Origin of the sequence: Thermoflavimicrobium dichotomicum, from assembly GCF_900114055.1 — a bacterium.
Classification (GTDB): domain Bacteria; phylum Bacillota; class Bacilli; order Thermoactinomycetales; family Thermoactinomycetaceae; genus Thermoflavimicrobium; species Thermoflavimicrobium dichotomicum.
This window is the reverse complement of record NZ_FORR01000009.1, coordinates 57,672-115,342: the sequence shown is the minus strand read 5'-3', so window position 1 is coordinate 115,342 and position 57,671 is coordinate 57,672. Positions and strand designations below refer to the sequence as shown.

The following is a 57,671-nucleotide window of genomic DNA, read 5'->3' as shown; positions in this document are numbered from 1 at the left end:
GATTTGCTCCAGTTACAAAAACAAACGGCAGAAAATGTGTACAACCGTTACGAACTGAAACTGACCATCACCCACTTTATTGCCCGCGCTGTTGTATGCGCCCTGCAGCAGCATAAACAAATGAATAGTGCATGGATTGATGGCAGCATCTATACCTATCCGTATGTGCATCTGGGAATTGCGGTTGCCCTGGAAAATGGGCTGGTGGTTCCTGTGATCCGCCATGCCGAACGCCTGACTCTCGTCGAACTGGCAAAAGAGATCCAATCCCTTGGACTGCGTGCGCGAAGTGGTCAATTGAGTCCAGAGGATATGAAAGGATCGACGTTTACCATCAGCAATCTGGGCGCCTATGGAGTGGAAGTGTTCACTCCCGTACTCAATCCGCCGGAAGCAGGAATTCTCGGTGTCGGTGCCGTTCAGGATGCACCTGTCTATATCGGAGAATCTTTGCAACGCCGCAGTTTGTTGCCGTTAAGTTTGACCTTTGACCATCGTGTCCTGGATGGAGCCCCTGCAGCCCAGTTTCTTGCAACAGTCAAACGCTATCTCGAACAACCTTACAGTCTGCTGTTTTAGAAGGGAGGGTGAATCATGAGCACCATAGCCATTATCGGTGGGGGGCCATCCGGCTATGTGGCTGCCATAACGGCGGCCCGGTTGGGGAAACAGGTGGTTCTTGTTGAAGAGGCGAAACTGGGTGGAACGTGTTTGAACGAAGGTTGTATGCCGACCAAGTCCTTACTGGAAAGTGTAAACGTGTACGAAAAGTTGAAGCATGCGGATCGTTTCGGGATCGAGGTACCTTCGGATCAGGTGCATCTTAACTGGAAACGGGTGCAACAGTATAAAAACAAAGTGGTAAAAAAACTGGTCATGGGAATCGGGTATTTGATGAAAAAGAATCGAGTCCGGGTGGTGAACGGAAAAGCCACGTTTATTGACGATCAACGCCTGCAAGTGGAAACGGCTGACGGGAAAGAGGAAATTTCGGCCGAGCGAATCATTATAGCGACAGGTTCTGAACCGGCCGCATTGCCCTTTGCCCCTTTTGACGGCCAATGGATCATCCACAGCAAACAGGCTCTTGAATTATCTGAGATTCCAACATCCCTTCTCATTATTGGCGGGGGTGTGATCGGTTGTGAATTTGCCAGTATATTTAGCCGGGTGGGCAGTAAGGTGACGATCATCGAAGCGGCCAGCCAAATCCTGCCGCAGGAAGATGCGGATACGGCGTCCCTTTTGCAAAAACAATTGCAAAAAGACGGTGTCGTCATCCACACCGCGGCAACCGTTAAACAAGCGGACCGTCAAACAAAGAAGGTAACCTTTGAGAAAGAAGGGCAGATGCAAGAGATCACGGCCGATCTTGTTCTGGTATCAATCGGAAGGAAACCGAGAGTAAAAGAGCTGGGTCTGGAACGTGCCGGTGTTCGTTATACCAGTCGGGGAATCGAAGTCAATGAACAGATGCAGACAAATGTGCCACACATATATGCCTGTGGTGATGTGATTGGGGGTATACAACTGGCACATGTGGCTTTCCATGAAGGAATGGTGGCCGCTTCAAATGCTTGCGGGGAAGAGAAATCGATCAACTATCGCGCAGTTCCGCGCTGTATTTACACATGGCCGGAGATCGCCGCAGTCGGGTTGACAGAAAAAGAAGCCAGAGAGAAATACGGAGATATCCGTATTGGTGAGTTTCCTTTTTCAGCCAACGGAAAAGCGTTGATTCATCAAGAGATCAGTGGCAAAGTGAAGGTCATCGTTCATCCGGAATTTCAGGAGATTATCGGTCTTTCCATTGTGGGGGCGCATGCTACCGAATTGATCGGAGAAGGAACGATGATACTTCACGCGGAAATGACTGTCGATGCCATGGAAGATTTCATCGCTGCACACCCCACACTCTCCGAAGCCATTCATGAAGCGGTACTCAGTGCCACCGGTCAGGCCATTCATATATAAACCACCTCGACAAGAGATGGATTTTATACGAGAAAATACACCGGAATTCGTTTTACGTTAAAAAACAAAGACTGGGAGGGGTATTTATGTCGAAAGTTGCTTTGGTGACAGGAGCCGGTCGTGGCATTGGTCGGGCCATAGCGCTACGTTTGGCAAGAGACGGTTTTCATGTTGGTGTCAACGATATTAATAGCGAGGCTGCAAGTGCAGTAGCTGAAGAGATAGAACAATTAGGTCAGTCCAGTTTGGCGGTACCAGCGGACGAGGGTGGGCGCAACTCACTAATTAAAAACTCCTGACGAAAAAGATTCCATAAAAAATCAAAGATCGTATCCTTAGGTACGTCTGGATAGCTTTTTTGTATTTTATCTAATAACTCATGAAAATAAATGGGCTGATTGGCAAGCTGAAATACCTGTTTCTCAGTAGATAGCCTAGTTGTTTCTGAATGGATCCACATGCAAAGGTTTAATGCATCTCGAATAGACAAAGAATCTTTTGGTGTTATTAGTATCATTGATATATTGGAAAATTTTGGGCTGAAACCTGAAGAACAACTCCGTTTTTTAGATCAAATTGTAGACCATAGAGAATATCGAGATGATTTTCGAAAGAATCGAAAATGGTACCTTCGTCTGGGAGATTCTGAAAATGATTGGGAAGGTTTGCGTAATGAAGTAGAAGGTGAAATTGTTTATTCTCTATTAAAAATGCGAAGCAATATCATTCGTAAATATGGTCAAATGGTTCGATTATATGAGAAAGAGGGAGAATTGTATAATGATGTAAACGATCTGATTCATAGTGTTATTCATTTACATCTCAATCGATTAATCGGTACAGACCGTGAGAAAGAAAAGAAAATAATGACTTTAGCTAGACATACATTACGTGACTTAGAGTATTTTAGAAAGACCAAGTAATCAATGAGTGAAGTTGTCAGGTGATCTAAAGATCGGGAGGTATTGGCTTGAGGCGACAAATCAATTGGGAAATGATTGATTGCAATGAAAGGCGAGAAAAATTGAAAAATATAGCTTTAGAGATTGGTTCCTTACTTAAAAATCCTCAAGATGTAAAAAGTAAAATTTGTTCGGAAGAAAATAAGATTCAACATAAAGAGCTAGGAGTTGAATATTTTCCTTGGAAAGACTTAAGTTTAGGAGAGGGATATCCAGGTATTTGCCTGTTTTTGGGAGAATTAGATCGTCTTTTTCCAGATGATGGGTGGGATGAAGTTGGCCATAATTATATGGTTGCCATTCAAAATTCCATTCATGAATATGGGATTGACTCTCTTTCTTTATGGGGAGGAATTACAGGAATAGCCATGGCTGCAAGAGCGTTATCTCGAGATGGAACTCGATATAACAATTTTATTAGCCAACTTCAAGAAATTTATCTGGAAAATTATCGTGCTACATTGGAGTATTCCATGGCTAGTTTATATAAAGGTAGTAAAGTCTCTGATTATGACACTATTTCTGGATGGTCTGGAATTGGACGTTATTTGTTATTTTATAAAGACCAGCCAGCAATAAGAAAATCGCTTGAAGAGATTCTTTCTTATTTAGTTCAATTAAGCCAAGATCGAGAAATAAACGGTCAGATTGTTCCGGGATGGTATGTTCCAGTTGAGAATTTATTTTTACATGAAAGAGAAAAATTTCCGAATGGCTACTTTAACTGTGGTCTTTCACATGGTATTCCAGGTCCTTTGGCTTTGCTGGCCTTAGCTTCTTTACATGGAGTAGAGGTCTCAGGACAGAAAGAAGCTATACATAAAATTGCTATGTGGCTTCTGCAATGGAAACAAGTTGATAAATATGGATTATATTGGCCGAATATCATAAGTTGGGAAGACCATCAATCAGGTGTGGTTAATCTATCTTATCACCGTGAAGCTTGGTGTTACGGATCGCCAGGTGTAGCACGTTCGATTTGGTTAGCAGGAGAAGCTTTAAATGATGATAATTTTAAGAGAATCGCAGTGGAAGCTTATTTAGCAACATTTCATCGTCCGCAAGAAAAATGGAATATTGAATCTCCAACTTTTTGTCATGGACTAATAGGTCTGGTACAGTTAACCCAGCAAATGTATGTCGACAGTCAAAGAGAAGAATTTAAGATTCAACGAGATCAATTAATTGATCGGATTTTGGATATGTATGAAGAAAAAGCACCTTTTCGATTTTATGATTTGTTAGGACAGAAAAAATATATAAAAGGAGGTTTACTTGAAGGAGTTGCAGGTATTGGAATTGTTTTTTCAGGATTAATAAGTGAGTGCACGCCGGAATGGAGTAGTGTATTTCTTATCAGCTAGCGGAAAGAAGTGAAAATTGTTCAAGACTGGATTGGTGATTTTTAAGCTGGCAAGACATTTTGCTCTAAACTCGATTGATGGGACAAAAAAACACCTAGCTAACCTGTTGCCTGTATTTTACAGGCAACAGGTATTTTAATTTTTCTTTAATTCGGATTAAACAGATGGGGGAAAATCCCTTTCTTTAAAACCAATTAATAATAAAGAAAAATGAAGCAGTTGGTTTTTTTTATTTGTTAAAATAAAATATATTGTATCATTCATCTGTTTATTAAAAATCCAGATAGGAGATAGAGATGGAAGGACAAAAACTGGGCGGAAGATATCGAATTATAGAACTATTAGGTATTGGCGGTATGGGAAAAGTGTATAAAGCGATGGATGAGGTCCTGGATCGATATGTGGCTGTGAAGGTCATGGATCCGGATCGAACCAAAGATGACGTATTTGTTCGCCGCTTTATGCGGGAAGCCAAGGTGATGGCGAAAGTCACACATCCGCATGTCGCCAATATTTACGATGTTGGCGAAGAAGATGACATCTACTATCTTGTCATGGAATTGATCCAGGGGCCGACCCTCAAACAGGTACTGAGAGAAAAAGGCATTTTCTCCCTTTCTGAAGCCAGGGAAATCATGCTGCAGATTTTGAGTGGTATGGAGGCAGTGCACAAACATGAGGTGATTCATCGCGATTTAAAGCCGCAGAACATCATGCTGCATGTGAATGGGCGGTGGAAAGTCACCGATTTTGGCGTTTCCCATTTGCTCACCTCCGAAACCCGTCTGACACAACAGGGCATGCTGGTCGGAACCATTCAGTACCTGTCACCAGAGCAGGCCAAAGGTGAGGCAGTTCATTTTTCTTCAGATATATACTCACTGGGGGTCATGCTATATGAAATGGTGACGGGACAGACTCCCTTTCAAGCCGAAGAAAATATAGCCATTTTACTGAAACATATTCAGGAACCTGCACCAGATCCCAAACAGATCAATCCGGCATTAACAGATGAATGGTGCCAGGTCATAAATAAAGCATTGGAAAAGGAACCGGCAAAACGGTATCAATCGATAGAAGAAATGCGTAAAGCTCTGGAAAAGCTCGCCAAAACCTCTCTCCAAACCATAGACAAGGGTTTGTCAACAACAAATGGTCCTTTTCAGACGGAAGGTTCTTTGTTAAATGGCCGTTATCAGATCATGGAGAAAATTGGCGGCGGAGGGATGGCGAAGGTATATCGTGGCATCGATAAGGTATTGGAACGGGAAGTAGCGGTCAAAATCATGAATGAATCATTGGGGGAAGATGAAGAGTTTATCCGCCGGTTTGAACGGGAAGGGAAAGTTACCTCCAAAATATCCCACCCCCATGTGGTTCAAATTCTGGATATGGGAAATGACGGGGACCTTTATTATATTGTCATGGAACTGATCCAAGGCCCAACTTTAAAGCAATATTTAAAAGAACATGCCCCGCTATCGGCAGAAGAGGCGATTCAAATCATCACCCAGATATTAAAAGGATTGGCTGAAGTACATCGAAATGGAGTGGTTCATCGTGATCTGAAACCGCAAAACTTGATGCTGGATAAACATATCGGATGGAAAGTGGCTGACTTTGGCTTGCTTCGATTGCTGACTTCCGGTACCGAACTCACCCGAACCGGGAATACATTGGGAACGGTTCACTATTTGGCGCCTGAACGGTATCGGGGAAAAGAAGTGCACTATACCGCTGACATATACGCGCTGGGCGTGATTCTATATGAGATGGTGACCGGACAGTTGCCTTATAATGCGGAAGAATACGTGGCGATTATCTTCAAACATATCGAAGAGCCCATTCCCGATCCACGCAAGATCAATCCAGATATACCGATGGGGATCTGTCAAGTGATCCAAAAAGCGATGGCCAAAGATCCGGCCAAGCGGTATCAGTCGGCAGAGGAAATGTTGGAAGCGCTTGCGAATCTCGGTCAGGGGATGACAGAACCTACAGAACCCGAGGTGAGTCCCGAGCCTACCCCACCACCAAAAGAGAAGGAAAAGGATCTCCAATCCCCACCTTCATCCATCGACGAGACGAAAAAAGTGCCCTGGTCTTTTGCGTTTATGCTCGGTGTGATCGCGATCATTCTTTTGGGTGGAATGGGCTATGTGGGATATCAATGGGTTACGGATCCGAATGGGATAGCACCAGTCAAGCCACCAGGCAATGATCCGAAGTCGAACCCACCGACTCAAGGCGCTTCTGAAAAAAGCGAGGTAATCCAGAAAGCAAAAGAGTCTATGCGTCTCATGAAAGGAATTTATTTGAAATCGAATGTAAAGCTGGATCAAGCAACAAGCCAGGAAGAAATGAAATATATTGACGAGCAAAACTTTTATCATCGTTGGGATCAGATGGAAATGTATCGGAAGGGTTATATCTGTATGGGGAAATACGTTGGAGATAACCAATGGTATGATTTCCATGATTGCCAAATCAAGCTGGGACTTCAAGATCCAAAACGGTTATTGGAAGTCCTTGGGCAAACGCCGGGGACACAATTACAGGAACTGTCGTATGAATATATCCTTGAAGCTACTTTTACCGATCTGAGTCTGATTGAGTCCGATATTCAGACGTGGTTAAGGCAAAACAGCGAATATGGCACGACTCCTAAATCATGGAAAGCAAAGGTCTGGATTGATAAAAAGAATCATCGGGTGAAGCGAATGGAACAAACCATCATATGCTCATCCGGAGAACTGCAATTAACGACAGAGGTGCTTGGGGAAATCAGCGAGATCAAGGTACCCGGTCAGTAAATCGATGAAAGGAAGAAAAGTATCCATGCGAAAAGGGATGAAAAGATGGCTTGCGTTGGGATTCGCTGTGATGGGGATATTTTCCATGCCAGCTTCCATCCATGGGGAAGAAAGTGGCGTGGGCAAAGCATTGGAAGTGGTGGAAAAAGCACTTAAAAAAGCAAACAGCTTAAAAGGCATCCAAATCTATATGGATCAGTTTCGGGAGCTTATAACACCGATTGGTACTCAGGCGGAGAGCAAATTTGTGATGAATATGGGTTATATCGACAGCAAGAACTATTACTATAAGGAAGTGGGAACGTCCCAGGAGTTATATAGCAAAAATGGTCAGTGTATCAACCGTTTTCAGAAAGATCCCGGTTATCAAACATGGCATAAATTAGAAGGTTGTTTTTATGAATTGAATGAGCATCCCAAGGTTGTGCTGAACCGGATGAAAACATATCTTGGACAAGTAACCGCTACCGAAGAAGGCAATAATTATGTGTTACAGCTTAAGCTTTCTGATCCTGGTCAGGTAAAACGTTTTCAAAGTTTTCGGGTGGATCCTGGCAGCGCTGAAAAGTTTTTTTATGATGAAAAAATTTGGGTAGATAAAAATACGTATGAAGCGAAGAAAGTAGAACGGCTTTTTCAGCTCACAGACTTTAAATTATTTGAAAAATTGAATGTAAAAGTGGATATCCAGAGGGAAATCACCGAAATTCCATGGCCAGAATGATTTTTTAGTGGGATCGTTGACCAACCCGGTTTTCCTTTTCCAGTTGAACGACTTATTGCTCGTTTTTATTGAGCAGGAGTGAAACGAAAAAAGAAAAACCGGCATATATCGGAAAGTTGTCAACAAATTAGCTAAAATGATGTTTTGGTTTTATGATTGGAATGAGAGCAAAACAGGGAGTTGCAGTAAATGGAAAAGAATCAGGAACACAGTGGCATCTATCGATTGCATCTCCATGTACGGCCTCAGGCCCGTTTGGAGAGTCCCGGGATTTTGGCCCGGAGACTGCATGCGTTCATCCTGGAAGCGATTCAGCGGGTAAATCCGGAATTATCCCAGCGTCTGCATGATGGAAAAGAGAGACAGGCATTTTCAGTGTATCTCGACTCAGATATGATCTTCATTCATTCTCCTGCCCGGGAAGTGATCCACAGTCTGCAAAAGCGGTTGTTACTGGATTCCAGCATCGATTTGATCGATTGGCAGGGGACTGTACAAGAAATCCATACCCAGCTGTTTGCCAAAGAAGAAATCATGCGGCAGTTTACGCCCAAATTTACACTCAAATTTGTAACACCCACCACCTTTTATCAGCAAGGAAACTATTATCCACTGCCTGAGCTGGTTCGTCTTTTCAGTAGCGCTACAAAAGTACTGGAAATGTGTGAAGGACAGGTCCTTTCCCGCAGTGATATTGAAACATGGGTTCGAAAGATCCGGATTGAATATGCCTCGTTTACGACAGAGCGGGTGGATTTTGGCAAGTTCAATGTGATTGGTTTTCGCGGAAAACTGACCCTCAATCTGAAGGCCTTGCCGCCCGAAGAACAGGAGCGATTGTGGATTCTGGCCGTATATGGATCGCTCATGGGATTTGGTTATAAAACAGCCTGGGGATTGGGACAAACCAGGCTGGAGCCTTTTTGCCAACGCCTTTGATTCGTTCATGTTGATCGAATGGGAAATATACTATATAGATAGGAAATGATTCCATCATCAAAATCATGAGGGAGAACATCATGACGAGCAAAGCCATTGTAGAAATGATCCTTGTAGGCAGACCACAGATACTGGGAAAGAAAGACGCCAAAGATCCGATGGAGAGTCAGTGGGAAAGCGGCATTGTCAAGCATCCCGTTGAAGGGAAAGTCTGGCTGGGGAAAACCAATCTCACAGGTGATGGCCAGGCTGATCTCAAACATCACGGCGGTCCGGATAAAGCGGTTCTCGCTTATTCCAGTGACCATTATCCATTATGGCAAAACGAATTGGACATACTCGACTTCAGACTGGGAGCATTGGGAGAAAACTTTGCCATCCAGGGTCAAACGGAAGAAACCGTGTGTATTGGAGATATCTATCAAATTGGTGAAGCCATTGTCCAGGTTTCACAGCCGAGACTACCCTGCTGGAAACCGGCACGATTATGGAAAATCAAGGATCTGGCTCTTCAGATCCAGAATAAGGGCAGAACCGGATGGTACTTCCGGGTTCTGCAGGAAGGATATGTAGAAAAAGGGCAGAGCGTTGTCTTGCTGGAGCGGTCTTGTCCAGAGTGGACGATTGCAGTATGTAACCAGATCATGCATTTCCGGAAAGATGATCGTGAAGCTGCGGCAAAACTGGCTGCCTGCGAACTCCTTGCCAATAGTTGGAGAGAAACATTGCGCAAACGGGCGTAAACAGGAGAAAACCCAGATGTGAAGAAAAGAGTCATCAGGTTCCAATGAGTAAAAATCTGTGTCCCCTGCTTTCGTCGATCAGGCAGGGGATTTTTTGGTCCTTTTTGTGGCAAGATACAAATTTTTGCTATCCATTCATAAATTCAATGATTCCAGTCACTTTTTCAACCATCCTATGCTACAATAGCAAAGAGAAATTGAGGTCGTTGACAATAACGAAAACTTTGTCAACGAGCTGATTGGTATATACTTTTCTTTACAGCTTAGGTGAGATGAACATGATTCCAGACTATCAAAAGTTTATGTGGCCCGTATTAAAAGCGATCGCAGACAAAAAAGAGCATAGTTTAAATGAAGTAAGGGACTTCATCGCCAAAGAATTAAATATTTCAGCGAAAGAACGAAAAAAACTGATCCCCAGTGGCAAGCAATCCGTTTTTAACAATCGGGTGAGCTGGGCCGTGTTTTACTTGAAAAAAGCAGAGCTGGTCGAAAGTCCGAAACGGGGGTTTCTCAAGCTGACTGCCCAGGGAGCCAGAGTCGTAAAACAACAGCCAGAGGAAATGAATATTCAGTATTTATCGCGTTTCAAATCCTTTCGTTCATTTATCAACAATAGTGAAAACACCGAATCCGATCATCAAATGAATCAGACCTCGACCACGCCTGAAGAGATGTTAAGTGAAAACTATAAGCTGGTCAGAAAACAACTGGCTGAAGAAGTATTGGAGCAGGTGATGAAATGTTCACCTAACGCTTTTGAACAACTGGTGATCGATTTGCTCCTGGCGATGGGATATGGCGGTTCACAACAGGATGCCGGACAGGTTGTGGGCGGTACCGGAGATGGCGGCATTGATGGAGTGATCAAGGAAGACCGTTTGGGGCTCAGGCAAATCTATATTCAGGCGAAACGATGGGAAAAGCCTGTAGGAAGCCCCGAAATCAACCGGTTTTGTGGAGCCTTGTCCACCAAAAATGCAGATCGGGGTGTATTCATCACCACCTCCTCTTTTACTTCCAGTGCCATTCAGGCTGCCGAACGGTCCAGTTATCATATCGTATTGATTGATGGAGAAAAACTGGCAGAGTTGATGATCGACTATAATGTAGGCGTGGTGGAAGCCAAGCGATTTGTCATCAAACGAATCGACACCGATTATTTTGAGCAGTTTACATAATGTTTTTCATGCTTGCATTTCAAGCAAGAAAAGGATAGTATTTTCTAATAAGAGCAATTGACAGTCTATTGGGAATAAATGGTATTTGCGAACGCCATGTGCATCGGAAAAATCCCAAGGGGTCGTCGCAAATGCGAAACCCCTTGGTACGCAAGGGACTTGCCCGTTTTCTGACAACTCTTGGCGCGAAAAAATGATGAAAAAATCGTCAAAATCGGGAGGTGTTTGCAAAAGGCCTCTGGAAGCCAGAAATATCAAGGCCTCAGGGCAACGGCTGTAACAATGGATCACACCTCTATATGAGGATTGAAAGTGGGAAGCTCTATTCCCACCACAACGCCAAATCATCGCGTAACAATGGATTACACCTCTATCCGAGGATTGGGAATAAATGAATATCATTTCTACATCAGGATGAAAATCCACATAGTTATGGTGAAAGTGTTCATGTACCTCCACTTTTTTCAAAACAAAAATGATAAACTAAAAAGAAAAAAAGATGGGCCAGTAACCCATCTTTTTTATTGTATAATGCGTCCGGTATGCACCGCTTGCAGACATTTCATATAAAAAATTAAAAAAACAAACTATTTAGTGTAGTAAAATTAGTAAGAATATAGTATAATTTTCTTAAACTAAATAGATTCTGGAGGTGAACGGACTAATTAAAAGAATATTTCGATCAATAATTAGACAACAAAAAGATAAACCCATTGCAGGTTATTAATTTCGTCTAGAGTAAATAAGATGCTAGAGGGAGAGGTAATTCATGAAGAAACTTCATGCATTTTTTCTTACCTGTGCTTTGGTCAGCCTGAGCTTGTTTGGTTTGGTTTCTCCCATTCAAACGAATGCATCTACAGCAGAATCGGATTTACACACCTCGATCTCTGTAGATCTAAAAACCAAACAGGTAACAGTGCAGAAGAAACCCACCATATACAGCTCGCAAACAGTTTCGCCCGGTTATACAGGAACAGGGAAAACTCAACCGATGCAAGAAACCTCTTTTGTGGGTTTCGAAAAAACGGTGACCACTTATTCAGTCATCGGTAAAGATAACCGAACCAAAGTGACCAATACCAAAGCCTATCCTTATCGGGCCATCGCTTATATCCAACTGCCTAAGAATTTTGTTTGTACGGGGTGGTTTATCAGTCCAGATACGATTGTAACCGCTGGTCACTGTCTTTATAATGTCTCGCCAAAAGACGGATTATCTGGTTGGATCCCTTGGGCTAAAATTTATCCCGGACGGAATGGATCCAGTGCGCCTTATGGCTATGCCAATGCATCTCATCTATATACTGTGAAAGGTTGGACCCAAGATAGAGACCCAAGGTATGATTACGGTGCCATAAAACTGGATCGCCCTCTTGGGAATAGTGTAGGCTGGTTTGGTTTTCGATGGCAATCTGCCAGTCTGACTGGCATCAAGGAAAATATCGCTGGTTATCCCGCTGGAAAAGGGCAAACCATGTGGCAACATAAGGATCAAATTCGAAAAACCAAAGCACGGCAACTTGGTTATCAAAATGACACAGAAGGAGGACAAAGCGGCTCTCCAGTCTATGAAACATACAACTCAAAGTGCAATGGCCCCTGTGGAATTGCCATACACGCATATGGAACAGGCCTTTTCAAAGATGGACATAACTACGGAACCCGGATTACCAAAGATGTCTTTGACAACCTCATGAATTGGAAAAAATAATAATAATAGATTGAAAGGGATTTCCTGTAGCACATGAATACATATCAGACAAAAAACTTTTTCATCCCGGGAAATATCTCTCCAGCATTCTTATCATAAGAAATCCCTTTCATTTTCTTAAAAGGGGTCTGATTATGTTTAAAAAAAGAGTGTTTACTCTCATCCTTGGCACTCTGCTTTTCCTGTTCCCAATAGGCTGTACAAAAAATGAATCACCGCCATCTCCAGTTCCTTCTAAAGAACAAGGTCTCCTGCAGGGAACCGTTACAGATGAACAGGGTCAACCCGTGGCACAAGCAGCGGTCGAACCCATTCCCCAATTCCAGGTTTCTCTACCTGAAATCGGGAAGGTAACTGACGAAAAAGGCAAGTTTCAATGGAGCTTGCCCATTGGAAAATATCAGATCAAAATTGCCAAAGAAGGTTATCAACCAGTAACAAAAGAAATCAATTTAACCGAAAAAGGCGCAAGCCTCACTTTTGTTTTGAAAAAGGAAAAGGAAAAGTAAATCATCGATTTCAAAGCCTGATGGCATATTCCATTCGCTTGCTTTCCGGCTTTTTACATAAAAATTGTGCTGTCATCGGCATAGCGAACATAACCGTGTCTACGTTTTTTTGTACATTTTCCAGTCAATCCAGCATGATGTACCTGATAGAATGTGCCCATGCTGGGAGCACGATAAAAATGAGGATGACTCGTACCTTTTGAGCCATCCTCGTCTCTTTTATCACAAATAAAGCTCCTTCCTGATGTTCATGCAGGAAGGAGCTTCTGTTCTTTTTAGTTAGAAAGAAAGAGATTAGTCACTGATGGTAGCACGTGCTCTACAGCGATCACCATGCTTACACTTGATATAAATCCGATACTCACCCACTGGCAGACCTTTGAGTTTATCGACCCTTCCACCAGGAGCAACTGTACCATAATCCTTAGTATTGTTCCAGCCAGAATACACTTCGTAGTATACAGCACTTTCACTTGAACCATCGTTAGATACCTGGATACGGAGCTTATGACCAGCATCCAGATAGACTGGTCCAGATGTAGCACTACGTTTTCCATAATGGATACTTGCTGATGCAGCTTCAGCAAACACTGACACACTTGAAAGCATAAAAACAAATACGGCAGCTAGAAAAGCAACACCTTTTTTCACTTTTATCAACCGCCTTCCAAAAAAATTAGTAACCGGTTACCTATTTATTATTATATTCTCACAATTCAGGAAAGTAAATATCAAATTTTCCTTTTTTTATTTATTTTAACATTTATAGGTAATAAATTGATAATATTAACTTCCCCATATTCTCTTGCATCTGAATAGAGACAGCAGAAGCAGTACATTTGATTTTGGAAATATCTAGCATTTGCGAACACCATGTGCTTCGGAAAAATCCCAGGGGGTCGTCGCAAACGGGAAACTCCTTGGTACACAAGGAATTCGCACGTTTTCTGACAACTCTTGGGACGAAAAAACGGGGAAAAAATCGTCAAAATCGGGAGGTGTTCGCAAAAGGATTCTGGAAGCCAGAAATATCAAGGCCTAGGAGCATCGGTAACAATGGTATACACCTCTATATGAGGATTGAAAGGTCTTATGTTCCATATTATGTCGTTGAAAATCTGAATCACAATGGATTACACCTCTCTCTGAGGATTGATAGACTAAGACTGACAATGGATGTCCGCTTTTTTTCTTCATAGAAGTAGGCTCGAAATTCAATATAAGAAGTCATATTCTTTAACAGATAGTAATGTAAGAATACTATGAGCTACAGCGGCAACAGCTCCGTATTATTTTTTTATAAAAAAAATATATATTGCCAATTTATTGAAAAAATAGTGTATACTGAAGCTATGATCCTAAAAAGGAGCTGGTATCTGTGCGTAGCACAACCATTAGCGCCCGTGATCGAAAGGAAGCCTATGAATTCGCTGCACTTATTTCATCAGTCTATGGAGTTGATAAGGTTCAAGTAATACCCCACAATGGGAATGATTTTGATATAAATGTTTATTTTTCTGCTCTTCAAGAAAATACTCTCGTTGAGATTGTTAATATTGCTGTAATTTTTGCAATTGATAGTTTGGGTTTCCCTAGTGATGAAGAATGGAAAAAAGCATTTGTAGAGGCACGAAAAAACAAATACCGCTAATGATGATAGATTGATTTACTATGGCAAAGGGAGGAGTACGGAATGAGCGATAATGATAAGCTGGACCTTATTTTACAAAAATTAAATACAATGCAGTCGGACATTGACCACTTAAAAGCAAATATGGTTACAAGGGAAGAAGTTCAAGCAGCAAAAGAGAGTGCGGCATCTGTAGATGATAAAGCAGAAGCAGGCTATGTTGTACTTAAATCATTGTTGGATGGAATGGAAAACCGATTAAGGAACGAATTCAACAATGTTTATGAGCGCATAGAATTAATGGACGACAAGATAGGTCATGGCTTTGAACAGATTGGCGGCGACTAAAAGATGTTCAGGACGTGTTAACGCTGATCGTAGAGCGCCGAGATCAACAGGATGAAATTATATCATTAATGGATTAGCGCCTGAGAAAGCAGGAACAAACTACGTTTTTATTACATCAAAAGTTAAAAAAATTTGGCGGGGATTGACCACAGCGCTCAATTTTTTCGATAAGTTCTGTAAATTTTTGTTTGAGGATCATAAACGGAGAAATCGGGTATTCAAGTTATTGAAAACAATGGTCGATGGGTGCAATATTCTGTTTTTGGAGTCGAATATGATACAGGTGGTCGTCGCAAACGAGAAACCCCTTGATAAACAAGGGATCCACCTGTTTTCTGACAACTCTTGGAGCAAAAAAGTGGTGAAAAAATCGTCAAAATCGGGAGGTGTTCGCAAACGGTCTCTGGAAGCCAGAAATAACAAGGCCTAGGGGCACCGGCGGTAACAATGGAATAACACCTCTTATAGAGGATTTGAAAGAGGTTCCTAGACAGCCGACTTTATGTGAAGTCGGCTGTTTTTTTGATTACGTCCCTCTTCATGAAATCGATCCTGTTCTCTGCTATGATAGGGTTAAAAAAAGAACGGAGGTGAACCCGATGGCCAAGCAGCATCGAAACGGTGGACTTGCCCGGATTCGTGCGGCCTATCCTCATTTGTCTGAAAAAATGCAGGGAATCGCCCAACATATTTTGGAACATCCGGGGGATGTGGTGAACCTGTCCATCAGTCAATTGGCCGAAGTGACGGGTTGTGCGGAGGCCACGATTTTTCGTCTGTGTAAACAGCTGGGGTTCAAAGGGTATCAGGAGCTGAAAATTGCTCTGGCCCAGGAAATTATTCAGGAACCGCTACAAAACATCCATGAAGAAGTACATGCTGATGATGACATCAGGGAAGTGGCGCGGAAAGTGTTTCAGACCAATGCTGCCAGCCTGTCGGATACACTGCAGGTACTGGATATGGAATCATTGGAGCAGGCGGTCGTTTTGCTGAAAGAAGCAAAGCGGATCGAATTTTACGGCACAGGTGGATCAGGGGCGATTGCCATTGATGCTTACCATAAATTCATGCGGACCGGAATCGCTTGCATTGCTCACACGGATTCCCATATGCAGGTGATGTCGGCGTCACTGCTTCATCCAGGGGACGTGGTTGTGGGGATTTCCCACTCCGGAAGCAACAAAGACATCCTGCATGCGTGTCAGGTGGCGAAAAAAGCCGGAGCCCATGTCATTGCGATTACCAGTTACCGAAAGTCGCCACTGAGCAAGTTGGCGGATGTCACATTGTATACCGCTGCCCGGGAAACATATTTCCGCTCCGAAGCGATGGCGGCACGAATAGCCCAGCTGAGCATGATTGATACCCTCTTTGTGGGCATCTCTTTGGTACGTCCAGAAGAAACACTGGACTGTCTGCAAAAGATCCGACAAGTGATCGCTGAAAAACGGTTATAACTGGAGATTGTTGGAGATCGAAGGGATGAATCCTTATTCCTTTGGGATCTAACTTTTTTATTTCTGCATGTTACCATATATATACAGAAATTTTTTTCTCAAATATACTTGTTATATAAAAATTTTTTTCATATAATTTTTCTGGAAACGGTTACAATGAAAGCAATGAATGTGCAAGAAACAGAGGGATGATTATGCAAGATTCACAAGTCGCAGTAGGCTTAGATATAGGCACTACCAGTACGAAAGCAGTTGTATTTGGAAAGGGGGGTGTCATCTTAGGCAAGCATGCGGTGGATTATCCGCTCATTCATCCACAACCCGCCTGGGCTGAACAGGAGCCGGAGCAGATTCTGCAAGCGGTGATCGATAGTATCCGGCATGCACTCAGGAAGGCGAATGCGAGCCAGGATCAGGTTTTGGCAGTGGGTATGAGCTGTGCCATGCATTCGCTTATTTTATTGGACAGGGATGCCAAACCGATCACGCGGAGCATTATTTGGGCAGACAATCGGAGTGTTCGGCAAGCGGAAAAGATCAAAACCGAATGGGATGGACACCAGATTTATCTGCGTACGGGTACCCCGATTCATCCCATGTCTCCTTTGACCAAGATTCTATGGTTCAAGGAGGAAAGACCGGATCTGTTTGCCAAAGCGGCCAAATTTGTCTCCATCAAGGAATATGTGGTTTACCGTCTCTTTGGCCAGTTTGTGGTGGATGAATCACTCGCTTCGGCGACGGGCCTGTTTCATTTGCAAAACCGGCAGTGGGATGAAAAAGTTCTTCAGCAATTGGGGATTCGATCCGAGCAGCTGTCAACCATCGTGCCAACCACCCATGTATTGACAGGGCTTCATGAACATCTGGCGATTCAGATGGGGCTGCGCTCAGATACGAAGTTTGTGATGGGGGCAAGTGATGGTGTACTCGCCAATCTTGGTGTCGGAGCGATCGAAGATGGAGAAATCGCGGTCACGATTGGTACTAGTGGAGCCATTCGCACGGTTACAGACCGCCCTAGAACGGATGAAAAAGGACGCACATTCTGTTATGCGTTAACGGATCGTCACTGGGTGATTGGTGGCCCTACGAACAATGGCGGCATTTTGTTGCGTTGGCTAAGAGATGAATTTGCTGCTCCTGAAATCGAAGTGGCCAGAAAATTGGGCATCGATCCCTATGATTTGATCATCCAATATGCTGAAAAGGTGCCAGCCGGTTCAGAAGGCCTTTTATTTTTGCCTTTCCTGAGCGGAGAAAGGGCACCGTACTGGAATGCCAATGCGCGAGGCGTATTTTTTGGGATTGGCATGCATCACAAACGGGAGCATTTTATCCGTGCCGTATTGGAAGGAGTCATTTTCAGTATTTTGTCGGTAGGCGTAGCCTTGCATGATTTGGTAGGCCCAGCCAAAGACATTCGAGCTTCTGGCGGTTTTGCCAAGTCACCGACATGGCGCCAGATTTTATCGGATGTCATGGGCAGGGAGCTGTTGGTACCGGAGAGCCATGAGGCATCGGCTTTGGGGGCGGCAGCACTGGCGCTATATGCATTGGGTGAGATGAAGGAACTGAAAGAGGTCAAGGATTGGATCCGGATTTCTCACCGTCATCAACCACACATAGAGAACACCGAAGTGTATATGGAAATGTTTTATATGTATGAACGAGTCTATCACAAGTTGAAAGATGAATTTGAACTGCTGGCGAAATTTCAGACAGAAGGCCGTTTTTAGAGCGAGAGGAGGCTTTATATCATGGGCATGATCATGATGGTGATTGCGGCGATCATCGTTTTGCTCTTACTGATTACATGGTTAAAAGTGAATCCCTTTGTCGCCCTCATTATGACTGCGGTCGGGGTTGGCCTGGCCACAGGAATGTCACTGGAGCAGATTATTAAGGTCATTAAAGAGGGAATGGGAAACACCCTTGGATTTTTGGCGATCGTTTTGGCACTTGGCACCATGCTTGGTAAGATGATGGCTGAATCGGGTGGAGCTGAACGAATTGCCAAAACCTTGATAAATCGCTTTGGTGAGCAGCGTGTTCACTGGGCGATGATGTTTGTTGCCTTTATTGTAGGAATTCCTGTCTTTTTCCAAGTAGGTTTTGTATTGTTGATTCCGCTTGTCTTTACTATTGCCAGACAAACAGGCATGTCTTTGATTAAAATCGGTGTTCCTTTGGTTGCCGGACTGTCTGTTGTACATGGACTGGTTCCTCCGCATCCGGCAGCGATGGCCGCAGTCGATATTTTCAAAGCGAATGTCGGGCTGACCATCTTGTATTCGCTGATCATTGGTTTACCTACTGCAGCGATTGCCGGACCGATATATGGAAAGTGGATCGGATCCCGCATTCATAAAGAGGTACCCAAAGAAATAGGGGATCAGTTAGTTGTACAAAGAGAAGAAAAAGATTTGCCTGGCTTTGGCATTACTTTGTTTACCATTTTATTACCGGTGTTTCTCATGATCGCTTCTTCCTGGGCAACTCTTTCGCTACCCAAAGGTGACCGTTTACGTGGAGCGCTCGAATTTATTGGAGATCCTATCATTTCCTTATTGATTGCAGTTATTGTTTCATTCTTCACCTTGGGATATGCGCGTGGGTTTACCCGTGACAAAATCCTGGCCTTTACCAATGAATGCCTGGGACCAACGGCATCCATTCTGCTGGTGATTGGTGCAGGTGGTGCGTTCAATAAAGTATTGCTCGAATCAGGCATCGGAAAACAAATTGCCGAAATGGCAGCACATTCAGCGATTTCGCCCATTATTCTGGGCTGGCTGATTGCAGCATTGATCCGGGTTGCAACAGGTTCAGCAACCGTATCGATGATGACTGCCGCTGGTATTGTGGCGCCGATTGCCGCGACCATGCCAGGAGTGAATCTGGAATTGCTGACTTTGGCGACAGGGGCCGGTTCATTGATTCTCTCCCATGTGAACGATTCGGGCTTCTGGTTGATCAAAGAGTACTTTGGCATGTCGGTCAAGGAAACCTTGCAAACATGGACAGCACTTGAAACGATTATCTCTGTTGTGGCATTGGGACTCATCCTTGTTCTTGACCTGTTTGTGTAAAAGGATGGTAGAGGAGGCAGAAGGAAAATGAAACTGGGCATGATCGGATTAGGTAAAATGGGATTTAACCTGGTATTGAACTTGTTGGATCATCAGCATGAAGTGGTCGTATATGATGTCAATCAAGAACCAAGACAGGAATTGGCAGGAAAAGGAGCAATCCCCTCTTCATCCATCGAAGAGCTGGTTGGCTTGTTGCCAGCTCCACGGGTAATCTGGCTCATGGTGCCGGCTGGAGAGACTGTTGATCAAATCATTGATGTTTTGACCCCGCTACTTTCACCGGGAGATATCCTGATCGAAGGGGGTAACTCGAATTACAAAGATTCCATCGCACGGGCAGATCGTCTGCGCAAACATGGAATTCATTTCCTGGATGTAGGAACATCGGGTGGGATGGAAGGAGCACGTCACGGAGCCTGTCTGATGATCGGCGGAGATAAGGAAGTTTTTGAAAAGGTAGAGCCGATCTTCCGGGATATTTCAGTGGAAAAAGGTTATTTGTATGCAGGAAAAAGCGGAAGCGGTCATTTTCTCAAAATGGTTCACAATGGGATCGAGTACGGAATGATGCAGGCCATTGCTGAAGGATTTGAAGTGCTGCACAAAAGTCCGTTTGACTTCAACTATGAGGAAGTGGCCCGGGTATGGGCGAACGGCTCCGTCATCCGTGGCTGGCTGATGGAACTGACAGAACGTGCCTTTGCAAAAGATCCGCGCCTGGAAAGCATCCGTGGAGTGATGCACTCTTCCGGAGAAGGAAAATGGACGGTCGAAAATGCACTCGATTTCCAGGTACCGACCCCTGTGATTGCGTTGTCTTTGATGATGCGTTATCGTTCGCTGGAAGAGGATACCTTCCATGGCAAGGTCGTTGCCGCCCTGCGCAATGAGTTTGGTGGACATGCAGTAGAAAAAAAATAGAAAGATCACGAGCATGGATCCCTTATTCAGGATGAAGATCTGAATGAAGGGATCCTTTTTTGTTTTTGGCTGTTGAATGGACGAAGGATGATCATAGATTGAAATCCATGGTTGTTTTTTTGGATGAAAAAGAGTACTATTTTTTGAGAAGATTTTATATTCATCCTTCGTCTGTTTTGTAAATATCTGGTATTTGCGAACACCATGTGCTTCGGAAAAATCCCAAGGGGTCGTCGCAAACGCGAAACCCCTTGGTACACAAGGGATTCACCCGTTTTCTGACAACTCTTGGGGCAGAAAAGTGGTGAAAAAATCGTCAAAATCGGGAGGTGTTCGCAAAAGGTCTCTGGAAGCCGGAAAAATCAAGGCCTAGGGGCATCGGCAGTAACAATGGTATACACCTCTATAAGAGGATTGAAACCAAAGCCAACATGGTACTTTTTTTTCAATCATCAAGTAACAATGGAATACACTTATTTTAGAGGATTGAAAGAGTAGAGTTGATCTTTCCTTGCCAGTATTGAAAGCGTAACAATAGACCACTCCTCTATCTGAGGATGGAAAGTCTACACCGAGATCCACCACAGCTTCCACCTGGGTAGCCAATATGCGGGGTGGGACACGCTGAAGCAGGAAAATTCTGGACGTGCATAGCTTTTGTCCATATTTTAGTGGCAGGTGTTGCTGATGTATCTGTTTGCCTACGGTTCACTGCGGATGGGAATGAAGTACCATGATGTTCTACGGGGAGCCAGGCTGGCTTTTCCAAGAGCATGGGTACAAGGGGCCTTGTATGATACCCGAGAAGGGTACCCGGGCATGATTGCAGGTCAGGATCAAGTGATGGGGGAAATCTATCAAATCGATTTGGCGATATTGAAAAGAGTGGACGAATTGGAAGATTATTATGGTCTATCTCATCCAGACAATCTTTATGAAAGAGTCGAAATGCTGGTACATCTTCCAGAACAAGAGCAAATACCAGCTTTTGTTTATTTTTATAAAGATCGGGATTTTTTGATCAAGAAAGGAATCTATATCCATAGTGGCGATTGGGCTCAATACGTGATGCAGGTAGGGAAGGATTCGTTTTAAATTTGTCAGAATCCATTTTTTCTTATATACTTGCTTTCGAATAAGTTTTTCCATTATGGGAGTTAAAGGAGACGCAAATGAGCGAAGAAAAACATCGTCCACTATCGCCAGAGACAGTAAACGAGATTGAACGTTTACTGCGGGAAATGAGTATTATTGTAAAGAGAAAAGGAAGAGAAATTCTTCATCATTTTCCCATCACCCCACCCCAGTTCAATGCTTTGCTTTGGCTCGAAAAAGAAGGGGATTTGACGATTGGCGAATTGAGTCAGAAAATGTATCTCGCTTGCAGTACCATGACGGATCTCATTGACCGTATGGAGAAAAACCAGCTTGTCGCTCGCGTGCGTGATGAACGGGATCGTCGTGTTGTACGTATCCATCTGTTGGAGCGGGGATCGGAAATCATTAAAGAAGTGCTGGAAGCCCGTCGGCAATATCTGGCTGAAGTTTTATCGCATATATCTGAAGACGAAGCAATTGAGATCAAAAAACATTTGGCTATTTTATATCATGAAATGAAGGATATTTAAAATGAAAACTCTTTTGCGTAGGATTGTTGGTAAGAGCAGAATGGAGATGAAACAGTGAATCGACCCGAAAATGATGATGTCATAGGAATTCTGGATTCAGGAGTGGGTGGACTAACGGTCGCAAAAGAAGTGATGCGTCAACTGCCAAGAGAGACGATCTACTATTTTGGAGATACGTTGCGCTGTCCGTACGGTCCACGGACGATGTCAGAGGTTAGGAAGTTTACCTTTGAAATTATCCGTTTCCTTCAGCAATTTCCATTAAAAGCGCTTTTGATCGCTTGCAACACGGCGACTGCAGCTGCACTGGAAGAAGTGCGAAATGAGCTCTCCATCCCTGTACTGGGGGTGATTGAACCAGGTGCACGAGCGGCGATCAAAGTGACCCGTCATGGACAGATCGGTGTCATCGGTACACAGGGAACCATCAAAAGCAAAGCCTATGAGAAAGCTCTGGCAGATCTTCATCCATCTTTGACTGTTCACAGTTTGGCTTGCCCAACCCTGGCTCCTTTGGTTGAGAGCGGTGGCCATCATTCACCTCGTGCTTTTGAAGTGGTGGCAGAAGCGTTAAAGCCATTTCAGGACAAACAGATGGATACGTTGATTTTGGGCTGTACACATTATCCCCTGCTTGCTGATTTAATTGGCCAGGTGATGGGGGAGGAAGTGAAAATTATCAGTTCGGCTGAAGAGACAGCGGCAGAATTGAGCACCATTTTGCACCATCAAGGCCTGTTGGCGCAAAAGAAAAAGTTTCATCGCTTTTTTACAACGGGCTGTCCAGAAACGTTTGCCCAAATCGCGAAAGATTGGTTGGGACAAACGGTTCAGGTGGAAAAAGTGGAGCTGCCGATGATCAACACACCTTTGGCACAAAAGTTTTTTGTTGGTTAAGTGCTAAAACCTCCTAGGGCTCGTATACATGTAATAAAAGCTTTGTCCTAGGAGGGAATTGATCCATGTTTGATAAAAAAAGACGGCTTGCAGCAGTCACTTTGCTTTTTCCGCTCATGTTAACCGGTTGTTTGTTTGGGCCTGATTCGAAATCTTCCCAGGAAATTGACCCGCCGCCAGAGCATGTACAAAAAGAACACGCCCATCTGGTCAATACCAAACCCCAAAATGAAAGTCAGGCCTTGAAAGAGAAGCGAAAAAATGGAACGGAGTTATACTTGCTGACAGAAACAGGGTATGTTGTTCCGTATACGATTCCAGTAGCCAAAAAGGAAATGGATGCCAAAAAAGTACTGTCTTATCTGGTTGAAGGCGGACCTGTCCAGTCTCATTTACCACAAGGATTCTCGGCTGTCTTGCCAAAAGGTACAAAAGTGAAGGGGCTTCATGTACAAGCTGGAGTGGCCAATGTCGATTTCTCCAGGGAATTTTTGAACTATGATAAAAAATTAGAAAAGAAAATCCTGGATGCTGTGACCTGGACATTGACCGATTTTGATGATATTAAGGCAGTCAATATTTGGGTAGATGGAAAACCGTTGGAGGCCATGCCCCAGGGACACACACCGGCCCAACATTTGACCCGGGAGAACGGGATCAATGTAGAAGTGACAGAAGGAGTCAATATTAATCAGAGTATGCCTGTCACGATTTACTTTTTGGGACAAAACCAAGAAAATATGGTATATTTTGTACCAGTGACCCGAATGGTTCATCGGCAGGAGAATGTAGCCGAAGCGACATTGAAAGAGTTGATCAAAGGCCCGAAACAGAATTCATCCCTGTTTGGTGTCATTGATGCCAATACGGAGGTCAATCAGGTCTCTACCAAAGGCGATATGGTTACCGCTGATTTTGGAGAGCAGTTATTGCAGTACAACAGCACGAAAACAGCATCCAAAGATGCACTGCAATCCATCGTTCTTTCTCTGACTGAAAATAATTCGGTTTCCAAAGTGAAAATTACAGTCAATGGTAAAAATACCGTGGGAGTCTTTGGACAAAAAGGAGAAAATATTGATGCACCCATTAGCCGTCCACAGATGATCAATCCAAGTGAGTTATAATGAGGATGATCATGCATCATCCTTTTTTCTTTTTATTCAACTTTCGCCTCATAGGGTATGCTATACTTAAGTGAATGAATACAGGAGGGAAATTCATTGCGGGTTGACGGACGAACCTATAACGAATTGAGAAAAGTAGAGATGATTCGTGGATACATAAAGCCGGCAGAAGGTTCGGTACTGATTTCGATCGGAGATACCAGGGTGATCTGTACAGCGACAGTGGAAGATCGTGTTCCCCCTTTCTTGCGCAACTCTGGAAAAGGATGGATTACTGCTGAATATTCCATGCTGCCGCGGGCAACCCAAACACGGACGATTCGGGAAGCGAGTAAAGGAAAAGTAAGCGGGCGGACAATGGAAATTCAGCGACTGATCGGTAGAGCGATACGCTCCGTGGTGGATTTGGACGTACTGGGAGAGAGAACCTTGTGGTTGGACTGTGATGTGATCCAGGCGGACGGTGGAACAAGGACGGCTTCGATTACCGGGGCATTTGTAGCGATGGTCGATGCTCTGGCGGCACTGGTGAAAAATGGAACCCTGCCCTATCTGCCTGTCAATGATTTTTTGGCTGCGACAAGTGTAGGAATTGTAGGAGATAATCCATGTTTGGATTTATGTTATGAAGAAGATTCTTCGGCTATTGTGGATATGAATGTGGTTATGACGGGTAAAGGTAAGTATGTGGAAATTCAAGGAACAGGTGAGGAAGCTCCTTTTTCGTCTGAACAGTTGACGGATTTGCTCCGTTTGGCTAAGTATGGAGTAGATCATCTCATTGCGATCCAGAAGGAGACTTTGGGAGAGATTGCTGAACTGGTCGGCAAAAAAGCAGAAGAAAAAGCAGAAATGAAAGAAGGAGAAACAGCAGGAGGATCATCGGAATGAAAGCTTGGCCATTTTCTTATATATTAATAGCAACGAGAAACAAAGGGAAACTGAAGCAATTCCGTGATTTGTTTGCAGAACTGAATCTGGAAGTAAAAGGGCTGGATGATTTCCCTGGATTACCCGAAGTGGATGAGGATCAGGATTCATTTGAGGGCAATGCGCGGAAAAAAGCAGAAACGATCAGTCGGGTTATTGGAGGCCCGGTCATTTCGGATGATTCTGGATTGGTGGTTCCTGCCCTAAACGGAGAACCCGGCGTTTATTCGGCCCGTTATGCAGGACCCAATGCCACAGATGAAGAGAATAACCAAAAGTTGATCGAACGTATCCAGTCGATCCCTGAAGAGGAACGACAGGGATTTTATGTTTGTGCGATGGCCCTGGCCATTCCAGGAGAAGAGACAAAAATCGTACGTGGTGAGTGCAGCGGTTTCATCATCACTGAACCGAGAGGGACCGAAGGATTTGGCTATGATCCTGTATTCTATCTTCCAACGGAGAAGAAAACGATGGCAGAACTTCCAAGTGAACGCAAATACCAACTGAGCCATCGGGCAAAGGCAACAGAACAACTGCTAACTCTACTAAAGAAAGAGTATTCGTTTGAGCAGAAGGTGATGAAATGAAAGTATTATTGGTAAGTGATTCTCATGGAAAAGGGAATTTACTTAACCAGATTATTGAGCGGGAATCTCCGGATCATGTGATTCATTGTGGAGATTTTTGCACGGATCGAGATCAGCTCCCCTCCGTATCCATGACGGTTGTCAAAGGGAATTGTGATTGGGAAGATGTACCTGAAGAGGCCATATGGGAGGGAGCAGGTTTAAGGTTTTATGTTACCCATGGGGATAAGTGGCGTGTCAAAACGACACCGCTTCCAGTGAAATACCGGGGTGAAGAGGTCGGAGCCAATATTGTTTGTTTCGGTCACTCTCACTATCCTTTTTGTGAAAAAATGGGTGATGTTTTATTGCTGAATCCCGGAAGCATTTCTTATCCACGCGGCTTTCCTTATCCGACTTATGCTTGTTTGGAAGTCGTCAACAAACAGGTAAAAGCTACGTATCATCAAATCGATGGAAAAGAAATTCATGAGCGTGGTGGCATTTTTTCTTTTTGAGAAAGATGCCACCAGCCCATGGCTGTTTTTAAATTTTCCTGTTGACAAAAAAGGTAGGGCGTTATAAAATAAAATCGTTCGTTTGAAAGATCGATATGACAGCGTGTCCCAGTAGCTCAGCTGGATAGAGCAGCGGCCTTCTAAGCCGTCGGTCGGGAGTTCGAATCTCTCCTGGGACGCCAAAACCCGCTTCCATTGCTTTGGAAGCGGGTTTTATTATTCTGGAAGTGGGTAGTATAGCCAAATCCCGATACCATTGTTTGAAAACAACTTTTTTTGGGTGGTTCTATTTTGTGAAAATCTTTACTTCCTTTGGGCCTAGTGTGGTAGTAATAGAGCCATTGCTCACTTGGACGGAGTCTGATCCCATTTGGTTGTACAAGGTTGTGCCATTGGATAGATTGTCCAGGTTTGGAATGGTCCGTGTTTGACTATTCCACGAATTGTTGATCAAGACAATCACTTCATCACCATTATAGGAGCGCTGGAAGGCATAGAATGTATCATCTACCCATTTCTCTTTTTGTGAGCCTTTACGTAAGGCTGGATGGGTATTTCGGATGTAATTGAGTTTAGCGATATATTTATAGAGCTCATGATTGGAGTTGAAAACCATATCTTCACGATTGTAAGGATCCTGCCCACCGCTAAATCCTTGCTCTGTACCTTGATATACAATGGGGATCCCACGTGAAGTAAAGATAAAACCGAGTGCTGTTTTTAACTGCGGCCATTTATCCCAGGATTGTCCCGGTTTTCCGGATGCTTCATTTAAGAAACGCGGTACATCATGGTTGTCAATGAATAAACCATTGGTCATCGGATTTTTATAACGGTAATCTTGTGCATATCGGTCTTTCAGTTGGTACATGGATTGATCTTGCCCAAATACATTTTTGATGGTGTAGTACATTGGAAAATCTAGAACTGCATCCAAGTAATTGGTATAATCGCCGACATACGCTGGATCTCCATGATATACTTCACCGATCGTGAACGTATTCGCAGCTTGATCAAAATCTCTCCAGAACCATTTGGGGACATGCTTGACAGTATCTACTCGTAATCCGTCTACACCTGTTGTTTGAACCAACCAGGCAATCCATTTCTTTAATTCTGCCGCAGTAGCTGGATTTTCGTGATTCAGGTCATCCAGTCCCGCAACATCTCCATTTTCTACCCACCATTGATCATTCCAATCTATTACTTCTCCATGATGATGGTACCAATCATATTGATCAAAAGGGGCTTTCGCATAACTGCCCGGCTGAAAATCACCTGTATGATTAGCTACAACATCTAGCATGACTGCGATATTTTTGGCATGCGCTTTTTGTACCAATTCTTTTAGCTTGTCCATGGTTCCCAGGTGACCATCAATACTGTAAAAATCATAAGTCCAGTAACCATGATAGGCATTGGCACTGCGTTGCATGGTAACAGGTGTGATCCAGATGGCAGTGAAACCCATGTTTTTAATGTAATCCAACTGATTGATAATTCCTTGGAAATCGCCTCCATGATATTTTCGAGGGTCATTTTTATCGGCATGAAATCCACCATAATTGTCATTGGATGGATCACCGTTGGAAAAGCGATCGGTCATGATGAAATAAATGCTTTTTTCTTGCCAATCGGTGGAAGAAAGGGCACTCGCTTTAAGTTCTCCTGTATAAGAAATGAAACTAAGTAAGAGAGTCAAAACAAGAAAGAAAAATAGGGATTTTTTCATAAGAACCTCCTGTGCAAACGTTTTCGCAAAATAACACAATAAATAGCACATTGAATACGGATATCCCTGATTTAAAACTGCTTATGACATAACTGCCCATTAGTTTATGCAAACGATTTCACAACTGTTCAAGTCTATTTTAATACAAGTATTTATATTAATCAATAATAAATAAATATTATGATAATTTCCGGTTCCATTATTATTTTAAATGGGAAGATGGAAATATACGAAGATTGGTTTGCATAGTCCTTTTCATGATAAAAAACATCAGAAAAGCCCTTCTGTCGGGGACAGAGGGGCTTTTCTTAGACGATTTCTTCGTTTGTCCTCAATTTTTTCATCATGGCGAGAGAGCAGTCATCCATCGTTTTTTCGCGTAACATGGATTTTAAGTTTTGCATTAAGGCTTCCTGCACGACATCGGTTGGATATTTTTCCAGCCATCCCATCATTTTGTTTACAGCAGTAGCTAATGATTGATCTTTTCGGGAATAAAGCGATTCGGCAGATCCGTCTGACATAAGCATAAATCCATGAATTTGCTGGACGGAACCGCGGTAAAACTGAAAATGTTCCAGTGCATCGAGCGAAGTGGTAAAAAAAGTCGTATTGATAAACTCATGATTTTGTGGATACGAGAGAATTTTACACTCTTCTCCTTCTTGATAGGCGATTAAGCCATCTCCCAGATGGCCTGCGAGGTAAGTGTCGTCTCTAACAGCGACAAATAACAGAGTAGAGGCAAACTGTTTCATGGATTCAACCGGATCTTTTTCATTTTCGTCGATCGGAAACTGATTTTTTATTTCGGATAAAATCATTTGGGCAAGCTCTCTGTCTCCCTTTTCGATCATGTCCGTAAAAGAATGGGTGAGAAGATAGGCGCAATGGGTTGTGGCGATTTCTGCTCCTTCATGTGAACGCGGGCAGGAACCGGCACCGTCAGCAAGAACGATGGCTGTCACATCATTTTGGGTGATGTGAAAGGTGTGATCTTGACAGGGGAGCTGTTTTTTCATATGAGACCGACCCATCACATGAGCACTTACTGCTTTCCATTCAGATATCATGGATTTCCACTCCATCAAATAGGGTTATAGTTCGTCCCACCCGCCTGTTTTCGGAAGTGGAATTCTTTCGCCTGGGGTTGATTGGGAAACAGCAGATACACTTTTACTGAGCCATTCAAAGAATAGACTGAAGTTGAGGCCTTTTAGTCTGGCAGGATCACGCCGGGGTGAAAACTGTTTCAGGGCAGAAAGATCAGCATGAGGACCGATTCCGATGGGAAACACGGTGAGTTTCCGCGCCAGGGCAAGTTGGGTAGAGCGTTCGGCTGCTTGCGTAATATCATCGGTAGGTGCACCGTCTGTCATGAGAACCATCCATGGTTGATAGTAATCGACCCCGGTTTGCTGGTACATTTTTTTGCGCAATTCCAGCATATCGAGGGCCATATTGACAGCAGCACCCATCGGTGTCAGTCCTGAGGCCGTCAAATAGGGAACTTTTTGACGTTCAATGCTACCAAAATCCAATTCTTTTCGCGGAGCCTCGTCGCCAAAAGAAACAATCGCAATTTCTGCAGCGGCTGCAGCGATATCGTCGCGGCGGATGCTTTGGATAAATAACTGAACCCCTTTATTTAACTCAGCAATTGGTTCGCCACTCATCGAACCGCTTCGATCCAGAACCAGACAGATGGGTACACGGGCTGTTGGATTTTCAATCAATTCTTTATGTTGCAAAAATAAATCGTCCATAAAAACCTCCTAAAGTTTGCTTTTGAGCCAATCAAAGAAGATATCCAATATGGATTTGTTTTGATAAGGATTGGATGGTGGTGTGGAATTGGGCTGTCGATTGGGTTGAGATCTTGGACTGGGCTGAGGTCTTGGTGGTTTGGGACGGGGTTTGTGCTGCTTGGGTGGTGATGGAGGAGCAGAAGAAATATACGGTTCAGACCAGCTGGACGGCTCGGAACCCGATGAAGGCTCCAGCAGCTGTTTTTTCAGTTTTTCTAACCTTAACTTTTCCAGACATTCATCACATAAAATTTTGCGTTTGTTCTGCTCGAGTGTGTTTTTTCGATCCTGATGAATCTCGAAATGTTTGCCACAGCCTTTTTCCTGACAGTAAGCCCAGGTTCTTTTGTTATCCGGGATTTTGTATCCCTTGGGAAAAAGCTCATCACTGGCTTTATTTTGGTGAATGAGTGTGAGATAGTGGTTGAGTATGTCGATCCATTGATCCGTACTGATTCGTTGGTTTTCACTAAATACTTGGTAAAATGCCTCTTTGGTCCGATAGGGGAGGTGACTCCATATAAAACGCCAAGGGCCGTCTGGAGCTTTTTTGGTTGATTTGTCTTTTAGAGGATAGGGGAAGAGATGGTTTTTGATATTTTCTGCCGGGGTGCCCCCGCCTTGTTGGGCAAAAGGAGGCTTGCCGGGCAAGAGAATCATAAATACGAGGGTAGCCACCGCAAAGTATTCATGATCAAAAGTCCGCAAAAAGCTTTTGAAGTTTTTTCCCTGAATTTCGGGTGCAGTGAAATTGACGGTTCCGACTGGACAGGGAAAATCAGCAATCTGATAGCTGTCCGTATCGACGAAGTACACCTCCCGTTCGTTTTGGATCAGGATGTTGCATGGATTGATATCTCCAATGATAATATGATGGTCATGCAAATATTTAATCTTCTCCAAAATGGTCAGGCCGAGTTGGACCAGGTGCCTGCGTGTCCAATCAGGATGTTTCTTCAATAAAACGGGTTTGGCAAAAATGGAGGTTTGCATCCGTTCTCCTTTGGCCTTATCCATTAAGTAGCCGACGAATTGCCCCTGTTTGTTTAAAACGATGTCTTTGGGCCAACAAATTCCTGCCTGATGTACTGTAAAAGAAGTCATTCGCTGGAGCTTGTCCAAACGTCCTTGGGTAAGTGCTTTCTCTTTGTAGATCTTGCAGATCAGTCCGTTTTCTGTTTCGAAAATATCTCCTTCTCCGCCACTGCCGATCTGTTTGATCAGGCGAAGATGGCCAAAACGTTTGGAATAGACAGAGTCGTGAAGAGCAGGGATATGAGAAACGGTTAATGTCTGGTCCAGATTGCTCCGAACTTTGGTAGCGAGTGGAAAACGGTATGGCCCTTTCTTTGGCTGTGCGTTTTTTTTGCGGAAGTCCCATGGAACCAATTTTCCGTTTCGATCAATCTTGAGCGTGAGAATCTGTTTACGGGAGAAGACGGCTTCTTGCTGGTTGAGTTTGTTTGCATCAAAAGCCAATCCACGGTCCTGGGTAATGAGGGCAAGATTATATTGAGTACGAAAACGGGTAAAAACCATGAGAATGGTCTGGTCCAGGAAAGGATCATTTTTGTCACCCAGAATACGGATGAGTTGATATTGACTGTAATATTCCAGGATATCCATGGCTTGCTCGGCCAATTGCCGCTTTCCTTTTTCGGGATTGGCGAGATGTTTGTTGATTTCTTCCACCACCTTGTTGGGTATGATGGCTTGTTGGCGGTTTTGATGCAGTTGCACGGAGAGTTTATTCATCAGAAATTCGAGAGCATGGGGAGACATGAGTGTACTTGTATCAATAAAGAGTTTATAGTCAGTAACGATTTGTTTGATATCCATTGGTCAGGCCTCTTGTTTCATTTCGTTGTCAAGGGAGTTTTTGATCTCGCACAGTTCATTTTGCACTTCCAGCAAGATGCGCATCAATTCCTTGATGTCTCCCTGCTTCAGGTAGATACGGGCAGATAACTCAATGCCTGTCTCCAGTTGATGAATGACATGTTCCAGCTGTGCGGAAATATCCTGATGGGGATGAATGGATCGTGAAGGATCAGGGTCGGTGATTGAAGAATCTGGATAAAAGGTAAAGGAGTGACGTTCACTTTGTTCCAGGTTCTTTTCCATTTCGTCTTCGCCTCCAATCAGTAAGGGTTGGAAATGGATTTGTCTGTCTTTGGGAAGGGCTGTGGACAGGATGCGTTGTTCTGTTTCTTCATCAGCAGATTCATTGGTTAAGTGATCTTCCGGGTCGAGATTCTCTTGATTTACTGGATTCTGCTCTTCCCCGCTTGCATTGAAAGAGAGCACTTTTGCAAAGAAATCAAGCGTTTTTTTCTTGTCCCAACAGCCATTGTTTGTAAATTGCACAAAGGGTTGACTGTACAAGGTATCATTGTACTGAAGGACCGACATGACATATTCCATTTCAGGACTGTTTTGTTTGGCCACTGAATAAAATTGAAGGGTAAAAGTATGGGAAATCATGTTCCTGTTCTTTAATTCGTCAAAAATATGGATGACTTGCATCGGCTCAACTTCTTGATTGCTTAACACATCCCAGCATTCGTCCAGTTCAAAAAAAATATCTCTTCGGCTATAATTTTCCACAAGCCATTCTTCGATAAAATGTTTGCATTGTTCTATCATGAAGGAACCCTCTCCTTTGAATGAAAGGTAGAGTTGGAAAATATTAATTTATCTTTATTATAACATTTTTATGATAATTTCGCATTATTCTTTTTTGTGTTCGGGTTGATTTTGATCACGACGGATTCGAGTATAGTCTTTACATACAGGGCTTTCATATATTACAATGGTCTAAGCTCAGGGAAGAAAAATACATAATTGGTCGTACATTGGGGAATGGGAAGCGGTTGCGGTAAATTCCGTCTTTTTTTCAAGAATTTTTTGTTTGCATCCAGTCAGTGAGAATTTACCAATATAACCAAAGCCATGAACGCGGCTTGATTTATTGCAATGGAGTAACCCTGTGATATAATGAAATGGTTGTGAGTATTGGACATTTTACTTAATCTCCCGAAAAGTAGTCCCTCATGCTTTGCCAGATGGGATAAATAGATTCCGCAGGAGGTAGCAATTCGATGAAAGCCAGTTTTGAAAAAACAGAAAAAAATGTGGGAATCCTTACTGTAGAAACAGATGTCGAAGCAGTAAACAAAGCATTGGATCAAGCATTTAAAAAAGTAGTGAAGAAAGTAAGCGTACCTGGATTCAGAAAAGGAAAAGTTCCACGCTTTATTTTCGAACAACGCTTCGGAGTCGAAGCATTATATGAAGATGCGTTGGAAATTTTGTTGCCGGAAGCTTATGAAGCGGCTATCAAAGAAACGGGAATCGAACCTGTGGACCGTCCGGAAATCGACATTGAGCAGCTTGAAAAAGGAAAAAGCCTGATTTTCAAAGCAAAAGTAACGGTAAAACCAGAAGTGAAGCTAGGCGAATACAAAGGCCTGGAAGTGGAAGTACCTGAGGATGACTTTAAAGTAACCGAAGAGAATGTCGAAGCTGAACTGACCAAAATGCAAAAGCAGCAAGGCCAGTTGGAAGTAGTTGAAGATGGGGCGGTTGAAAATGGTGACCGTGTCATCATCGATTTCGAAGGATTTATGGATGGCGAAGCATTTGAAGGCGGAAAAGCTGAGAAGTATACACTTGAGGTAGGCTCTGGTACCTTTATCCCCGGCTTTGAAGAGCAACTGCTCGGAATGAAAGCCGGCGAAGAGAAAGAGATTCAGGTTACTTTCCCAGAAGAGTATCATGCGGAAAACCTGGCTGGCAAACCAGCTACTTTCAAAGTCAAATTGCATGAAATCAAACGTCTCAACTTGCCTGAACTCGATGATGAATTTGCCCAGGATGTCAGTGAGTTTGATACGTTGGATGAGTTAAAAGCAGATATTGAGAAAAAGTTACAGGATCGTGCTGACACGGAGAGAAAGAATTATATTCGCAACCAGCTTGTTGAACAGGCTGCGGAAAAGGCAGAAATCGATATTCCGCCTGTCATGATCGAGCGGGAAGTTGATCACATGTTGCAGCAGTTTGAGCAACAACTGCGCTATCAAGGTTTGGATCTGAAAATGTATCTGGAGTTTACCGGTCAGGAAGAAGAGAAAATAAGGGAACAGTTTAAAGCGGATGCTGAGAAAAAAGTTCGTGCAGATCTCGTGCTGGAAGCCATTGCAAAAGCAGAAAATATCGAAGTAACGGATGAAGAAGTAGAACAGGAAATCAACCAGCTTGCAGAACAAATGGAACGAGATGTCGAAGAAATTCGCCGCTGGTTGGGTGAAGGTGGAGTTGAGCGAATCAAGGAACAACTCATCACCAAGAAAACCATCGATCTACTTGTATTGAGTAGTAAAAATGCGGCATAATGATTATAGAGAAAGGAAAACAAGGCACGTATAATACGTGCCTTGTTTTTCAAACCCATTCTACCTGAAATTCCTTGTCTGACAGGTGAAGTGAAGGATAGAATGACAACAAACCCCGAAAGAGGTGTATTTTATGCCCTTGATCCCAATGGTTGTTGAACAATCCAACCGAGGGGAACGCGCCTATGACATATACTCTCGACTGTTGAAGGACAGGATCATCTTTATTGGCAGTGCAATCGATGATCATGTTGCCAATTTGGTCGTGGCACAGCTTCTGTTTTTGGAAGCGGAGGATCCTGAAAAGGATATACATATGTACATAAATTCTCCAGGTGGTTCTGTAACCGCTGGAATGGCCATTTACGACACCATGCAATTTATCAAACCGGATGTTTCCACGATGTGCATGGGCCTTGCTGCAAGTATGGGGGCTTTTTTGCTTGCCGCGGGTACGAAGGGGAAACGTTATGCATTACCTAACAGTGAAGTGATGATTCATCAACCTTTAGGTGGTGCAAGGGGCCAGGCAACGGATATCAAGATTCATGCTGACTGGATTTTGCGTACCAAAGATCAGATCAACCGTATTTTGTCTGAGCGGACAGGGCAACCGATTGAAAAAATTGCCCGTGATACCGACCGTGATTATTTCATGGGAGCACAGGAAGCAAAAGAATACGGTATTATTGACGAGGTGATTACCACCCGTAAAGATAGAAAGGGGTGACTTCTATGTTCAAATTTAACGAAGAAAAAAACCAGCTAAAATGCTCTTTTTGCGGGAAATCACAAGACCAGGTTCGTAAACTGGTAGCGGGCCCAGGTGTTTACATCTGCGATGAGTGCATCGAGCTGTGCAATGAAATCGTCGAAGAAGAGCTGGGAAACGAAGAAGAAATCGATTTGCAGAACCTGCCGAAGCCGCAGGAGATCTGTGCCATTCTGGATCAATACGTAATTGGGCAAGAACATGCGAAAAAGGCGCTTTCTGTAGCGGTATACAATCACTACAAACGGATCAATACATCAACCAAAATGGATGATGTCGAACTGTCGAAAAGTAACATTCTGTTAGTAGGTCCAACCGGAAGTGGTAAAACGCTTCTCGCTCAAACGCTCGCAAAAATTCTGAATGTTCCTTTTGCCATTGCGGATGCAACGTCCTTAACCGAAGCAGGTTATGTAGGTGAGGACGTAGAAAATATTTTGCTCAAATTGATTCAGGCAGCTGATTATGATGTAGAAAAAGCAGAACGTGGGATTATCTATATCGACGAAATTGACAAAGTGGCGCGAAAATCGGAGAATCCTTCGATTACCCGTGATGTATCAGGTGAAGGCGTGCAGCAGGCACTGCTCAAAATTTTGGAAGGAACGGTTGCAAGTGTACCGCCACAAGGTGGCCGGAAACACCCACACCAAGAATTTATCCAAATTGATACGAGCAATGTATTGTTTATCTGTGGTGGGGCATTTGATGGTCTGGAACAAATCATCAAACGTCGCATGGGTAAAAAAGTCATTGGCTTTGGTGCAGATGCCCAAAAAATGGATTTGAAACCAGGTGAGTATCTAAAATTTGTAATGCCAGAAGACTTGCTCAAATTTGGGCTTATTCCAGAGTTCGTTGGACGGTTGCCGGTCATCTCGACCCTTGAGCCGCTCGATGAAGAGGCATTGGTCCGCATTTTGACAGAACCCAAAAATGCCTTGTGCAAACAATATAGCAAGCTTCTGGAGATGGACAATGTTGAACTCACATTTGAAAAAGAAGCTTTGGAAGCGATCGCAAGAGAAGCCATCAAGAGGAAAACAGGAGCTCGTGGCCTTCGGGCGATTATTGAATCCATTATGCTGGATGTGATGTATGAACTGCCATCTCGTGATGATGTCATTAAGTGTACGGTTACGAAGGAAACCGTACTCGATAAAATGCCTCCGAAACTAACGACGAAAGAAGGCCGTGTGATCAATCTGAAAGAAGAGAGTGCATAGATTTGATAGATCGTACCATAATTGTTCTATTTTTGACGCATCTACTTCTTGCAAGTAGATGCTTTTTTATGCTCATATCTGAAGCCGATTTATGTTAAAATAAAATAGTTTAGAATAGAGTTCGGTTGGATCCATCGACAAAGAAAGCTATCCATCAAGACTTAGAAGGAGCGGCCAAACATCGTTGATGCAAAAGTCATAGCATAACATACTGGATACGTCGAGTACATAATTCATGAGGGTTTGAGATGAATCTAGAAAGTGGGTGGAATAGGTGTTAAAGGTAGCGTTGGTAAACCGGAAACGTTATCTTAACTTTATTGAGGATCAACCGTTCAGGAACTTTTTGCAATATCCATCATGGGCAGATTTAAAAACGGAGTGGCAATGGTCCAGTGAGTTATTGGGCTGGTTTACTCAGGATAATCAAATGGTAGGTTGTGCCCTAGTTTTATATAGAAAAGTCCCTGGATTAAACAAGTTTCTTGCATACATACCACGTGGTCCGATGATTGACTGGTTTTCTGACATTCCATTAGAACAGTGGTTTGCTCCTTTATTTGAGCATTTTAAGCAATTGAATGTATTTAGTGTCAAAATGGATCCGCCATTAGTCCGAAGAAAGTGGTACTCTGAAACCATTATGGAAAGTGTCAAAGATTTTGAATCGCATGGCTTACAAGATAAGAAAATAACCGATATTCGCCCTGACAAGATTTTCAATGAAGTGGAGAAAATCCAGCAAGAATTGGGGAAAATCGGTTGGAAACAAAATGTGGGTGAGGACAGTTTTGATACCGTACAACCGCAATTTGTCTTCCGTTTGAATTTACAAGGGAAAACGATTGATCAAATTTTTGCGGAATTTCATCCCCATTGGCAGAAAAAAATCAATCAGGCAGAGTGGGAAGGCGTCGAAGTTACTCTTGGAAACGAACAGGATATTCCTGATTTTTATCAACTGTTAGTGGAAACAGCCAAGCTGGAAGGAAGCCAAGTTCGTGACATTTCTTATTTTGAGAAGATGTATGAAACTTTAACCACGGAAGACCCACAACGGCTACGTCTATATCTGGCCAAACAGGGTGGACAACTCCTGAGTGCAGCACTCGCCATTCATGTGGATGGACATACTTGGGATTTATACAGTGCAAAATATATGAAATCAGATCCAGCGGCAAGTTATTTATTGCGTTGGAAAATGATTCAAGATGCTTATGTGTTGGGAGATCATACTTTTGACTTTCGTGGAATCAGTACGACACTCAATGAGAAAGATCCTTATTATGATCTGCTTCGCTTCAAGGTTGGCTTTAATGGTGAAGCATGTGAATTTATGGGTGAATGGGACTATCCGCTGATTCCTATGCTGCATTGGGCGTTCTATATGTATATGAAGCGTAGAGGGTAAGTCTTGGTAAAGCATGAGTCTGTGATTATCCCTTTCTTGAAGAGGTCATACTACAGACAGGTAGGAAGAATTGACTGGAGAAACAAGGAAGGGAATGCATCATGGTGAATTGGACAGTATTGCTCATGCTGATGCAAATTGGCTTTAGCATTGTGATTGGCCTTTACTTTTGGTACTTGTTTCGTAATCAACATACCAGCCGGGTGGCGGTAGATAAAGAGTCACGTAAAGAATTGGAGAAGTTAAACAAGATGCGGCAAATCTCTTTGACCGAGCCGCTTGCAGAAAAAACAAGACCGAGCAAATTGGAAGATATCGTGGGTCAACAAGAAGGGATTCGGGCTTTACGAGCTGCTTTATGTGGTCCAAACCCTCAGCATGTCATTATTTACGGGCCGCCGGGGGTTGGGAAAACTGCTGCGGCACGGGTCATTTTGGAAGAGGCCAAGAAAAGCGCATGCTCTCCTTTTAATAAGGACTCCAAATTTATTGAGATGGATGCCACAACGGCCCGTTTTGATGAACGAGGTATTGCTGATCCACTGATTGGCTCTGTACATGATCCGATTTATCAGGGAGCAGGAGCCATGGGAGCTGCTGGTATTCCGCAGCCAAAACCTGGAGCTGTAACCAAAGCGCATGGCGGTATTTTGTTTATTGATGAAATTGGTGAGTTACACCCGATCCAAATGAATAAACTATTAAAGGTACTGGAAGATCGCAAAGTTTTTTTGGAAAGTGCTTATTATAGTTCTGAAGACCGCAATACTCCTGGTCATATTCATGATATTTTCCAAAATGGGCTACCCGCTGATTTTCGGCTGATCGGTGCAACCACTCGAACACCTGAAGAAATCCCACCTGCCATACGTTCACGCTGTATGGAGATATTTTTTCGTCCGTTATTTTCTCATGAGATTGAACAAATTGCGATTCAAGCCTGTGAGCGTGTACGTTTTGGTTATGATCCAGATGCCATTTCTGTGGTGAAAAAATATGCGACCAACGGTCGAGATGCAGTCAATCTGGTGCAAACAGCCATGAGCCTGGCAATGACGGAAGGTCGCCAGCGAATCGAACGGGCTGACGTGGAGTGGGTGGTACATAGTAGCAAACTTTCTCCGCGTTTGGATCATAAAATGCCCGCATCTGCCCAAATCGGTCTGGCATCTGGTCTGGCCGTGTATGGCCCAAACCTGGGGATGGTTCTGGAAGTGGAAGTAACGGCAACACCAGCCAAGGATGGAAAAGGAAGTGTTCAGATTACCGGTGTGGTTGAACAGGAAGAAATGGGTGGGCAGTCTCGCACTTTGCGACGAAAAAGCATGGCTTACAGCTCGGTTGAAAATGTGATTACTTATCTGCGAAAAACAGATGTAAATCCCGACCAGTATCACTTGCACATCAATTTTCCGGGCGGAATTCCGATTGATGGTCCATCAGCAGGAATTACCATGGCTACGGCCATCTACTCAGCGATTAAAGGAATTCCGGTTGATCATAAGCTGGCGATGACAGGTGAGCTTAGCATTCATGGTCATGTCAAACCTGTAGGTGGAATTGTAGCGAAAATTGAAGCGGCGAAACAGGCTGGAGCTACACGAGTCCTTATTCCACAAGAAAATATGCAAGCGATGTTTGATCAAATCGAAGGCATCGAAGTCATTCCAGTGGAAAGAATGGAACAGGTACTTCGCATGGCTTTGCTTGAGTCTCAGGAAGAGGAAGAAGAATTGATCTTGCCAACCGCTACACCTGTATTGACTTAATGTCTGATGAATGACAAGTTTTTTTGTGCTATAGTGTTCAATAAGATTTATGAGATAACATGAAATTTTATTTCAATAAAGTATAATAGGGATAGGGTGGCAAGATTTTCATAAGTCGGGCCCTACATAGAGGACTCAAGGGGTATCCGACTTTTCTTTGTCATAGACAAAAGAAAATGAATAAGATAAAATCGTACAAAGCTGGTTCAGGTTCCTTTGAACAACAGCATTGGAGGTGCAGGTATGGCTGTCAAAGAAGAGGAACATACACTTCCTTTGTTACCATTACGTGGTGAAATCGTATTCCCTCATATGGTATTACATCTGGATGTAGGTCGTGAGAAATCGATTCAAGCTTTGGAAAATTCAATGGTTGATGACCATCTCATCTTTCTTGCTTCGCAAAAAGATGCACAAGTAGAGGAACCGTCGAGTGATGATATTTACTCAGTGGGAACCATTGCGAAGGTTCGGCAAATGCTCAAGCTTCCCAATGGAACCATTCGCGTATTGGTTGAAGGCTTAAAAAGGGCCCGGATCCTTTCATTCATAGATACAGAGGAATATTATCAGGTTCGTGTAGTGGAACTTCGTGATATTGAGAGGAACGATTTAAATACAGAAGCACTGGTACGCTCGGTATTGGATCACTTTGAGCAGTACTTGCGTCTGTCCAAAAAAATTTCTCCGGAAACTTATTCAGTGGTAGCGGATATTGAAGAACCGGGTCGTCTGGCAGACGTGATTACATCACATCTCCCTTTAAAAGTGGCAGATAAGCAAAGCATTTTGGAGATCGCTGATATTCAACTACGTTTGGAAAAGCTCTTGAGTATTATTAATAATGAAAAAGAAGTATTGGAATTGGAAAGAAAAATTACTTCGCGCGTAAAAAAGCAAATGGAAAAAACACAGAAAGAATATTATTTGCGCGAACAAATGAAAGCGATCCAACGAGAGCTGGGCGAAAAAGAAGGACGAGCTGGAGAAGTGGAAGAGCTGCGTGAGCAATTGGCGAAACTGCAAGCTCCTCCAGAAGTCAAAGAGAAAGTCGAAAAAGAAATCGACCGCCTGGAAAAAATTCCGACGACCTCGGCGGAAGGCGGTGTAATCCGCACGTATATCGAATGGTTGTTGGAGTTGCCCTGGCAAAAACAGACAGAAGATGATCTAAGCCTGGAAAAAGCGGAAAAAGTGCTGGATGAAGATCATTATGGAATGGAAAAAGCCAAAGAACGTATTCTGGAATATTTGGCTGTGCAAAAAATGGTCAAGCGATTGAAAGGGCCGATATTATGCCTGGTAGGCCCTCCTGGAGTTGGAAAAACCTCTTTGGCACGGTCTATTGCGCGAGCGCTGAATCGGAAATTTGTTCGCATTTCATTGGGTGGCGTCCGTGATGAAGCTGAAATCCGGGGTCACCGTCGAACCTATGTAGGAGCTATGCCTGGACGGATCATTCAAGGAATGAAAACAGCCGGCACATCCAATCCCGTGTTCCTGTTGGATGAGATTGACAAAATGTCGATGGATTTCCGTGGCGATCCTGCATCGGCTTTGCTTGAAGTACTGGATCCTAACCAAAATTCAACATTTAGTGATCACTATATTGAAATTCCGTTTGACTTGTCGAAGGTGATGTTTATTACGACCGCCAATGCGGTACATAATATTCCTCGTCCACTTTTGGATCGGATGGAAGTCCTTTATATTTCAGGTTATACCGAGCTGGAAAAAGAACGGATTGCCAAAGACTATCTACTGCCCAAACAGCTGAAAGAACACGGTCTCACACCTGAGAATATGCAAGTGCATTCAGATGCACTCCTTAAACTAATTCGTAATTATACCCGCGAAGCAGGGGTTCGAAACTTGGAACGTACGATTGGTACCCTTTGTCGTAAAGCGGCAAAGCAGATTGTTGCTGGAAAGAAGAAGAAAGTGGTTATTTCCACACGCAATTTACCGAAGTATATGGGACCGGAGAAATTCCGCTATGGACGTGCTGAAGAGACGGATCAAGTGGGGGTAGCAACCGGACTGGCATGGACCGAAGCAGGTGGAGATACTTTATCCATTGAGGTTGCCATTTTGCCTGGAAAAGGAAAGTTGACTCTTACCGGTAAATTGGGCGATGTGATGAAAGAATCTGCGCAAGCTGCGTTCAGTTATATTCGCTCACGAGCCAAAGAACTGAATATTGACCCGGAATTTCATGAGAAAAATGATATTCATATTCATGTACCAGAGGGTGCGATTCCAAAAGACGGCCCATCTGCAGGGATCACAATGGCAACCGCACTTGTGTCTGCATTAACAGGTATTCCCGTATCTCGCCATGTAGCGATGACTGGTGAGATTACTCTTCGGGGTCGTGTACTGCCGATTGGCGGGCTGAAAGAGAAATCGTTAAGTGCTCATCGTGCAGGAATTACGCATGTGCTCTTCCCGAAAGACAATGAAAAAGACTTGGAAGAAATCCCCAAAAGCGTACGGAAGGATATGACTTTTACTGCAGTCAGTCATTTAGATGAAGTATTACAACTTGCATTGGTGAGGAATCCATATGAAAGTAACTCAAGCGACGTTTGAAGTAAGTGCTGTCAAACCAGCTCAATATCCAAAGGACGTCCTGCCAGAAATCGCTCTGGCTGGACGTTCAAACGTGGGTAAATCTTCGTTAATTAACTGTTTGATTGAAAGAAAAAACTTGGCCCGAACGAGTTCGAAACCTGGAAAAACGCAGACGATCAACTTTTATCGGATCAATGACCAGTTCTATTTTGCTGATGTTCCAGGATACGGATTTGCCCGTGTTTCTAAAAGTGTGCGTGAAGCTTGGGGCAAAATGATGGAAACTTATTTTACGGAAAGAAAAACATTGAAAGCGGTTATTCAAGTGGTTGATTTGCGTCATCCTCCCACCGCGGATGATCAAACCATGTATCAGTTTTTAAAATATCATCAACTCCCTGTCATTGTTGTAGCAACAAAAGCAGACAAGATCGCACGGGGCAAATGGCAAAAACATTTAAAAATTGTAAAAGAAACATTAGAGCTCCAGCCGGAAGATCCGCTGATTCTGTTTTCAGCTGAAACCAGACAGGGAAAAGAAGAGCTGTGGCGTGTCATTGAAGCAAAGTTGGAAATAAGTCAGGCAGAATAAAATAACCTATATAAACGATGTCAAAGGGGTTGGGAGAGGATGGATAGAAAAATTCGTGTCGCAGTGCTATTTGGAGGGAAATCCGGGGAACATGAAGTATCGCTTTCTTCAGCTGCTTCCGTGATCAGATCAATGGATCCGAATAAATATGAAGTATTACCCATTGGGATTACCAAAGAGGGAGAATGGAAAATTGGCGATTCTTCTTTACCGTTACTGGCCAGTTATTTGGCAGAAGAGAAATTGGCCGAAATCCAGAATCAGTTGCCTGCTGTAACCATTTCAGCAGATGAAAAGCAAACGTTACCATCTTTTCGGGCAGGAGAAATTGATGTAGTCTTCCCAGTGTTACATGGTACATATGGAGAAGATGGCACGATGCAGGGCCTTCTTGAAATTGCGAATGTTCCATATGTCGGATCTGGTGTACTGGCTTCGGCTGTTGGAATGGATAAGGTGATTTCCAAGAAAATTTTTGAGCAGGCAGGGCTGCCACAGTGTAAGTATGTCTATTATTTACGAACTCAATATGAAGCGAATTATGAGTATGTGATCCGTCAGATTGAAAATGAACTGGGATATCCCTGCTTTGTGAAGCCGGCTAATTTAGGTTCCAGTGTGGGAATCTCCAAAGCGATGAATCAACAGGAATTGGTTGCTGCTTTAAACACGGCTTTTCGCTATGATCGGAAAGTGATTGTCGAAGAATATGTGCCTGCGCGTGAAGTGGAAGTGGCTGTTCTCGGAAATGACTTCCCTGAAGCGTCTGTTCCAGGCGAAATTATTTCTTCCAATGATTTTTATGATTATAAGGCCAAGTATATTGATGGAAAATCGGTCATGCAGATCCCGGCTGACCTGCCTGAAGACGTTGCGCTTCAGATCCGGGCTATGGCGATCAAGGCCTATCAGTCGATTGATTGTGCAGGGCTTGCTCGTGTTGACTTTTTTGTGCGAAAAGACAATGAGGATATTTTGATTAACGAAATCAATACCATGCCTGGTTTTACTCCCTATAGTATGTACGCAAAGCTGTGGGAGTACTCGGGTATCGATTATTCAGAGCTCGTTTCCAGGCTGATTGATCTGGCGATTGATCGATATGATGAGAAAAGCCGACTGCTGACCAAGTTTGAGGTAGAGTAAAATCCGTTCACCAGAAAAGAGCCTTGGGTAATCCGGGGCTTTTTTGGTGTACACATGGGCCACCTGCATGATTTATCAAATAAAAAACCGAGGGGTAACTAACTTGCTTACCCCTCAGTTTTTTATTTAGCCTTCTTGATCTGTCAAAATCAATGGTCCATTTGCCGTAATGGCGATGGTATGCTCATATTGTGCGGACAAACTGCCGTCCACTGTTTTTGCTGTCCAACCATCTGCTTCTATCTTGACATGGTGTTTTCCGAGATTGAGCATCGGCTCGATTGTGATCACCATACCTTCTTGTAAAACAGGGCCTTGATGAGGAGGGCCGTAGTGAGGAACCTCAGGCAGCTCATGCATATGGCGCCCGATCCCGTGTCCGATGAAGGGACGAACGACAGACAGTCCATGAGATTCGGCAAAGGTTTGAATCGCATGTGAGATATCTCCGATCCGATTTCCAGCTACAGCTTGCTCAATGCCGCGATAGAGTGCCTGTTTGGTGATATACAGTAATTTCCGGGCTTCATCAGAAATGCGTCCTACAGCATAAGACCAGGCTGAATCAGCGAGCCAACCATCCAGATTGACAACCATATCGATCGTGACAATGTCCCCTTCCTTGAGTGGGGTGGAGCGAGGGAAACCATGGCATACCTCATCATTAATCGAGGCACAGGTCGCATACGGATATCCCATGTACCCTTTTTGTTCGGGAATCGCTCCATGCTTGCGGAGATAATCTTCTACCCATTCATTGATTTCCATTGTGCTGATTCCTGGACGGATGAGCTTCGCTATTTTACGATGGCAAGCGGCGAGCAGTTTTCCAGCACGATGCATTTTTGCGATTTCTTCTTTGGTTTTGATGTGAATCATGCTTTCGCTCCTCGCATGAGAGTAATTTATTTTTTAAATAAAAATAACAGGCCTAAACCCAAAATCAGAGCGGGCCAGTACGTATTTAAAACATCCGCAATCGAAGCAAGGCCAGGGATCTCACGGATTCCAGGCCAGGCAAAAATCCCGATCAAAGTTAAAGCGATCCCAACGATTAAAGCCATTTGCTGTTTGGAAACGAAAAACGATAAGATGACCGAAAGACCAAACATCAGAATGAGTATACTCCAGTGAGTTGGCCAATCATCCAGATATTTTTTCCCCCAAGCAAATAAAAAGATGGCCGAACCAACGCCGAAAAGCAAGACGAGATGCCCCTGTTGCTTGATAAAAAAGAAAAAAAGAAGGAAAACGCATAGCAGAAGTCCTAAAAAACGCCATGTGACAAAGTCTCGCATTTCCGCTTTTCCGGTTTGGACAAGTAATAGTAAGACGCCTGCTAAAACAAGGATAAAACCGATGATTTTTTTTTGCATGCGTCAAAAACCTCTCCTTTTTCTTAACATCCACAAATTTATCTTATCACAAGCTTGGAAGGAAAAGGAGAGTCAGCTTACCAAGCGGTAACGGAGCAGGCGTTGTTCCAGCCAGGCGATCAACTGATACATCACCGTGGAAATGATGGCGACAATAAATAAACTGACCATGACCAGTGTCAGATTAAATACCTGGAAGCCATAGATGATCAAATAACCCAAACCGGCTTTGGAAACAAGAAATTCACCCACGATGACGCCGACCCATGCCAGGCCCACATTTACTTTTAAAGTGGCGATCATGTCCGGAATGCAGGCTGGAAAAATAATTTTCAGAAAGATTTGGGTATGGGAAGCACCAAAGGAACGGGCGAGGATGGAGTAGCTGGCATCCACCCCTTGAAAACTGCTGTGAATCACCAAGGTGGTAACGATCACTGTAATAGCTATCGCCATGGCCAGAATGGAACCGAACCCTGCTCCCATGGTTACAATAAATAATGGACCTAAAGCCACTTTAGGCATGCTGTTTAATACAACAAGATAAGGATCAAGGACTTGGGAAAGAAAAGGAGAAGCCCAAATCAAAGTAGCCAGAGCGATGCCTGTCGCTGTTCCGAGAAGAAAACCCACAATTGTTTCCCATGAGGTAAGCCAAATATGGTGAAACAGTTCACCAGATGAGGCGAGTTGGCTGGTCAGCTGCCAGATTCGGCTTGGACTGCTAAAGAGGAAGGGATCGAGAATGCCACTGTCCGTAGACCATTCCCATAGCCAGATCAAACTGATGAGGATGCCGAAACGTAAAAGCCATACCCATAGTTGGGTAAGACGAGACTTACGTAAATAATGGGCATGAGCGGGGCTGATTGCACCTTTTTCGAACCAGGCTGACTTGAGCCATTTTTTCATGGTCTTTCCACCTCCCGCCACAGCTTCTCGAATAAGGGACGAAAATCGGGGTGACCACGTGTTTTCATTGGTGAAAGGTTACGTAAGGTTTCAGGGACATCAAAAATCTGACGTATCTCTCCAGGTTGGCCACCCATGACCATAATTCGATCTCCTAACGCAATCGCTTCCTCCAGATCATGGGTGACGAGAATGGCAGTTTTTTTCTGTTGGGTAAGCAATCGGACCAAAAGCTCTTCGAGATGGAGTTTATGCTGGATATCCAAAGCAGAAAAGGGTTCATCCAATAGCAAAATTTCCGGCTTGGTGGCCAAGGTACGAACCAGGGCAACGCGTTGACGCATCCCGCCCGATAATTGCGAAGGATAATATTTAAGGGTTTGGGCCAGGCCTACTTGTCGAAGCAAATCTTTTGCATAGGAGAGATCAGCAGAAGTGTTTTTACGCTGAATCTCCAATCCCAAATGGATGTTGCCTTCTACGGTACGCCAGTCGAGAAGGCCATCTTTTTGCAACATATAGCCAATTTTATCTGAAGGGCCACGGACTTCTTGGCCAAAGAGCAGGATTTCACCACTGGTATAAGGGAAGATACCAGCGATTAGGGAAAGAATGGTACTTTTTCCACAACCGCTGGGACCGACGATAACCAGAAATTCTCCCGGTAAAACGGAAAAAGTTATGGAACGAATGGCGATCATTTCTGCTTTTTTTGTAAAGTAAGAGTGAGTTAATTGCTTCACTTCAATCGCATATGGGGAGATCATGTTCTCACCCCTCTATTGTTCACGGATCACACGTTGGCTGATGTTGGTGTCCACGATTTGTTGGTAAGGCACTTCTTTTGGTAACTCTCCCGCTTGCTTCATGATTTCCAAAAGATGATTATACTCTTTTTCATCGATAAAGGGATCAGGCGCCCAGGATGCTTGGCTTTTATATCGTTCGATCACACTGGTCAGGATGGAACGGTCAATGTCTTTGAAGTGTGGGGTAACTGCGTCCACAATCTCATCGGTGGAATGGGATTGGACCCATTTTTGGGCTTGATAAAGGGCACGGACAAAACGTGTAACCGTTTCAGGATTTTTCTCCAAAAAACTTTTTTTGGTCATGTATACCGTATAGGGGACAATACCACTATCTTTACCGAAGGAGGCGACTATACGTCCTTTTCCTTCCTGCTCCAGTTTCGAAGCAACAGGTTCAAACAGTTGGACAAAATCACCTGTGCCTGATGCAAAGGCGGTGCCCAGATTCTGAAATTCGACATTTTGAATGATCTCCACATCTTGATGTGGACGAAGTCCGTTTTTGCGCTGGACATATTCACTAACCATTTCCGGCATTCCACCGCGTCGTTGACCGAGCAGTTTTTTTCCTTTCAGTTGATCCCAGGTAAAGGATGCAAGGGGTTGTCGGGATAACAGAAAGGTACCGTCTGTCTGTGTCAGTTGAGCAAAGGCCATGACAGGTTCATTGGCTCCACGGGCGGTGACATAAATGGCTCCTTCCGTCCCCATCAGGATCATATCGGATTGATTGGCCAGCAACGTGGTCATGGTTTTATCTCCGCCATTGCCGTTGATCAGCTCGATTTCCAGTCCCTGTTCTTTAAAAAATCCTTTGGTTAAAGCGATGTATTGGGGAGTGTAAAATAATGAATGGGTAACTTCGACGAGACGAATTTTGGAAGTGGATTGATTAGAGGATGGTGAGCAGGCAATCAGTGAGAAGAGAAGGGAAATAATGAAATAAAAAACAAACCCACTTTTTTTCCTTTTCATCGCTTGTTCCTGCTACTTGTTTGTGGCAGTAGCTGACAATTTGTGAACGGATTTTTTATTCAAAAGTAGCAGCATTTCACCTCTTTGTTCATAATATTTGTTTATTTCGTTAAATATATTATATTCCCAACAGTGATTATTTGCAATTCAAAGGATAACAAAAAAAGGATTTTTGGCATTTGGTTTGATGGGATTACTGAGTCCTGTTGGTTTTATGACTTCCATTCCTTCTTCTTTCACTGTTATTGGTTTTTTAGCTTGACGAAAAGCAGCGATAGTCGCTGTATTAGCAGTGGTTTTTTCCAAGCCGGCTTCTTGTGCCTGCATGATTTCTTGCATCATTTGATCATCGAGCTTTTGCTTTTTACCTCCTGTTACTTGTTCAACTGGTTTAACAGCAATTTGGACAGAAACTTTATCAAGCAAATAATCAAATACCGTAGCTGGACCTACATAAACTGATGTCAGATAAAAGCCTTTTTCTTCTTTCTTATTCACTCCGTCTACACTCACCACGTCACGGCCGTCATATAAATCTCCTGGCTCAAATCCTATATAAGAAGGTAGTGGAATGAACATAGCTCCCAATGCCAGGATGATGACTAAAATAATTCCAAGCAATTTTTTCAAAAGTAATCTCCCCCATTCTTTTTTAAAGTTATCGTATTCACAGACTCATTCGACCATATTTAAATATAAAAATAATATTTTTAAAAGGCAAATGAAAAAAGAATAAATATTTTATATCAAGCGAATAAATAATTCAAAATATTATTCACCGACTATATAGAAGAGTGCAGCTTAATATTAAACAGGACACTTGCACCAAATTTGCAAAAAATTCCGTTCAGAGTCGTTCAGAGATGGTTTCGTGGAGTCAAGTAGGAATCAAAGGCGTTCTTTACCTCTCCAATCAGGAAACAAATGAGAGAGATATCATCTGGACACAACCTGTGTTAATATAGTGGTATGTCTTTTTGGCTTCAAAATCTGTTCACAGCTAATCAAGTGGAACAAGAGCTCCTATGTTATAATAAACTCTGACAAGTTAGGGATTGTCCCAGAATCGTCAAAGATGGCCGGAACTGGGAATCGAGGTGAGAGCAGGATGTATATACTCGTCGTAGGGCTTAATCATAAAACAGCAAAAGTGGACCTTCGTGAACGATTTGCTTTTTCTGCTCACGAACTGCCGATGGCTCTCAGAACTCTAAGAGATATGAAAAGTATCATGGAGTGTGTCATCGTCAGTACGTGCAACCGGATGGAGTTGTATGTGGTATGTGACCAACTTCATACGGGTGAGTATTATTCCAAGGCCTTTTTGGAAAGCTGGTTCCGGATTCCCAAAGAAGAGTTCGAACCTTATTTATATGTAAAGGAAAATCAGCAAGCGGTGAACCATCTGTTCCATGTCGTTTCCGGGCTGGATTCACTTGTGATCGGAGAAACGCAGATTTTGGGACAGGTTCGTACTGCTTTCTTGACGGCACAAGGCGAAGGAACGACGGGAACGATTTTTAATATGCTGTTTAAACAAGCCATTACGCTTGGGAAACGTGTGCATACGGAAACCGAGATTGGCCAAAATGCAGTTTCTGTCAGTTATGCTGCTGTCGAGCTCGGTAAGAAGATGTTCGAGTCCTTTGAGGATAAAACCATTTTGCTCATTGGAGCTGGAGAAATGGGCGAACTGACAGCCAAACATTTCCATGCTGCTGGAGCTACAAGGGTGATTGTGCTGAATCGCACATTGGAAAAAGCCCAGGAAATAGCATCCCGTTTTAAAGGAGAAGCGCGTTCTTTCGACCAATTGGCCGATTCGTTGCAGGAAGCGGACATTGTAGTGAGCTCAACCGGCGCAAAAGAGCCCATTTTAACCAAAGAAAATGTTGAGCCTGTTTTACGTAATCGGCGTTCTCCGTTATTCTTTATTGATATTGCAGTACCACGGGACATTGATCCGGCCGTGCATGACCTGGATCAAGTGTTTTTATATGATATTGATGATTTGCATGGAATCGTCGATGCAAATTTAAGCTTGCGTGAACAGGAAGCGAAAAAAGTGGCGGTCTGGATTGAAGAAGAAACGAAAGAATTTCAAGAGTGGCTGCAAATGCTCGGAGTGGTGCCGCTCATTACAGCACTGCGAGAAAAAGCGTTGGCTGTACAGGAAGAGACAATGGCTCGCATTGAACGGAAATTACCTGACTTGACCGAACGGGAAAAGCGGGTCTTGCGTAAACAAACCAAAAGCATCGTGAACCAGTTGTTACGTGATCCGATTGTTCGGATTAAAGAGTTGGCCGCTACATCAAAACGGGATGAAGCATTTGATTTGTTTGTGCAGATATTCGCTCTGGAAGAGCAATTGGAAGAAAAACAGGAAAAACCGGCGGCTTCTTCCACACTGGTCAAGAGCTTCAGTAACCCAACGCTTGTAGATGGAAAAGTATCCATCTCCTCGTAAGCGAAAGGGGAATCCAAGTGTTTGCTGAGCGGTGGCTATACGATTTTCTTATTTATCTTTATGCACTCAGTCTTCTTTTTTCTTTTTCAGATTTGCTTTATCCCAATCCACGATCACGCTACTTGTCCAATGCGTTATTGGTCGGTGTTTGGCTGATTCAGTCCACTTCTTTTATTTTTGAGATGTTCTCGATCTGGTCTGTTTCGATACAGGTCGATGCTTTATTTATCTATTCGTGGGCACTGGTTACCTTTACATTGGTGATCAATGGATTATATCGACGTATGGATCTGTTTGCGTTCTGTTCCAATCTGATCGGGTTTACCGTGCTAGCGTTTCATTTGTTTTTTGCCAGGGATTTGTCAATGGAGTATACAAAATTATTGTTGTCTGAGTTGGGTTTTGTGCATATTTCGTTTTCGATTCTGTCCTATGCCGCTTTTTCTTTATCCAGTATATGTTCAGCCTTGTATTTGATGAATAATTATCTCTTGAAAAAGAAGAAGTGGAACAAGTTTTTGATGCGCTTGCCCAGCTTGGATCGGCTGCAGATTTTTTCGCGTTATCTGGTGCTGATTGGTACTCCGTTGTTATGTGTTGCGATGATTTTGGGTTTTATCTGGATTTATCAGTTGATTGGGCGACTCTTTTGGTATGACCTGAAGATCTGGGCTTCATTCCTGGTCTTGGTCGTTTATGGTTTTGTGTTGTACCAATGGGTTGCAAATCGCTGGAATGGTCGCCGCTTGGCTTGGTGGAATACCCTGGCTTTTCTGTCTATTTTGCTTAACGTGGTGATTTCAGGGACTCATGTGTCATTTCATCATTGGTTTTAGGTAGAGGAGCTTGCAGCATGAAGTATGTGTATCCGATGATGGCTGACTTAACATCACATCGATGCCTGGTCGTCGGTGGGGGTGCTGTGGCTGAGCGAAAGATTGGCTCACTTTTAGCGGGGAATGCAGATGTGATTGTGGTAAGTCCCCAGGTGACAGACAAAATCAAAAGCTGGGCACAAATGGGGAAAATTATTTGGATTCCTCGTCTTTATCAGGAAAAAGATGGAGAAAATTGTCTTATAGTCATTGCTGCTACGAATGATCCAGATGTCAATAAGCAGATTTATCACGATGCCAGGAGAAGAAAGCAATTCATTAATGTGGTGGATCAGCCGGCACTCTGCAATTTTATCGTTCCATCTACGGTTCGTCGTGGAAAGCTGACCCTGGCCATTTCCACACATGGTGCAAGTCCCAGCCTGGCCAAACAAATCCGCAAGGAGCTGGAAGAGAGATATAGCGAAGAATATGCGTTATTGCTCGAGCTCGTCCATGAAATGCGAGTTCATATTCAAAAAAGGGTACCGGATCAGGAAAAACGCAGAAAAATGATGAAAGAACTGATTTCGCCAAAGTGGATCAATATTTGTCGATTGCATCCAAATCAGGCGAAGGAATGGATGCTGCAGTGGATTGAGCAAGAGATTCAGTCCCAGTGTTGAAAGGAGGTACGAGGATGCGGCCGTTGGTGGTAGGAACGAGAAAAAGTCTTTTGGCTTTGACCCAGACCAACTGGGTGGTTGAGCAACTAAAGGAGATTTGCCCAGATGTCCAGGTTCGCCAAGAGAAAATTGTGACCAAAGGTGATCGTATCTTGAATGTCACGCTGTCCAAAGTGGGCGGCAAAGGTTTGTTTGTCAAAGAGATTGAGCAGGCTTTATTGGATAAAAGGATTGATTTTGCTGTTCATAGTATGAAAGATATGCCAGCTGAAATGCCTGAGGGGCTAGTAGTGGGAGCCATTCCTTTCCGTGAAGATCCTCGTGACTGTTTGATTTCACGGGAGGGATATACTCTGGATGAGTTGCCATCAGGTGCAGTCGTGGGTACCAGCAGTCTACGGCGCCAGGCTCAGATTTTGGCCCGACGTCCAGATCTACAGGTAAAACCGGTTCGTGGGAATCTCGATACGCGATTGCAAAAATTGCGGGATGGCAAATTTGATGCGATTATTTTGGCAGCTGCAGGTCTTCGGCGGATGAATTGGAAAGAGGAAGTAACAGAAATTTTATCTACTGATACGATGCTTCCAGCCGTTGGACAAGGGGCATTGGCGATTCAATGCCGTGAGGATGATCAGGAATTGCTGGAGTTGCTAGTCAAACTAAATCATGAACAAACAGCTAGAGCAGTACGGGCAGAACGCGCTTTCTTGAAATCCTTCCAAGGCGGTTGCCATTTACCATTGGCAGCTTATGCTGAATGGGTAGATGGTCAGATTCACCTGAGTGGACTTGTCGCTGATCCAAGTGGCAAACAAGTGATTCAGGCTACTTTGGTTGGACAAGATGAATGGGAACTAGGTCAAAAGCTGGCAGGGCAATTGATCGATCAGGGAGCCAGACAGCTTTTAGCCCAAGTACAAAAGGAGATTGTGGTATGATGGGGCTGGTTTATCTGGTAGGAGCGGGGCCAGGAGATCCTGGCTTGATTACGCTCAAAGGAAAAGAGGCGATCAAACGGGCAGACGTGATTGTCTATGATCGCCTCGCCAGTTCCCAATTATTGCGATATGCGCGTTCTGATGCTGAACGAATCTATGTCGGAAAATCACCGGAACACCATACTTATACCCAAGAGGAAATCAATGACATTCTTGTGCAAAAAGCGAAAGAAGGAAAGATCGTCACTCGACTCAAAGGCGGCGATCCGTTCGTTTTTGGGCGTGGAGGCGAAGAGGCAGAACGTTTGGCGGCTGAGGGAATCCCGTTTGAAGTAATTCCGGGGATTACATCAGCCATTGCTGTACCAGCCTATGCGGGTATTCCTGTCACCCATCGGGACTTCAATTCCTCTTTTGCCATTGTTTCTGGTCATAAATATTCTTCTGTTCAATGGGGTTTACTTGCTCAGGCTACGGAAACGTTGGTCTTTTTGATGGGGGTCAGTAATCTCCCATTGATTGTGGAGGAGTTGATCAAACATGGTCGCCCGGAGCAAACACCCATTGCTTTGATTCGCTGGGGAACACGTGTCGAGCAAGAAACATTGGTCGGAACATTGGCAGATATTGTAGAAAAGGCAAGAGAAGCAAAATTTCGTTCTCCTGCGATTATTATCGTGGGTAATGTGGTTCGTCTTCGCGAGAAAATCTCCTGGTTTGAAAAGAAACCATTATTCGGTAAACGTGTGTTAGTGACTCGGTCACGTAGTCAAAATAGTGAGTTAGCTGAAAAAATTGAGGCGTTAGGGGGAGAAGCATGGGAATTTCCTGTCATCCAAATCACCCCGCCGACTGATTGGGAACCATTGGATCGAGCCCTTGATCGCCTGGGAGAATACGATTGGGTTATTTTTACCAGCGCAAATGGTGTGAAATTTTTCTTCCAACGTTTACTGGAAAAAAAGATCGATATTCGCCAAATGGCAAAAGCACGGATTGCCGCTGTAGGGGAGAAGACAGCTATAGCTTTGAGAGAAAAAGGATTGTTGGTAGACGTATTTCCTGGTGAATTTAAGGCAGAAGCGTTAGTTGAAAGTTTACGTCCCTTCATTCAACCAGGACAGGAGATTCTGATTCCACGGGCGAACATTGCTCGCAATGTTTTACCGCAAGAGTTGGAACAAATGGGTTGCCATGTAACAGCTGTCGATGCTTATGAAACACGCCCTAATATAGAGAATGCTACAGAAATTATAGAGATGCTTCGTGAAGGAGCAATCCACATTATTACATTTACGAGCTCGTCGACTGTAAAAAATCTGGTTGAGGGACTGAAGTCCAGCTGCAATGATGTAATTGCACTGCTCAATCAGGCAACGATTGCCTGTATCGGACCGATTACAGCGAGTACTGCTGAAAAACTGGGTTTGCGTGTCGATGTTATAGCAGAGAACTATACGATTGAAGGATTGTTGGAAAGGATCACCAAGCAGTTACAACCCACTTCATAAAGATGCTGTAGGGAGGCAATCATCATGCAATCATTTATCCGTCATCGTCGTTTGCGTGCCAATGAAGCGATTCGCAAAATGGTTCGAGAACATCAGGTACAAGTGAGTGATCTCATTTATCCTATTTTTGTTGTGGAAGGAGAAGGGATCAAAGAAGAAATCCCTTCTATGCCTGGTGTTTATCATTTTTCTTTAGATCGTTTGGATGAAGAAATTCAGGAAGTAGTCGAATGGGGGATCCCATCCGTCATTGTGTTTGGTGTTCCCCATGAAAAAGATGAATGTGGCAGTCAGGCGGATGCGGAACAGGGAATCGTCCAAAAAGCGATTGGCCGCATTAAAAAGAATGCGCCATCTTTGTATGTCATCGCAGACACATGTTTGTGCCAATATACTTCCCATGGGCACTGTGGAATTGTAGAAGATGGCGTGATTGTGAATGACCGATCGCTCGAACGATTGGTGTCGACGGCCGTTTCCCAGGCAAAAGCTGGAGCTGATATGATCGCTCCTTCCAATATGATGGATGGTTTTGTCTATGCTATTCGCAAAGGACTGGATGAAGCAGGATTTGATCACATCCCGATCATGTCCTATGCAGTGAAATATGCTTCCAGCTATTATGGACCTTTCCGGGATGCGGCACATTCCACACCTCAGTTTGGTGACCGGCGGACCTACCAAATGGATCCGGCCAATGCCAGAGAAGCGATGAGAGAAGCCGCTTCCGATGTAGCAGAAGGCGCAGATATACTTATGGTAAAACCAGGACTGGCTTATATGGATATTGTGTATCGGGTAAAAGAACGGTTTGACCTCCCAGTGGCAGTCTATAATGTAAGCGCAGAATACTCCATGGTCAAAGCAGCAGCTCAAAATGGCTGGATTGATGAGAAGGGTGTCGTTATGGAGACCATGCATGCTTTTAAACGAGCCGGAGCTGACTTGGTTATCACTTACCATGCGAAAGATATTGCCAGATGGTTAAAAGAAGAGCGATAAAGATCGATGTCGTGCGGAAAAATATTCTGCACGACATTTTTCGATAAAAAAAGACGGATCACCCTGTCCTGAGATTGTTGCAAAAAATTCCCTCCTCTTCCGTGAGAACTTTTCTTTTTTGCGTTAAAATAACCAGAGAAAAGGAAGACTTTCATTTGAGGTTATTTCGTGAGGAATGGATGTGAGATCGATGCATAAGGGTTATGAAAAGTCGATAGCGAATTATCAAGAAGCCCTCAAATTAATTCCAGGTGGAGTCAATTCACCTGTTCGTGCTTTTAAGTCGGTCAGGATGAATCCAGTTTTTATTGCAGAGGGAAAAGGCTCGCGCGTTGTTGATGTCGATGGCAATGAATATATCGATTATATTGGCTCTTGGGGACCGTTAATTCTGGGACATGCCCATCCGAAGGTGGTTCGCCGTGTGCAGGAAACGGCTGCAAAGGGGACGAGTTTTGGTGCACCAACGGAACTTGAAACCCAAATGGCCCGCATGGTCGTTGAGCGAATGCCTTCTGTCGAAATTGTGCGGATGGTAAATTCCGGAACCGAAGCAACGATGAGTGCATTGCGTCTGGCACGGGCATATACGAAACGCCGCAAGATCTTGAAATTTGAAGGCAGTTATCATGGACATTCAGACAGTCTCCTCATCAAGGCCGGTTCAGGAGTTGCAACATTGGGACTGCCTGACAGCCCGGGCGTATTGGAACAGACAGCACAACATACCTTGGCGGTACCATACAACGATCTGGAAAGTGTCAAGCTTGCTTTTGAAAAATATGGTGAAGATATTGCAGCAGTCATCGTCGAGCCTGTAGCTGGAAATATGGGAGTGGTACCTCCGCAACCCGGATTTTTGGAAGGATTGCGAGAGATTACCGAACAATACGGTACCGTGCTGATTTTTGATGAAGTCATGACCGGTTTTAGGGTCGATTATTATTCGGCACAAGGAAAATATCAAGTGACGCCGGATTTAACAACCATGGGGAAAGTGATTGGTGGAGGTTTGCCAGTCGGAGCGTATGGCGGCAAAAAAGAGATCATGGATCTGATTGCACCATCTGGACCTGTATACCAGGCGGGTACACTGTCAGGGAACCCGATTGCCATGGCAGCTGGAATAGCCACTTTGGAAGAAATGACACCTGCTGCTTACGAAGAATTGGAACAAAAAGGAAGACGGTTAGAAGAAGGTTTTAGAGAAAATGCAGAAAAAGCGGGAATCCCACATCATATCAACCGCGTAGGGTCGATGGTTTGCCTGTTTTTCACAGGAGAAAAAGTCATCAGCTATGATCAGGCAAAACAGTCCGATCTGGAACGTTTTGCACAGTATTTCCGTTTCATGTTAGAACAGGGCATTTTATTGCCACCTTCCCAGTTTGAAGGCATGTTTGTATCAACTGCACATACTGATGAAGATATCGAACGTACCATTGAAGCGAACCGCTATGCTTTAGAGCAATTGGTTAAATAAGCGGAAACTTTAGTCCAGCCTTAGTGCTGGACTGTTTTTTTAGCAAATATCTTGGCGGTATATACTTATTTTCTATGCATATAGATACAATACAGTACAAAATCGATGGCCTTGATCCTTTGATGGACAAAGAATACGAAGGAGGGATTTCCTTGGTAGAACAGGAGTTTCAGCAACTCCGCTTTGATATTTCTGAAAAGGTTCGACTGCATCCGCAACAACCGGGAATTGGTACCTTATTGGAACTGGATTTATATCCAGATGTAGAAATTAAAGAAGAAGGACAACATTTAAAGATTCAAGGTTATTTACGATTGAATGGATTTTATTTAGGTGATGATTTCAAACCGGAAGTACACATCTCGGACATGGAGGAAGTGGAACGGGAAGAGATAGCGTATGTCATCCCGGTCGAAATAACACTTCCAAGCGATCGGGCTGAGCTGAAGCATATTTCAGCAGAGATTGAATCATTTGACTATTCTGTTTTGTCGCCGTTTGAAATGAAGATTGAAGCGATGTTGGTTATTGATGGATTATTGCCAGAACCTGAAAAAGAAGCAGATGAATTACAAACCAATGAGCCTGCTTTTTACGCTGAACCAGCCCAAGTAGCCTTTCATTATGAAGAACCCAATGAAGAAGAATTCCAGGAAGCAGATGAAGAAGAAAGGATCACTTACTCACCCATTGAGGAAAGTTCTGAACCTGTGCAAGCACAGCAAGAAGAGAAGGAAGAAAACATTCGTCAGAGCAAGGAACAGACTTCGGAAAAAGAAAGAAAAGATCATCTGGTTTCACCTGCACGGGCGAATACACAGGAAGATGATCAATCGATTCCGAATTCATTGGACAAAGAGAGCACACAGGCAGCAGATGAGCCAAAAGACTTGGCTGAGCCCCATTTGGAAGAAGAGAGCTTGGATGAAGTACAAGCTGAGGAGCAACAGGGACCTGAATGGGTCAGATGGCTTGTACGTTCAAGAGAAGAGACATTTAAACCGATGCGAATGGTTATTGTGCAGAAAAACGAATCAGTTGATTATCTGGCAGACAGATTTAAAATTTCAACAGAGAAACTGATCAAAGCCAACCAACTTCAATCGGACTATATCGAAGAAGGTGAAATTCTGTATATTCCTATATCACCTCAGGTAGAAGCACGAGACAGTTAGGAAAAGGGGAGAATGTCTGTTGGCACGTTCGTCCATGTAT

At 43.7% G+C, this 57,671-nt stretch carries 53 protein-coding genes, 1 tRNA gene and 2 pseudogenes (2 of these 56 cut by a window edge); 43 read left to right on the top strand and 13 right to left on the bottom strand.

Annotated features, from left to right (window positions below):
• The 3 genes from BMZ78_RS10705 to BMZ78_RS19370 all read left to right on the top strand — a co-directional run.
• Window positions 1-579, top strand: the end of a protein-coding gene (locus BMZ78_RS10705; RefSeq protein ID WP_093230232.1) for a dihydrolipoamide acetyltransferase family protein. Its footprint begins 693 nt before the window's first position; the window shows 579 of its 1,272 coding nt (coding positions 694-1,272); its start codon lies beyond the left edge, outside the window; it ends in the stop codon at window positions 577-579.
• Between the two features lie 15 nt (window positions 580-594).
• On the top strand, window positions 595-1,974 hold the full coding sequence (gene lpdA / locus BMZ78_RS10700; RefSeq protein ID WP_093230231.1) for a dihydrolipoyl dehydrogenase: 1,380 nt from the start codon (window positions 595-597) through the stop codon (window positions 1,972-1,974).
• 86 nt (window positions 1,975-2,060) lie between these two features.
• Complete coding sequence (locus BMZ78_RS19370; protein WP_093230229.1) at window positions 2,061-2,273, top strand: SDR family NAD(P)-dependent oxidoreductase; 213 nt, start codon at window positions 2,061-2,063, stop codon at window positions 2,271-2,273.
• Here the strand turns inward: BMZ78_RS19370 and BMZ78_RS19585 are convergent.
• Window positions 2,210-2,434 carry a lantibiotic dehydratase gene (locus BMZ78_RS19585; protein WP_175482411.1) on the bottom strand — a complete coding sequence of 75 codons (225 nt, stop codon included), beginning with the start codon at window positions 2,432-2,434 and terminating at the stop codon, window positions 2,210-2,212. The two genes, BMZ78_RS19370 and BMZ78_RS19585, sit on opposite strands and share 64 nt — an antisense overlap.
• On the opposite strand from BMZ78_RS19585, the pseudogene BMZ78_RS10690 reads away from it, so the two are divergent.
• The 9 genes and pseudogenes from BMZ78_RS10690 to BMZ78_RS10650 form a co-directional block, all read left to right on the top strand.
• Window positions 2,400-2,897 (top strand): annotated as a pseudogene (locus tag BMZ78_RS10690) (thiopeptide-type bacteriocin biosynthesis protein); the annotation flags it as partial. The gene BMZ78_RS19585 and the pseudogene BMZ78_RS10690 sit on opposite strands and share 35 nt — an antisense overlap.
• Before the next feature lie 47 nt (window positions 2,898-2,944).
• Complete coding sequence (locus tag BMZ78_RS10685) at window positions 2,945-4,300, top strand: lanthionine synthetase C family protein (RefSeq protein WP_093230226.1); 1,356 nt, start codon at window positions 2,945-2,947, stop codon at window positions 4,298-4,300.
• A 296-nt stretch (window positions 4,301-4,596) separates the two neighbouring features.
• On the top strand, window positions 4,597-7,113 hold the full coding sequence (locus BMZ78_RS10680; RefSeq protein ID WP_093230225.1) for a protein kinase domain-containing protein: 2,517 nt from the start codon (window positions 4,597-4,599) through the stop codon (window positions 7,111-7,113).
• Between the two features lie 85 nt (window positions 7,114-7,198).
• Window positions 7,199-7,837 carry a hypothetical protein gene (locus BMZ78_RS10675; protein ID WP_139203310.1) on the top strand — a complete coding sequence of 213 codons (639 nt, stop codon included), beginning with the start codon at window positions 7,199-7,201 and terminating at the stop codon, window positions 7,835-7,837.
• Window positions 7,838-8,026: 189 nt separating this feature from the next.
• On the top strand, window positions 8,027-8,776 hold the full coding sequence (gene cas6 / locus BMZ78_RS10670) for a CRISPR system precrRNA processing endoribonuclease RAMP protein Cas6 (RefSeq protein WP_093230222.1): 750 nt from the start codon (window positions 8,027-8,029) through the stop codon (window positions 8,774-8,776).
• Between the two features lie 80 nt (window positions 8,777-8,856).
• The gene (locus tag BMZ78_RS10665; RefSeq protein ID WP_093230220.1) at window positions 8,857-9,519 is read left to right on the top strand and encodes an MOSC domain-containing protein; all 663 of its coding nucleotides are present in this window, start codon (window positions 8,857-8,859) and stop codon (window positions 9,517-9,519) included.
• A gap of 278 nt (window positions 9,520-9,797) precedes the next feature.
• The gene (locus BMZ78_RS10660; RefSeq protein ID WP_093230219.1) at window positions 9,798-10,700 is read left to right on the top strand and encodes a restriction endonuclease; all 903 of its coding nucleotides are present in this window, start codon (window positions 9,798-9,800) and stop codon (window positions 10,698-10,700) included.
• Between the two features lie 769 nt (window positions 10,701-11,469).
• A complete protein-coding gene (locus tag BMZ78_RS10655; RefSeq protein ID WP_093230217.1) occupies window positions 11,470-12,414 on the top strand; it encodes a trypsin-like serine peptidase in 945 nt (314 codons plus the stop codon).
• A 134-nt stretch (window positions 12,415-12,548) separates the two neighbouring features.
• Complete coding sequence (locus tag BMZ78_RS10650) at window positions 12,549-12,923, top strand: carboxypeptidase-like regulatory domain-containing protein (RefSeq protein WP_093230216.1); 375 nt, start codon at window positions 12,549-12,551, stop codon at window positions 12,921-12,923.
• Between the two features lie 294 nt (window positions 12,924-13,217).
• Here BMZ78_RS10650 and BMZ78_RS10645 read toward each other — a convergent pair whose 3' ends face one another.
• Window positions 13,218-13,574 (bottom strand): hypothetical protein, encoded by a 357-nt coding sequence (locus BMZ78_RS10645; protein ID WP_093230214.1) that lies wholly within the window; start codon window positions 13,572-13,574, stop codon window positions 13,218-13,220.
• A gap of 727 nt (window positions 13,575-14,301) precedes the next feature.
• Between BMZ78_RS10645 and BMZ78_RS10635 the strand changes: the two genes are divergently transcribed.
• From BMZ78_RS10635 to BMZ78_RS10570, 14 genes are all read left to right on the top strand, one after another.
• On the top strand, window positions 14,302-14,574 hold the full coding sequence (locus BMZ78_RS10635; protein ID WP_093230211.1) for a hypothetical protein: 273 nt from the start codon (window positions 14,302-14,304) through the stop codon (window positions 14,572-14,574).
• A gap of 42 nt (window positions 14,575-14,616) precedes the next feature.
• Window positions 14,617-14,901: a hypothetical protein gene (locus tag BMZ78_RS10630; RefSeq protein ID WP_093230210.1), complete on the top strand. Its 285-nt coding sequence runs from the start codon at window positions 14,617-14,619 to the stop codon at window positions 14,899-14,901.
• 599 nt (window positions 14,902-15,500) lie between these two features.
• A complete protein-coding gene (locus BMZ78_RS10625; RefSeq protein ID WP_093230208.1) occupies window positions 15,501-16,361 on the top strand; it encodes a MurR/RpiR family transcriptional regulator in 861 nt (286 codons plus the stop codon).
• A 194-nt stretch (window positions 16,362-16,555) separates the two neighbouring features.
• Complete coding sequence (gntK, locus tag BMZ78_RS10620) at window positions 16,556-18,100, top strand: gluconokinase (RefSeq protein ID WP_093230207.1); 1,545 nt, start codon at window positions 16,556-16,558, stop codon at window positions 18,098-18,100.
• Window positions 18,101-18,127: 27 nt separating this feature from the next.
• Window positions 18,128-19,453, top strand: a complete 1,326-nt coding sequence (locus BMZ78_RS10615) for a GntP family permease (protein WP_425263930.1) — start codon at window positions 18,128-18,130, stop codon at window positions 19,451-19,453.
• A 27-nt stretch (window positions 19,454-19,480) separates the two neighbouring features.
• Window positions 19,481-20,377, top strand: coding sequence for a phosphogluconate dehydrogenase (NAD(+)-dependent, decarboxylating) (gnd, locus tag BMZ78_RS10610; protein ID WP_093230204.1), 897 nt, complete (start codon window positions 19,481-19,483; stop codon window positions 20,375-20,377).
• Window positions 20,378-21,064: 687 nt separating this feature from the next.
• Window positions 21,065-21,472: a gamma-glutamylcyclotransferase family protein gene (locus BMZ78_RS10605; RefSeq protein ID WP_093230202.1), complete on the top strand. Its 408-nt coding sequence runs from the start codon at window positions 21,065-21,067 to the stop codon at window positions 21,470-21,472.
• 77 nt (window positions 21,473-21,549) lie between these two features.
• Window positions 21,550-22,005 (top strand): MarR family winged helix-turn-helix transcriptional regulator, encoded by a 456-nt coding sequence (locus BMZ78_RS10600; RefSeq protein WP_093230201.1) that lies wholly within the window; start codon window positions 21,550-21,552, stop codon window positions 22,003-22,005.
• Between the two features lie 54 nt (window positions 22,006-22,059).
• Entirely contained in the window at window positions 22,060-22,902 is an 843-nt protein-coding gene (gene racE, locus BMZ78_RS10595) for a glutamate racemase (protein ID WP_093230199.1), read from the top strand.
• A gap of 65 nt (window positions 22,903-22,967) precedes the next feature.
• On the top strand, window positions 22,968-24,029 hold the full coding sequence (locus BMZ78_RS10590; protein WP_093230198.1) for a GerMN domain-containing protein: 1,062 nt from the start codon (window positions 22,968-22,970) through the stop codon (window positions 24,027-24,029).
• A 96-nt stretch (window positions 24,030-24,125) separates the two neighbouring features.
• Complete coding sequence (gene rph / locus BMZ78_RS10585) at window positions 24,126-24,920, top strand: ribonuclease PH (RefSeq protein ID WP_093230196.1); 795 nt, start codon at window positions 24,126-24,128, stop codon at window positions 24,918-24,920.
• Window positions 24,917-25,549, top strand: coding sequence for an XTP/dITP diphosphatase (locus BMZ78_RS10580; protein WP_093230195.1), 633 nt, complete (start codon window positions 24,917-24,919; stop codon window positions 25,547-25,549). Before rph ends, BMZ78_RS10580 begins: the two co-directional genes overlap by 4 nt.
• The gene (locus BMZ78_RS10575; RefSeq protein WP_093230193.1) at window positions 25,546-26,046 is read left to right on the top strand and encodes a metallophosphoesterase family protein; all 501 of its coding nucleotides are present in this window, start codon (window positions 25,546-25,548) and stop codon (window positions 26,044-26,046) included. Before BMZ78_RS10580 ends, BMZ78_RS10575 begins: the two co-directional genes overlap by 4 nt.
• 105 nt (window positions 26,047-26,151) lie before the next feature.
• Window positions 26,152-26,228, top strand: a tRNA-Arg gene (locus BMZ78_RS10570).
• A 104-nt stretch (window positions 26,229-26,332) separates the two neighbouring features.
• Here the strand turns inward: BMZ78_RS10570 and BMZ78_RS10565 are convergent.
• The 5 genes and pseudogenes from BMZ78_RS10565 to BMZ78_RS10545 form a co-directional block, all read right to left on the bottom strand.
• A pseudogene (locus BMZ78_RS10565) lies at window positions 26,333-27,685 on the bottom strand (alpha-amylase family glycosyl hydrolase); the annotation flags it as partial.
• 401 nt (window positions 27,686-28,086) lie between these two features.
• Window positions 28,087-28,851 (bottom strand): PP2C family serine/threonine-protein phosphatase, encoded by a 765-nt coding sequence (locus tag BMZ78_RS10560; RefSeq protein WP_175482410.1) that lies wholly within the window; start codon window positions 28,849-28,851, stop codon window positions 28,087-28,089.
• 24 nt (window positions 28,852-28,875) lie between these two features.
• Window positions 28,876-29,544 carry a vWA domain-containing protein gene (locus tag BMZ78_RS10555; RefSeq protein WP_093230188.1) on the bottom strand — a complete coding sequence of 223 codons (669 nt, stop codon included), beginning with the start codon at window positions 29,542-29,544 and terminating at the stop codon, window positions 28,876-28,878.
• Between the two features lie 9 nt (window positions 29,545-29,553).
• Window positions 29,554-31,425, bottom strand: coding sequence for a protein kinase domain-containing protein (locus BMZ78_RS10550; protein ID WP_093230187.1), 1,872 nt, complete (start codon window positions 31,423-31,425; stop codon window positions 29,554-29,556).
• Window positions 31,426-31,428: 3 nt separating this feature from the next.
• On the bottom strand, window positions 31,429-32,232 hold the full coding sequence (locus BMZ78_RS10545; RefSeq protein WP_093230185.1) for a hypothetical protein: 804 nt from the start codon (window positions 32,230-32,232) through the stop codon (window positions 31,429-31,431).
• Window positions 32,233-32,687: 455 nt separating this feature from the next.
• Between BMZ78_RS10545 and tig the strand changes: the two genes are divergently transcribed.
• From tig to BMZ78_RS10505, 8 genes are all read left to right on the top strand, one after another.
• The gene (tig, locus tag BMZ78_RS10540; RefSeq protein ID WP_093230184.1) at window positions 32,688-33,983 is read left to right on the top strand and encodes a trigger factor; all 1,296 of its coding nucleotides are present in this window, start codon (window positions 32,688-32,690) and stop codon (window positions 33,981-33,983) included.
• 133 nt (window positions 33,984-34,116) lie between these two features.
• Window positions 34,117-34,713, top strand: coding sequence for an ATP-dependent Clp endopeptidase proteolytic subunit ClpP (clpP, locus tag BMZ78_RS10535; RefSeq protein WP_093230182.1), 597 nt, complete (start codon window positions 34,117-34,119; stop codon window positions 34,711-34,713).
• Between the two features lie 5 nt (window positions 34,714-34,718).
• Window positions 34,719-35,981, top strand: a complete 1,263-nt coding sequence (gene clpX, locus BMZ78_RS10530; RefSeq protein WP_093230181.1) for an ATP-dependent protease ATP-binding subunit ClpX — start codon at window positions 34,719-34,721, stop codon at window positions 35,979-35,981.
• Between the two features lie 274 nt (window positions 35,982-36,255).
• Entirely contained in the window at window positions 36,256-37,392 is a 1,137-nt protein-coding gene (locus BMZ78_RS10525; protein WP_093230179.1) for a lipid II:glycine glycyltransferase FemX, read from the top strand.
• 104 nt (window positions 37,393-37,496) lie between these two features.
• Complete coding sequence (gene lonB, locus BMZ78_RS10520) at window positions 37,497-39,161, top strand: ATP-dependent protease LonB (RefSeq protein WP_175482415.1); 1,665 nt, start codon at window positions 37,497-37,499, stop codon at window positions 39,159-39,161.
• 243 nt (window positions 39,162-39,404) lie between these two features.
• Window positions 39,405-41,753, top strand: coding sequence for an endopeptidase La (gene lon / locus BMZ78_RS10515; protein WP_093230176.1), 2,349 nt, complete (start codon window positions 39,405-39,407; stop codon window positions 41,751-41,753).
• Complete coding sequence (gene yihA / locus BMZ78_RS10510) at window positions 41,728-42,327, top strand: ribosome biogenesis GTP-binding protein YihA/YsxC (protein ID WP_093230175.1); 600 nt, start codon at window positions 41,728-41,730, stop codon at window positions 42,325-42,327. The genes lon and yihA overlap by 26 nt, the downstream gene beginning before the upstream one ends.
• Before the next feature lie 39 nt (window positions 42,328-42,366).
• Complete coding sequence (locus BMZ78_RS10505; RefSeq protein ID WP_093230173.1) at window positions 42,367-43,473, top strand: D-alanine--D-alanine ligase; 1,107 nt, start codon at window positions 42,367-42,369, stop codon at window positions 43,471-43,473.
• Window positions 43,474-43,599: 126 nt separating this feature from the next.
• Here the strand turns inward: BMZ78_RS10505 and map are convergent, their stop codons facing one another.
• The 6 genes from map to BMZ78_RS10475 form a co-directional block, all read right to left on the bottom strand.
• Entirely contained in the window at window positions 43,600-44,352 is a 753-nt protein-coding gene (gene map / locus BMZ78_RS10500; protein ID WP_093230172.1) for a type I methionyl aminopeptidase, read from the bottom strand.
• 26 nt (window positions 44,353-44,378) lie between these two features.
• Window positions 44,379-44,849: a hypothetical protein gene (locus BMZ78_RS10495; protein WP_093230170.1), complete on the bottom strand. Its 471-nt coding sequence runs from the start codon at window positions 44,847-44,849 to the stop codon at window positions 44,379-44,381.
• A 72-nt stretch (window positions 44,850-44,921) separates the two neighbouring features.
• Window positions 44,922-45,761: an ABC transporter permease gene (locus BMZ78_RS10490; protein ID WP_093230169.1), complete on the bottom strand. Its 840-nt coding sequence runs from the start codon at window positions 45,759-45,761 to the stop codon at window positions 44,922-44,924.
• On the bottom strand, window positions 45,758-46,528 hold the full coding sequence (locus BMZ78_RS10485) for an ABC transporter ATP-binding protein (RefSeq protein ID WP_093230167.1): 771 nt from the start codon (window positions 46,526-46,528) through the stop codon (window positions 45,758-45,760). The genes BMZ78_RS10490 and BMZ78_RS10485 overlap by 4 nt, the downstream gene beginning before the upstream one ends.
• A gap of 12 nt (window positions 46,529-46,540) precedes the next feature.
• On the bottom strand, window positions 46,541-47,548 hold the full coding sequence (locus BMZ78_RS10480) for an ABC transporter substrate-binding protein (protein ID WP_093230165.1): 1,008 nt from the start codon (window positions 47,546-47,548) through the stop codon (window positions 46,541-46,543).
• A gap of 147 nt (window positions 47,549-47,695) precedes the next feature.
• On the bottom strand, window positions 47,696-48,178 hold the full coding sequence (locus BMZ78_RS10475; protein ID WP_093230164.1) for a hypothetical protein: 483 nt from the start codon (window positions 48,176-48,178) through the stop codon (window positions 47,696-47,698).
• A gap of 478 nt (window positions 48,179-48,656) precedes the next feature.
• Here BMZ78_RS10475 and hemA point away from each other — a divergent pair, with 478 nt between their 5' ends.
• The 9 genes from hemA to BMZ78_RS10430 form a co-directional block, all read left to right on the top strand.
• Window positions 48,657-50,018, top strand: coding sequence for a glutamyl-tRNA reductase (gene hemA / locus BMZ78_RS10470; protein ID WP_093230162.1), 1,362 nt, complete (start codon window positions 48,657-48,659; stop codon window positions 50,016-50,018).
• Between the two features lie 17 nt (window positions 50,019-50,035).
• On the top strand, window positions 50,036-50,854 hold the full coding sequence (locus BMZ78_RS10465; protein WP_093230161.1) for a cytochrome C assembly family protein: 819 nt from the start codon (window positions 50,036-50,038) through the stop codon (window positions 50,852-50,854).
• A 17-nt stretch (window positions 50,855-50,871) separates the two neighbouring features.
• Window positions 50,872-51,519 (top strand): precorrin-2 dehydrogenase/sirohydrochlorin ferrochelatase family protein, encoded by a 648-nt coding sequence (locus BMZ78_RS10460; protein ID WP_093230159.1) that lies wholly within the window; start codon window positions 50,872-50,874, stop codon window positions 51,517-51,519.
• Between the two features lie 14 nt (window positions 51,520-51,533).
• A complete protein-coding gene (hemC, locus tag BMZ78_RS10455) occupies window positions 51,534-52,460 on the top strand; it encodes a hydroxymethylbilane synthase (RefSeq protein WP_093230158.1) in 927 nt (308 codons plus the stop codon).
• Entirely contained in the window at window positions 52,460-53,971 is a 1,512-nt protein-coding gene (gene cobA / locus BMZ78_RS10450; protein ID WP_425263929.1) for a uroporphyrinogen-III C-methyltransferase, read from the top strand. The genes hemC and cobA overlap by 1 nt, the downstream gene beginning before the upstream one ends.
• A 21-nt stretch (window positions 53,972-53,992) precedes the next feature.
• On the top strand, window positions 53,993-54,973 hold the full coding sequence (hemB, locus tag BMZ78_RS10445) for a porphobilinogen synthase (protein WP_425263928.1): 981 nt from the start codon (window positions 53,993-53,995) through the stop codon (window positions 54,971-54,973).
• Between the two features lie 190 nt (window positions 54,974-55,163).
• Window positions 55,164-56,456 carry a glutamate-1-semialdehyde 2,1-aminomutase gene (hemL, locus tag BMZ78_RS10440; RefSeq protein ID WP_093230153.1) on the top strand — a complete coding sequence of 431 codons (1,293 nt, stop codon included), beginning with the start codon at window positions 55,164-55,166 and terminating at the stop codon, window positions 56,454-56,456.
• Between the two features lie 152 nt (window positions 56,457-56,608).
• On the top strand, window positions 56,609-57,631 hold the full coding sequence (locus BMZ78_RS10435) for a LysM peptidoglycan-binding domain-containing protein (protein WP_175482409.1): 1,023 nt from the start codon (window positions 56,609-56,611) through the stop codon (window positions 57,629-57,631).
• Window positions 57,632-57,650: 19 nt separating this feature from the next.
• A protein-coding gene (locus BMZ78_RS10430) for a phosphotransferase (RefSeq protein ID WP_093230150.1) crosses the window boundary here: on the top strand, window positions 57,651-57,671 show its 5' end (the start). It continues 1,029 nt past the right edge of the window; the window shows 21 of its 1,050 coding nt (coding positions 1-21); it begins with the start codon at window positions 57,651-57,653; its stop codon lies off the right edge, out of view.

Bases quoted from the DNA above. Each gene is read 5' to 3' on its own strand.
- BMZ78_RS10590 (WP_093230198.1), top strand. From the start codon at position 22,968: ATGTTTGATAAAAAAAGACGGCTTGCAGCAGTCACTTTGCTTTTTCCG.
- BMZ78_RS10550 (WP_093230187.1), bottom strand. From the start codon at position 31,425: ATGGATATCAAACAAATCGTTACTGACTATAAACTCTTTATTGATACA.
- BMZ78_RS10615 (WP_425263930.1), top strand. From the start codon at position 18,128: ATGATCATGATGGTGATTGCGGCGATCATCGTTTTGCTCTTACTGATT.
- lon (WP_093230176.1), top strand. From the start codon at position 39,405: ATGGCTGTCAAAGAAGAGGAACATACACTTCCTTTGTTACCATTACGT.
- BMZ78_RS19370 (WP_093230229.1), top strand. From the start codon at position 2,061: ATGTCGAAAGTTGCTTTGGTGACAGGAGCCGGTCGTGGCATTGGTCGG.
- cobA (WP_425263929.1), top strand. From the start codon at position 52,460: ATGGGGCTGGTTTATCTGGTAGGAGCGGGGCCAGGAGATCCTGGCTTG.
- lpdA (WP_093230231.1), top strand. From the start codon at position 595: ATGAGCACCATAGCCATTATCGGTGGGGGGCCATCCGGCTATGTGGCT.
- BMZ78_RS10555 (WP_093230188.1), bottom strand. From the start codon at position 29,544: ATGGACGATTTATTTTTGCAACATAAAGAATTGATTGAAAATCCAACA.
- BMZ78_RS10650 (WP_093230216.1), top strand. From the start codon at position 12,549: ATGTTTAAAAAAAGAGTGTTTACTCTCATCCTTGGCACTCTGCTTTTC.
- hemA (WP_093230162.1), top strand. From the start codon at position 48,657: ATGTATATACTCGTCGTAGGGCTTAATCATAAAACAGCAAAAGTGGAC.
- BMZ78_RS10660 (WP_093230219.1), top strand. From the start codon at position 9,798: ATGATTCCAGACTATCAAAAGTTTATGTGGCCCGTATTAAAAGCGATC.
- tig (WP_093230184.1), top strand. From the start codon at position 32,688: ATGAAAGCCAGTTTTGAAAAAACAGAAAAAAATGTGGGAATCCTTACT.
- BMZ78_RS10545 (WP_093230185.1), bottom strand. From the start codon at position 32,232: ATGATAGAACAATGCAAACATTTTATCGAAGAATGGCTTGTGGAAAAT.
- BMZ78_RS10580 (WP_093230195.1), top strand. From the start codon at position 24,917: ATGAAAGCTTGGCCATTTTCTTATATATTAATAGCAACGAGAAACAAA.
- BMZ78_RS10575 (WP_093230193.1), top strand. From the start codon at position 25,546: ATGAAAGTATTATTGGTAAGTGATTCTCATGGAAAAGGGAATTTACTT.
- BMZ78_RS10605 (WP_093230202.1), top strand. From the start codon at position 21,065: ATGTATCTGTTTGCCTACGGTTCACTGCGGATGGGAATGAAGTACCAT.
- BMZ78_RS10675 (WP_139203310.1), top strand. From the start codon at position 7,199: ATGCCAGCTTCCATCCATGGGGAAGAAAGTGGCGTGGGCAAAGCATTG.
- hemL (WP_093230153.1), top strand. From the start codon at position 55,164: ATGCATAAGGGTTATGAAAAGTCGATAGCGAATTATCAAGAAGCCCTC.
- BMZ78_RS10600 (WP_093230201.1), top strand. From the start codon at position 21,550: ATGAGCGAAGAAAAACATCGTCCACTATCGCCAGAGACAGTAAACGAG.
- hemC (WP_093230158.1), top strand. From the start codon at position 51,534: ATGCGGCCGTTGGTGGTAGGAACGAGAAAAAGTCTTTTGGCTTTGACC.
- yihA (WP_093230175.1), top strand. From the start codon at position 41,728: ATGAAAGTAACTCAAGCGACGTTTGAAGTAAGTGCTGTCAAACCAGCT.
- BMZ78_RS10485 (WP_093230167.1), bottom strand. From the start codon at position 46,528: ATGATCTCCCCATATGCGATTGAAGTGAAGCAATTAACTCACTCTTAC.
- map (WP_093230172.1), bottom strand. From the start codon at position 44,352: ATGATTCACATCAAAACCAAAGAAGAAATCGCAAAAATGCATCGTGCT.
- BMZ78_RS10490 (WP_093230169.1), bottom strand. From the start codon at position 45,761: ATGAAAAAATGGCTCAAGTCAGCCTGGTTCGAAAAAGGTGCAATCAGC.
- BMZ78_RS10655 (WP_093230217.1), top strand. From the start codon at position 11,470: ATGAAGAAACTTCATGCATTTTTTCTTACCTGTGCTTTGGTCAGCCTG.
- BMZ78_RS10560 (WP_175482410.1), bottom strand. From the start codon at position 28,851: ATGATATCTGAATGGAAAGCAGTAAGTGCTCATGTGATGGGTCGGTCT.
- clpX (WP_093230181.1), top strand. From the start codon at position 34,719: ATGTTCAAATTTAACGAAGAAAAAAACCAGCTAAAATGCTCTTTTTGC.
- BMZ78_RS10625 (WP_093230208.1), top strand. From the start codon at position 15,501: ATGGCCAAGCAGCATCGAAACGGTGGACTTGCCCGGATTCGTGCGGCC.
- BMZ78_RS10480 (WP_093230165.1), bottom strand. From the start codon at position 47,548: ATGAAAAGGAAAAAAAGTGGGTTTGTTTTTTATTTCATTATTTCCCTT.
- BMZ78_RS10630 (WP_093230210.1), top strand. From the start codon at position 14,617: ATGAGCGATAATGATAAGCTGGACCTTATTTTACAAAAATTAAATACA.
- BMZ78_RS10665 (WP_093230220.1), top strand. From the start codon at position 8,857: ATGACGAGCAAAGCCATTGTAGAAATGATCCTTGTAGGCAGACCACAG.
- BMZ78_RS10495 (WP_093230170.1), bottom strand. From the start codon at position 44,849: ATGCAAAAAAAAATCATCGGTTTTATCCTTGTTTTAGCAGGCGTCTTA.
- gntK (WP_093230207.1), top strand. From the start codon at position 16,556: ATGCAAGATTCACAAGTCGCAGTAGGCTTAGATATAGGCACTACCAGT.
- clpP (WP_093230182.1), top strand. From the start codon at position 34,117: ATGCCCTTGATCCCAATGGTTGTTGAACAATCCAACCGAGGGGAACGC.
- gnd (WP_093230204.1), top strand. From the start codon at position 19,481: ATGAAACTGGGCATGATCGGATTAGGTAAAATGGGATTTAACCTGGTA.
- BMZ78_RS10460 (WP_093230159.1), top strand. From the start codon at position 50,872: ATGAAGTATGTGTATCCGATGATGGCTGACTTAACATCACATCGATGC.
- BMZ78_RS19585 (WP_175482411.1), bottom strand. From the start codon at position 2,434: ATGTGGATCCATTCAGAAACAACTAGGCTATCTACTGAGAAACAGGTA.
- BMZ78_RS10680 (WP_093230225.1), top strand. From the start codon at position 4,597: ATGGAAGGACAAAAACTGGGCGGAAGATATCGAATTATAGAACTATTA.
- cas6 (WP_093230222.1), top strand. From the start codon at position 8,027: ATGGAAAAGAATCAGGAACACAGTGGCATCTATCGATTGCATCTCCAT.
- BMZ78_RS10505 (WP_093230173.1), top strand. From the start codon at position 42,367: ATGGATAGAAAAATTCGTGTCGCAGTGCTATTTGGAGGGAAATCCGGG.